This window comes from Leifsonia sp. ZF2019 (assembly GCF_019924635.1).
Classification (GTDB): domain Bacteria; phylum Actinomycetota; class Actinomycetes; order Actinomycetales; family Microbacteriaceae; genus Leifsonia.
Map to the genome: position 1 here is coordinate 3,044,243 of NZ_CP065037.1, position 56,135 is coordinate 3,100,377.

Consider the following 56,135-nt stretch of genomic DNA (forward strand, 5'->3'; position numbering starts at 1 on the left):
CCCCTCGACGATGTGGCCCGCGGCGGCGCCGATCGTCGCCTCGGGGGTGATCTCCGCGAGGGCGCGGCGGGCGAGCGGCTCGGCCGCGAGCAGGTCCTCGATGCCGGTGTCAGGCATCCAGGTCGTCCGCAACACGGCGCAGCACGGCAGCGATCTTGGCGCCGTGCTGCTTGTCGGGGTACTTGCCGCGACGCAGGTTCGCGCCGATGCCGTCGAGGAGCTTCACGAGGTCCTCGACGATGATCGCCATGTCATCGGCCGACTTGCGCTTCATCTTCACGAGGCTCGGCGGCGTCTCGAGGACGCGCACCGACAGCGCCTGCGCACCGCGCTTGCCGTCGGCGATGCCGAACTCGAGCCGCGATCCCGCCTTGACGACGGCGCCGGCGGGCAGCGCGGACGCGTGCAGGAAGACCTCCTGACCGTCGTCGGCGCTGATGAAGCCGAAGCCTTTCTCATCGTCGTAGAACTTGACCTTGCCGGTTGGCATGGGAACCTCACTTCACATGGGGGATCGAATGACCAACCTCAATTATCCTTGATTTCGTGACCCAGCAGACCCCGGCGCCCGCATCGCGCGTGCAGCGCATCCTCTCGTACATCATCGCGGCGCTCGTGATCGTCTCTCTGGTCTGCATCGCAGCCATCCTGATCGGCACTGCGGTGGGCGGTTTCGCCCAGCAGGGATCGGGCGAGGGGCTGTGGCCGGCGGTGTTCGTCTTCCCGCTGATCGCCCTGCCGATCGCGTTCGTGCTCATCATCGCGCTGATCATCGTGGTGGGCCGCCAGCGCAGCAAGGCGGCGAAGGCCGCGAAGGGCCTGGACCCCAAGGCCCGGCGCTAGCGAGCGGCAGCGGACCGGCGCGATGACGACGACGCTCGCACTGGCGGCGCGTCTGCGCGCGCTCCCGGACGACGAACTCGTCGCCGCCCTGCGCCACCGGAGTGTGCGGCGCTCGGGCATCTCCGACTTCTTCGATCTCGCCGAGGCGCTCCTCGACGGCGAGTCGGTACAGCGGGCGCTGGTCGCACTCGACCGCACCCGGCTCGCCACGCTGATCGTGCTCGGGCGCGCCGGTCCGCTGGAGGTGCGGGAGGTCGCCGTCGCGCTCGACCGGGAGCCCGCGACCGCCGGCGCGACCGAGCAGCAGGCCGCAGCCGCGCTGGACGCGCTGAGCGGCCTCCTGCTGGCGCACCCGGCCGACGGTGACCCGGAAGACGCCGACCCCGCAGACGGCCGCACGCCCCGCTACGGCACGTACGACGCCGTCTCCGCCCGCCTGATCGCCTGGCCCGACGCCGGCCTCCCCTCTCCCGACGAACTCCTGCGCACCGCTCCCCCGCCCGCGCTGGCCCCCGTGCCGGACACGGAGCGGAGGTTCACCGACCGCCTCGCCGCCGACCGCGCGTTCGAGGCCGTCGTCGCCGTCTCGGAGCTGCTCGCCGAGCTGGGGAGGGAGGGCGCCCGCGAGCTGCAGCGCGGCGGCCTCGCGCTCCCCGCCGTCAAACGGCTCTCCGAAGCCCTCGCCGTGGATGCGGACGCCGTCCCGACCGTGCTGTCGGTCGCCTCCCGCGCCGGTCTCGTCGCGGTGGAGGCCGGGCAGTGGCTCCCGGCGGAGCCGGCCGCCGCGTGGCTCCACGCCTCCACGCCGGACCGCTGGCGCGCACTGGCCGGCGCCTGGCTGGGGGCGCTGCCCGACGATCTGCGCGCGCTCGTCGCCGACCGCAGCCGCGCGGAGTGGGGCGACAGCCTCCGCGAGCACGTCGGCTGGCTCTACCCGGCCGCGGCCGACGAGGCGCGGGCACGGGTCGACGCGCACCTGCGCGACGCTGAGTGGCTGGGCATCACGGCCCACGGCGCGCCCTCCGGCCCCGGCACCGTGCTCGTCGAGGAGGGGCCGGAGGCGTCGGCCGACGCGCTCGCCCCCGCCTTCCCCGCCGAGGTGCGTCAGGTCTATCTGCAGCACGACCTCACGATGATCTCGCCGGGTCCCCTCGCGCCCGACCTGGAGGCACGGCTGCGCACGATGGCCGATCTGGAGAGCCGGGCGTTGGCCTCCACGTTCCGCTTCTCCCCCGCCTCGGTCGACCGCGCGATCACCGCGGGCGAGACCGCCGCCACGATCCGGGAGTTCCTCTCCGGCATCTCGCTCACGGGCCTCCCCCAGCCGCTCGACTATCTGATCACCGATGTGACCGAGCGCCACGGCCGCGTGCGGGTACGCACCGTGGACGAGGGGGAGGCGCGCACGGCGGTGCGCTCCTCCGACACCACCCTCCTGCGCACGATCGAGGTCGACCAGTCCCTGAGCTCCCTGCGGCTCACGCCCGCGCGGGCCGATGTGCTGCACAGCCGCTTCCCACGCGACGTCGTCTTCTGGGCGCTGTCGGACGCCCGCTACCCCGTGGTCGCGGAGGATGAGAACGGGGAGCCCGTCACCCTGCGCCGCCAGCGCTACGCCCACCCGCAGACCGCCCCGACCCGCGACCAGGACCGCGAACTCGTCGAGCGGCTGCGCGCGGTCGACGCCGCCGTCACGGACGACACGGCCGAGCAGTGGCTCGCCCGTCAGCTCGACCAGGCGGTGCGCGCCCGGCAGCCGGTGGTCGTCGAGGTCGCGATGCCCGACGGCAGTGTGGTCGACCTCGTGCTGGAGCCGACCGGGGTCGGTGGCGGGCGGCTCCGCGGGCGGGACCGCTCCGCGGACATCGAGCGGACGCTGCCGCTGTCGAGCGTGAAGGCCGTCCGGCCGCTCTGAGACGCACGCCCGGCGCGGAGGGGCGCCGAGGAGGCCGCTTCGCCGAGTATTCACCCGCGCGGCGTAGACTCAGCCGTTATGTCCGATGGCCCCCTGATCGTCCAGAGCGACCGAACCGTCCTGCTCGAAGTCGCCCATCCCGCCGCCGAGGACGCCCGCCACGACCTCGCCGTCTTCGCCGAGCTGGAGCGCGCACCCGAGCACATCCACACGTACCGGATCACCCGTCTCGGCCTGTGGAACGCGCGGGCGGCCGGTCACACCGCCGACGACATGCTGGCGACGTTGGAGCGGTACTCCAAGTTCCCCATCCCGCAGACGGTGTCGGTGGACGTCGCCGAGACGGTGGCGCGTTACGGCCGCCTGGTGATCGAGCGCGACGACGAGGGCGAGCTCGTGCTGCGCTCGGCGGATCTCGCGGTGCTGACGGAGGTCGCGAGCGCCAAGCGGATCGCCCCGCTGCTCCTGGAGCGCCGCGACGACACCACGTTCGCCGTGCAGGCGTGGGCGCGCGGGCAGCTCAAGCAGGAGCTGGTCAAACTCGGCTGGCCCGCCGAGGACCTCGCCGGCTACACCCCCGGCACTCCGCACGACATCGGGCTGCGCGAGGACGGCTGGGCCCTGCGCGACTACCAGCGCAAGGCCGTCAGCAACTTCTTCGACGGAGGCTCGGGAGTCGTCGTGCTGCCCTGTGGCGCCGGCAAGACACTCGTCGGCGCGGGCGCGATGGCGACCTCGCAGACCACCACGCTCATCCTCGTGACCAACACCGTCTCGGCGCGGCAGTGGCGCGACGAGCTGCTCAAGCGCACCACACTCACCGCCGACGAGATCGGCGAGTACTCGGGCCAGGTCAAGGAGGTCAAGCCGGTCACCATCGCGACGTACCAGATCCTCACAGCCAAGCGGAAGGGCGAGTACGCGCACCTGGCGCTGCTCGACGCGCTCGACTGGGGGCTCGTGGTCTACGACGAGGTGCACCTGCTGCCGGCACCGGTCTTCAAGCTGACCGCGGAACTGCAGGCCCGCCGCCGCCTCGGTCTCACCGCGACCCTGGTGCGCGAAGACGGTCGCGAGGGCGACGTCTTCAGCCTCATCGGCCCCAAGCGCTTCGACGCGCCGTGGAAGGAGATCGAGGCGCAGGGCTTCATCTCCCCCGCCGCCTGCTACGAGGTGCGCATCGACCTCCCCGCCTCCGAACGCCTCAGCTACGCGGCGGCCGCGGACGACGAGCGCTACCGCCTCGCGGCGACCGCCCCGGCCAAGCTGGATGTCGTGCGTCAGCTGGTCGACCGGCACGCCGGCGAGCGCATCCTCGTGATCGGCCAGTACCTCGACCAGATCGACGAGCTGGCGGAGACGCTCGGCGCGCCTCAACTCACGGGCGCGACGCCGGTGGACGAGCGCGAACGGCTGTACCAGGAGTTCCGCGACGGCCGCACGCCGGTGCTCGTCGTGAGCAAGGTCGCGAACTTCTCGGTCGACCTCCCCGAGGCGACGGTCGCCATCCAGGTCTCCGGCTCCTACGGCTCCCGGCAGGAGGAGGCGCAGCGCCTCGGCCGCTTGCTGCGCCCCAAGGAGTCCGGCCTGTCGGCGAACTTCTACACCCTCGTCTCGCGGGACACCGTCGACCAGGACTTCGCGCAGAACCGGCAGCGGTTCCTCGCCGAGCAGGGGTACTCGTACACGATCCTGGACGCGCACACGCTGCAGGCGGCGTAGGTCCGGAGTTCCGACGCGACGCGCCGCTCAGTTCGCCGTTGTTCCGGTGATCTGCGCGGAGTCGAGCCACATCGCCGGAGTTGCTGGAGGGCCGCCGGGCTCAGGGGCGGACATAGCGCAGCAGCAGGGTGCCGTCGGCGTTCAGCACGTGCGCCAGCTCCAGCTCCAGCGGGACGTCCGGGGTCGCGCCCGCGGCGATGCGGGAGGCGGTGCCGGCGACGAGCAGCGGGCTGACGGTGAGGCAGAGCTCGTCGACGACCCCGGCGGCGATCAGGTCGGCGAAGAGGTGCGGACCGCCCTCGCAGTGGATGCGCGCGAGACCGCGATCCGCGAGCGCGGCGACCATCGCGGCGGGGTCGACCCTGTCGACGCCGCAGACGAGCACATCGGCGACAGCGGCGAGCGCCTCCCGCTGCCGCCGCGGGGCGGCCTCCGTGGTGACGACGAGGGGACGAACGGGCGCATCGGTGAAGACGGCGCTGCCCGGGTCGAGTTCGAGGTGCGCCGAGACGATCGCGAAGACGGGGTGGGCGGCGAGGCCGGCGCCCTCCCGCGCGCGCTGCGCGGCCCGATCGACCCGCATCGCGCCGTAGCCCTCGGCCCGCACCGTCCCGGCGCCGACGACCACCACATCGCAGAGCCGGCGCAGCAGGTCGAAGACGCGGTGGTCGGCATCGCCGCCGAGTCCTGCCGAGAGTCCCTGCACGGTGGCGGCGCCGTCGAGGCTGCTCACGAAGTTGACCCGCACCCACGGCGCGCGCCGGGGGTCGTCGTAGAGCGCGGTGAGGTCCCCGTCGGTCAGGGCGTCGGCCGCGGGGAGGGGGTGCAGGCGTCCGATGGCGGGGTCACTCATTCACGTCTCCCATGTTGTGGCGCAGGTGGGCGGGGGCGCGCAGCCCGAGGATCGCCTCGGTCATGCGCGCGGCGGCGACGGAGGCGTGCACGTCGTGCATGCGGATGATGCGGGCGCCGTTCACGATCGACACGACGGCGGCGGCCAGCGAGCCTTCGAGCCGCTCGCCGCGGGGCGCGTTCAGGGTCTCCCCGATGAAGTCCTTGTTCGAGACGGCGGCCAGGGTGGGGTAGCCGAGGTCGGCGATCTCGGACAGCCGGCGGGTGAGCTCGAGGGAGTGGAGCGTGTTCTTGTTGAGGTCGTGGCCGGGATCGACGATGATCCGCTCCTCCGGCACACCGGCCTCCCGTGCGCGCTCGACCCGGTCGAGGAGGAAATCGGCCACCTCGGTCACGACGTCGCCGTATTGCGGACGCGGGTAGACGGTGCGCGGCTCGGCGAGGCTGTGGGTGATGACCAAGGTGGCTTCGCTGTCCGCGACGACGCGGGCGAGGTCGGGGTCGCTCAGTCCGGTCGTGTCGTTGATCACCGTGGCGCCGGCCGCGAGGGAGGCGCGCGCGACCCGGGAGTGGAAGGTGTCGACCGAGATCACGACGTCCGAGCCCCGGCGGAGCAGCTCGACGACAGGCACGACGCGCTCGATCTCGTCCTCCACCGGCACCGGCTCGCCGGGGGCGAACGGAGCACCGCCGATGTCGACCCAGTCCGCTCCGCGGGCGACGGCCTCGAAGCACGCGTCGACGGCCGCTTCCAGCGCGTAGGTGCGCCCCTGGTCGAAGAAGGAGTCCGGGGTGCGGTTCACGACGGCCATGACGGCGACCTGCCGCGAGAAGTCGAAGGTGCGCGCGCCGATGGTGCGGACGGGGATGCGGAGCGGGGGCAGGTAGGTCTCAGAGCGCGGCAAGGTCCACGCTCTCGTCCGTCAGGCGGGCGGGGTCGAGGCGGTCGCCGCTGCGGATGAGCCGCTGGATGTCGTCCTGCACGTCCCAGACGTTGACGTTCATCCCGGCCACCACGCGGTCGCCGCGCAACCAGAACGCGACGAACTCGCGCGCGTCCACGTCTCCGCGGTAGACGACGCGGGCGTCCGCCATGAGGGGCGCGTATCCCGAGAACTCCATGCCCAGATCGTATTGGTCGGAGTAGAAGTACGGGATGTCGTCGTAGCTCGCGGACTCCCCCAGGATGCTGCGCGCGGCGACCGTCCCCCCGGCGATCGCGTTGGCCCAGTGCTCGTTGCGCAGATGGCGGCCGATCGCCGGCAGGTAGGGGTTCGCGACATCGCCGACGGCATAGACGTCCTCCGCGGAGGTGCGCATCCCCTTGTCGGTGAGGATGCCGTTCTCGATCGTGAGGCCGGAGCGCTCGCCGACGAGCACGTCCGGTGCGGCGCCCACGCCGGCGACTACGAGGTCGGCCGGGATGCGCTCGCCCGAGGCCAGCACCACGGCGTGGGCGGCGCCTCCGTCGACGGCGGCCACCGCGCCGGTCACGAAGCGCACGCCGTTGTCGCGGTGCAGTTGCTCGAAAACACGGCCCAGCTCGACGCCGATCGCGCCGGCCAGCGGGACCTCTCGCCGGCCGACCACGGTCACGTCGTTGCCGTACCCGCGCGCGGCGGCGGCGACCTCCATGCCGATCCAGCCGGAGCCGACGACCACGACCCGTCGGTGGCCGACCTCCAGGGCCGCATAGAGCCGCTGGCTGTCCTCGATCGTCCGCAGGCGCAGCACGTCGCCGTGGCCGCTGCCGGGGACTTCGAGGCCGCGCGGGCGCGCACCGGTCGCGATCACCAGGCTGTCGTAGGTGAGCCGGCCGCCGCTCGCGATGAACAGCTCGTGCGCTCCCGGGTCGAACGACCCGGCCTCGGTGCCGGGAAGGAACTCGACGTCGTGCTCGGGATACCACTCCCCCGGCTTGACGTACGCGTCGCCGAGGTCGCCCTCCCCCTTCAGGTAGTCCTTGGACAGCGGCGGGCGGAGGTACGGATGGTGCTCCTCCGCCCCGAGCAGCAGGATGCGGCCGGCGAAGCCGCGCTCGCGCAGCTCGACCGCGGTCGTGGCGCCCGCGAGACCGGCCCCGGCGATGACGACGGTGTGATTGGACATGGCAGCCTCCTCCACCACAGCATCCACGGATCGTACGGCCTCCGCCAGCCCCCCGCGTAGGTTGCGCCCCGGCCGCTCACAGGCAGGACACAGCTGCCGCGCAGATACTAGGCACCATGAACGCCGGACCTCGCATTCTCATCGTCGACGACGAGCCGAACATCCGCGATCTGCTGACCACCAGCCTCCGCTTCGCCGGCTTCGCCGTGCGTGCGGTCGGCAACGGGGCACAGGCGATCTCCGCGGTCCTCGAAGAGGAGCCAGACCTCATCATCCTCGACGTCATGCTGCCCGACATGAACGGCTTCGGCGTCACCAAGCGCCTCCGCGGCGCCGGCTACACCGCGCCCATCCTCTTCCTCACCGCGAAGGACGACACCGAGGACAAGATCACCGGCCTCACGGTCGGCGGCGACGACTACGTCACCAAGCCGTTCAGCCTCGACGAGATCGTCGCGCGCATCAAGGCCATCCTCCGCCGCACGATGCAGGCCGACGAGGACGCGGTCATCCGCGCGGGCGAGCTGACCATGGACCAGGACACCCACGAGGTCTTCGTCGGCGACACCCCGATCGAGCTCAGCCCGACCGAGTTCAAGCTGCTGCGCTACCTGATGCTCAACCCGAACCGCGTGCTCTCGAAGGCGCAGATCCTCGACCACGTCTGGGAGTACGACTTCAACGGCGATGCGGGGATCGTGGAGTCATACATCTCGTACCTGCGCCGCAAGGTGGACGCGCACTCGAGCGAGCCGCTCATCCAGACCAAGCGCGGCTTCGGCTACATGCTCAAGGCCGCCAAGGCGTGACTCCTCCCGTGCTGCGCCCAGCGTACGCACCGGAGGAGCCCAGCACGCACCGCATAGACTGACGGCCTCATGCACTCTCGCCTGCTCGACCGCTGGAACGCGATCTCCCTGCGCACCAAGATCACGGGTGTCACCGTGCTCATGCTGACGCTGGGGCTGCTCGTGACGGGCATCGGCACCATGTCGATGCTCAAGCCGGTGCTGCTCGATCAGCTGGATGCGCAGCTCTCGGCCGCGTCGGGGGCGTCGTACCTCAACACCTACCTCTACGGCACCTCGTCCGACAGCGAGAAGATCGCCTCCGACGCCAGCCCGTCGGACTACTTCGCGGCGCTGTACGACGCCGACGGGAACCTGGTCAAGACCAACTGGACCAACATCCCGTACTCGCACCGGCCCGCGGTGCCCGACACCCTGAGCGTCGCCGACGGCAAGAAGCTGCCCGCGGGAGGCTACCCGCTGCAGAGCAACGACGGGCACACGACCTACCGCGCCCTGGCGCAGACGGTGACGCTGACGAATCCGCCGGGCGCCCTCGGCACGGCCATCGTCGCGACGACGACCACGCAGATCGACACGGTGATGGCGAGCTTCCTCGCAATCTTCCTCGGCTTCGGCGTCATCGTCATCATCGTCGGCGCGGGCCTGACCCGGATGCTCGTGACCACCACGTTCCAGCCGCTGCGGGAGGTGGAGCAGACCGCCGCGCGCATCGCCGACGGCGACTTCAGCCAGCGCCTCGGCGGGGCGACGCCGAACACCGAGGTCGGGCGGCTCAACCGCTCCCTCAACACGATGCTGAACCGGATCGACCGCGCGTTCAGCGACCGTGCGCGCACGATCGACCAGATGCGGCGCTTCGTCGGCGACGCCTCGCACGAGCTGCGCACGCCGCTGGTGTCGGTACGCGGCTACGCCGAGCTGTACCGGATGGGCGCCCTCCAGACCCCGGAGGACGTCGCCCAGGCGATGGACCGCATCGAGAAGGAGGCGATCCGCATGGGCATCCTCGTGGAGGACCTCCTCGAGCTCGCCCGCCTCGACGAGACCAAGCCCCTCGACCTGCACCCCGTCGATCTCACGCGCATCGCGCAGGACGCCGCCATGGACGCGATGGCCGGGGCTCCCGGCCGCACCGTGACCGTGCTCACCCCGGACCCGGTGCCCGCGGCTGCGGCGCCGGCCGACCCCGACGAGCCGACGCTCGACACCGTCCCGATGCCGCTCTCCGAGCTGCCGACCACCACACCGGCGGACAGGCCCACCAACGCGACCGGCCCCATCGCGTTCGCCGGCTCCGCGCTGGCCCGCCTGCGCCGCAGCCGCCCGCGCCGCGGCACCGAGCCCGTGACCATCGTGACGGCCGAGAAGGTCGTCCTGACGAACCCGGCCCCCGCCGAGCCCGCCATCGTGCTGGCGGAGGAGAACAAGCTGCGCCAGGTCGTCACCAACCTGATGGGCAACGCCCTCCGCTACACGCCGGAGGACAGCCCGATCGAGATCGCCGTGCAGATCGACCACCGCACCGAGCGGGCGTCGCTCGAGGTCCGCGACCACGGCGAGGGCATCCCGCCGCAGATCCGCGAGAAGATCTTCCAGCGTTTCTGGCGCGCCGACACCTCGCGCGCCCGCGAGACCGGCGGCAGCGGCCTGGGCCTCGCCATCGTGTCCTCCATCGTCGCCGCGCACAACGGCTCCGTGGAGGTCGTGGAGACCGAGGGCGGCGGCGCGACCTTCCGCGTCTCCCTGCCGCTCGCTGCGTCGCCCGCGGCGCCCAAGCCGCTCACGGCGTAGGCTGCGCCGCCTGCGCTGCCCTTCGGGTCAATTGCGTCGCGCCCGCTGCCCCTCGGGACGACCGCGGCGCGGCGGCGTGCCGCGGTCGTCCCGACGGGCCGCGGTCGGGACGTGCGACGCAGCATGAGCCGCGGGGCGACCCGCGTGTCGGGGAGACGCGGTCAGAGCTTCCCGGCCGCCCACTGCACCATCGCGAGGGCGCGCGACGGGTCGGTGTCGGTCGAGTGGAACTCGATCCATCGACCGCCGACGACGGCGTCGACGGAGACGAACGGGGTGCTCTCGACCTCGCCGTTCCAGACGAGCGCCGGATACTCCTCGCCCTTCACCGTGATCGTCTCGCTGTGTGCGCTCGCATCCTGGGCGAGCACGGCCGCGCGCAGCCGGTCGTAGACGCCGGGGGCGGCGGGCAGCACCGAGAGGCTGCCGAGGTACCCGCTGCCGACCGCGGTGCCGCCGCCGCTGCCGCCATCTCCCCGCCCGAACACGCAGAGCGTCGTGCCGCCCATCCGCAGCACGGCGGAATCCACCCGGAACGTCGCGTCAACGTCCATCGGAGTGACCGCGGGCAGGTCGTAGGTTGTCTGCATCTGCGCGCGCAGATCGTCGGCGGAACAGTCGAGCGGCGCACCGGTCGCCGCGGCCGGGGCGGACGACACCTCCGCCGTGACGGTCGGCAGCATCCGCTGCACGGCGCCATGGAAACCCGCCTCGGTGAGCCCCGCGACCGCGGCCGCCCGCAGGTCGACCGCGAGCCACGCACCGCCGACCAGGACGTTGGTGCGGCACCACACCGTCGGCGTCAGCGCGCAGTCGCCGCCCAGGGAGACCCCGCCCTGGTAATCGGCGCCGGGCGTGGCGACATCGGGATGCTCGGCGGCGAGCTGTCCCCACCCGTCCGCAGCGTGCGGGAGCACCTCGACCGTCAGGGTGTCCTTCCCGTGCGTCCACCCGCAGGAGGAGCCTCCCACCGCCGGCAGTGCGAGTGGGCCTGCAGCGGCGACGGAGGTGGTGATCCCGGCGACGTCGGTGACCGGCTTCGCGTCGGCGCCGAGGAACGCGGTGAGATCCGCATCGTCGACGACAGCCGGGCAGTCGAGCGCGAACGCGGCGGCCGGGGTGGGCGTCGGCGTGCGGGAGGCGGAGGCTCCCGGATCGGGGATGCCGAGGAGCGAGCACCCGCTGAGGACGAGAGCGACAACGAGGGCGCTGATGGCGGCTGTACCGACGCGGAGGGACATGGGCTACTTCCGCACCCAGTCGCTCGCAAGAAGGGCTTTCGCGAGGTCGACCGTCTTCGCCGAGTCATCGGTCTCATACGTCACGACCTCGACCCACCTCCCCTCGTCGAGCACGTCGACGATGGTGCGCTCCGAGTCCTCCGTCGGCTCGAACAGGCCCGATGCGGACCCGGGGAGCGACGAGACGTCCACATCCTTCGCGCCCGGGTGATCGACTCCCGAGCGGTAGGCGGCGATCAGGGCGGGGGTCGCGTGATCGAGCACGGTCACTTCGCTCTGGATGCGCGATCCACCTCCGTCGTCGTCGAACCGGCAGGACGTCGCGTAGCCGGCGCGCTGCAACCCGATCCCGAAGGCGAACGCATCGTCCTTGTCGCCGCGCTGCACGCCGTCGCCGAAGGACGCGCGCACCGACGAGAGGAGGGCCTCGTCGTCGCAATCACGGGGATGCGCGGAGAGCACCGTCGGCCGGGGAAGAGCGCGATAGCGCGTCACGATCTGCTGGACGAAATCGTGGAAGCCGGATTCGCGGACAGCCGTCCCAGCGCCCCGGGCGGCCACGCGCAGCCAGGCGCCCTCGACGAGGACGTCGGTGGAGCAGAACGAGCCCTCGCACGCACCGCCGCGGGAGACGGCGCCGTCGTAGGCGCTCCCCGCACTCGGCTTGTGCCGCTCGACCAGCTCGTTCCAGGCGTTCTCGAGCCCCGGAGCGAGCTGGACAGACACGGAGGGCGACCCGAAGTCTCCCGTCAGCTCCATGAGCCCGTTCTGGCCCCACCCGCAGACGGCGCCATTGGCGGTGAGCGCCGCCCAGGACGCTGAGTTGAAGACGCCTCCCGACTGAAGATGCTCGAACGTCTGAGGTTCGCCCGTGCCGCCCACGAGAGCGGTCACCTCGCTCGGGTCGACGAGCGCGGAGCACGCGGGCGCCGGGGTCGTCACCGCCATCGGCGTCGACGTGCCGGTCGGACGCGCGGTGGCCGACGGCGTCGACTCCCCCTTCGCACCGGGAGTGCATCCCGTCAACGCGAGTGCGGCCGCAGCGACGACCGCCGCAGCGGTCAGGAGCGCTGGTGTTCTGCGCATCGATCCCCGCCCATTCCCCGAGCGGCATATGGCTGGACCACCCGATGTCAGAAGACTATCGAGCGGTCGAGCCGTCCCGCTCGCACCTGGCGTAACGGTGTCGCATCGAAACGCGAAGAGGGCGCCTCCCGTGCGGGAGACGCCCTCTTCGTCAGCGACGAGATGGACTCGAGGCGGTGGGACTCAGAAGTCCATGCCGCCGGTCGGGTCGCCGACCGGAGCCGGGTTCTTCTCCGGCTTGTCGGCGACGACGGCCTCGGTGGTGAGGAAGAGGCCGGCGATCGACGCGGCGTTCTGCAGCGCCGAGCGGGTCACCTTCACCGGGTCGTTGATGCCGGAGGCCAGCATGTCCACGTACTCGCCGGACGCGGCGTTGAGGCCGTGGCCGACGGGGAGGTTGCGGACCTTCTCGACGACGACGCCGGCCTCGAGGCCCGCGTTGATCGCGATCTGCTTCAGGGGCGCCTCGATGGCGACCTTGACGATGTTGGCACCGGTGGCCTCGTCACCGACGAGCTCCAGCTTCTCGAAGGCGAGCTTGCCGGCCTGGATGAGGGCGACGCCACCACCGGCGACGATGCCCTCCTCGACGGCGGCCTTCGCGTTGCGGACGGCGTCCTCGATGCGGTGCTTGCGCTCCTTGAGCTCGACCTCGGTGGCCGCGCCCGCCTTGATGACGGCCACGCCGCCGGCGAGCTTCGCGAGGCGCTCCTGGAGCTTCTCACGGTCGTAGTCGCTGTCGGTGGCGTCGATCTCGTTGCGGATCTGAGCCACGCGGCCGGCGATCTGCTCCGGGTCGCCCGCACCCTCGACGATGGTGGTCTCGTCCTTGGTGATGACGACCTTGCGGGCCTGGCCGAGCAGGTCGAGGGTGACGTTCTCGAGCTTGAGGCCGACCTCCTCGGAGATGACCTGGCCGCCGGTGAGGATCGCGATGTCCTGCAGCATGGCCTTGCGGCGGTCGCCGAAGCCCGGGGCCTTGACGGCGACGGACTTGAAGATGCCGCGGATCTTGTTGACGATGAGGGTCGCGAGCGCCTCGCCGTCGACGTCCTCCGCGATGATGAGGAGCTGCTTGTTGGCCTGGATGACCTTGTCGACGATCGGGAGCAGGTCCTTGATCGAGGAGATCTTCTGGTTGGCGATGAGGATGTACGGGTCCTCGAAGACCGCCTCCTGGCGGTCCTGGTCGGTCACGAAGTACTGCGACAGGAAGCCCTTGTCGAAGCGCATGCCCTCGGTCAGCTCGAGCTCGGTGCCGAAGGTGTTCGACTCCTCGACGGTGACGACGCCCTCCTTGCCGACCTTGTCGATCGCCTCGGCGATGATCTCGCCGATGGTGCTGTCGCCGGCCGAGATGGACGCGGTGGCGGCGATCTCCTCCTTGGACTCGACCTCCTTGGCGCTGGTGATGAGCTCCTCGGTCACCGCGGCGACGGCCTTCTCGATGCCGCGCTTGAGGGTGATCGGGTCGGCGCCGGCCGCGACATTGCGCAGACCTTCCTTGACGAGCGCCTGGGCGAGCACGGTCGCGGTGGTGGTTCCGTCGCCGGCGACGTCGTCGGTCTTCTTGGCGACCTCCTTGACGAGCTCCGCGCCGATCTTCTCGTACGGGTCGTCGAGCTCGATCTCCTTGGCGATGGACACGCCATCGTTGGTGATCGTCGGGGCGCCCCACTTCTTCTCGAGGACGACGTTGCGACCACGCGGGCCGAGGGTCACCTTGACCGTGTCGGCCAGGATGTTCAGGCCGCGCTCGAGGCCGCGGCGGGCGTCCTCGTCGAAAGCAATGATCTTTGCCATGTGTTTCTCGTCCCTCCCGGACGTCTGCGAAAGATTCCGTCTGTTAGCACTCGATCAGATGGAGTGCTAAAGCGATTCTGGCACTCGCGGCGGTCGAGTGCAAGACGAGGGAGGGAGGCCGCGACGCCGGCCGTCGGCGGAGACGAGTGTGCGCGGGGCGCCGATGCCCCGCGCACACGGGAGCGCCGCCCCGAGGGGCGGCGCTCCACTCGTCGAATCGCTGGGTTCTAGGCCAGGCGCACAGACTCGGCCTGGGGACCCTTGTTCCCCGAACCGACCTCGAAGACGACCTGCTGGCCTTCCTCGAGGACCTTGTACCCGGACATGTCAATTGCGGAGTAATGAACGAAAACGTCCTGTCCCCCACCTTCGACGGTGATGAATCCGTAGCCCTTTTCAGCGTTGAACCACTTCACGGTTCCGTTCGCCATGCATTACTCCCATTGCTGTGTCGCAAGCGCGGTCCAGCGCCGCGCGTTGGACCGATACTAATGCCGGGAATACGGGTAATTGCCAGCTTCTTTGTGAAACCGTTACGAATTCGGCCGAAAGTTAAACACGCCGGAAACAAAGGGATCCGCCGGGGGTGTCGCGCCCGGATGACGCCCCGCGGAGGTCAGCCGGCGTAGTCGGAGCCGACCACGACGGTCAGATCGGCTCCGGTGTCTGCGAAGTCCTGAGTGTTCTGGACGGTCGCTCCGGGGAGCGACTGCGCGACGCCGAGGGCCGCGCCCTCCTTGGTCGGGTCGGCGTAGTAGACCACGGTCTGCGTGAGGTTCGTCATGTCGGCGTTCGCGACCGCTCCGACCTTCCAGCCCGCCGCGGTGAGCACGTCGCGGACCTTCGCACCGAGGCCGCTGGTGGCGGTGCCGTTCAGCACGTTGACGGAGAGCGACGGATCGACCGTCGGCACCACCGTCTGGGTCGGAGCGGAGGTCTCGGTCGCCGAGGCCGTCGCCGAGCCGCTCGGCGTGGAGCCGTTGAACGAGATGGCGCCGTTCACGAGCGAGAGTCCGAAGATGCCGGCGCCGACGAGCACGACCGTGGCGAGCGCCGCCCAGCCGAAGGCGATCCAGCCGCGGCCACGGGGACGAGGGGCACGGTGCGCGCCGACGCGCTGGATGTCGTCCGGGATCTCGTCGAAACGGTCGCGGGGGTGCTTGTCTGCCATCGTGGGGTGGGTTCCTCGGGGGTCAGTCGTCGGACGGGAGGGCCCTGGTCCGGCGGGCGGCCTGCCTCGTCTCGCGGAGCCGGAGCAGTCGCTTGACGAGCATCGGATCGTGCGTGAGGGCGGCCGGACGGTCGATCAGCGCTCCGAGGAGCTGATAGTACCGCGCCGCCGACAGACCGAACTCCTCGCGGATGGCCTGCTCTTTGGCGCCGGCATGCCGCCACCACTGGCGCTCGAAGGCGAGGATGGCCGCGTCGCGCTCACCGAGCCCGGAGCGCTCGGGCTCCGACCCGTGGTGCTCTGCCGCCTCGGCCACGTGCGTGCCGCCTTCCTCGATCCGTCGCCTTCCGTTGAACGGTCGCCGCTCATCCTAGGCGGGCGGTCCTGTGTGTTGGCCGTTTGGGCCCGGCACGTCGCGTCTGAAACAGGGAACAGGCGCGGCCCCGCACCCGTTTAGGGTGTAGTCAGACCACCCGACCCCGCATGGAGGCACCGCAATGGATTACCAGGTCTCGAAGACCGACGACCAGTGGCGCGAGGAGCTCAGCGCCGAGCAGTACTCGGTGCTGCGCGAAGCCGGCACCGAGCGCCCGTGGACCGGTGAGCTGCTCGACGAGAGCCGGGCCGGGCTCTACACCTGCGCCGCGTGCGGTGCGGAGCTGTTCAAGTCGGGCACCAAGTTCGACAGCGGCTGCGGCTGGCCGAGCTTCTACGAGTCGGTGCGGCCGGAGGCGGTGCAGCTCCTCGAGGACGACAGTCTCGGGATGGTCCGCACCGAGGTCCGCTGCGCCAGCTGCGGATCGCACCTCGGCCACGTCTTCCCCGACGGGTTCGGCACGCCGACCGGCGACCGCTACTGCATGAACTCCCTCTCACTGAACTTCACCGCGGACGACGCGTGAGCGACCTCCCCGCCCGCGTCGGCGCGCGGCGCTCCTACTCCCGCGTCACGGACGCGGCTCCCACGCACGAGGAGCTGCTGACGCTCGTCGCCGCGGCGGGACGGGTCGCCGACCACAGCGCTCTGCACCCGTGGCGCGTGATCGAACTGCGCGGGGACGCCCGGCTCCGGCTCGGCAAGGCGTTCGCCAAGGACGCGAAGGCCCACGGCCACGAGGCCGAGAAGCTCGCCACCAAGCCGCTGCGCGCTCCTCTTCTCCTGGCGATCGTGGCCAGCCGCAAGAAGAGCAGCAAGGTGCCGGGCTGGGAGCAGGACGCGGTCGCTTCGGGCGTCGCGCACATCCTCAGCCTGCTGCTGCACGACGCCGGCTGGGGCGTCATCTGGCGCACCGGGCACCAGACCCGCGCCAAGGCGGTGCACAAAATGCACGGCCTCGACAGGAACGAGCGCCTGCTGGGCTGGCTCTACGTGGGAGGCATCCCCGAGGGGAGCAAGGAGGGGCACCGCAAACCCCTCTCGGCCGAGCGCTACCTCAGCGTCCTCGACTGACGACGCCGCTCGCGTCGTGCCCGCTCACTCGGCGGCGCGACGCGAGCCCCAGCGGATGCTCGCCACACCCACGGCGACGATGGCGAGCAGCGTGCCGCCGATCGTCGAGAACGCCACCGGGGCGCGCGAGGTCGGCGCCAGCAGGTCGAGCAGCAGGGCGGTCAGCAACTGGCCGGCCACCGTCGCGAGGCCCAGCAGCAGCACGCCGGTGATCCGGACGAGCAGCGCGGCTCCGGCGATGAAGACGCAGCCGATGGCTCCGCCGACGTACAGCCACGGCTCGGTCGGGAGCGGCTCCGGCAGTCCCGCGAGCGCCCAGTGCACGAGCATCAGCACGACGAGCACGATGGTGCCGACCAGGAAGTTGATGAAGGTCGCGGTCAGCGCGCTCTCGGCGACCACACGCACCTGACCGTTCACGGCCTGCTGCCACCCCATCCCGAGACCGGCGATGAGCGGCAGGAGCATCATCCAGACCGGGACGCCGCCGCCGAACTGGGCGGAGACGGCCCAGGTGACCGCGAGCAGCGCGATGACGGCGCCCGCGATCCGGGCCGGGGTGAGCGGGCGACGGCCGCCGGGGCCGAGACCGACGCGGTCGAGCACCAGGCCGCTGACCGTCTGACCGGCGACGACCGACACGGTGAACAGCGCGACTCCCAGCATCGCTGCGGCGAGCCCCTGGGAGAGGACCAGGAACGCACCGGCCGCACCGCCGCACACGTACCACCAGCGCAGCTCGCCGCCGCGCAGCGCGGCACGCACGCGGCCGAGCCCGCGCCGGCCTGCGGGGGCGACGGCCAGCGCGACGAGCAGGATGATCAGGCCCGAGCCGAACGAGATCGCGGCGGCGGTGAAGCCGTCGTCGAGACGGCGGCCGAGCTCCCCGTTGATGCGGGACTGGAGGGCCACGCCGGCACCGCAGATCATCGCGATGACGAGCGCCAGCCACAGGGGGAAGGTACGGGGAGTCACTCCCCCAACACTAGCTGCGCGTCGGCGCGGCTCAGGGGGCGGGGGCTTCACCGTCCGTCGGGCCCGGGTGCGGGAGCCACGGGATGTTCTCCTCCGGGGCGACGAGCTTCTCCTCCGAGAGGTCGTAGTCCTCGCTGTTCTCGATGTCGTCGGTCTGCTTCTTGTCGTCGGTCATTCCCTCACCCTATTCCGGGGCGGGAGCCGTCGAGGGCAGCGGGGCGGACGGCGGCGCGTCGGACAGGACGGCGAGCGGCGACTCGACGGCGTCGGCGATCTCGCGCAGGAACCCGGCCGCGACACCGCCGTCCGTCACGCGGTGGTCGAACACGAGGGACAGCTGGGCGATGCGGCGGGGCACGATCGCCCCGTCGACCACCCACGGCCGTTCGAGGATGCGGCCGACCCCGAGGATGGCGACCTCGGGGTGGTTGATGATCGCGGCGCTCCCATCGACGCCGAGGCTGCCGTAGTTGTTGATCGTGAAGGTGGAGCCGGTCAGCTCCGCCGGGCCGAGCGAGCCGGCGCGAGCGGCCTGCGCCAGCCGGGCGAGCTCGGTGTCGAGCTGCCGCACCGAGAGGAGGTCGGCACGGCGGACGACGGGGACGACGAGCCCGCGCGGGGTGTCGACCGCGACGCCGAGGTTGACGCCCTCGAAGGTCTCGAGGCCGCCGCCGTCGGCCGTGACGCGTCCGGCCAGCTCGGGACGGCGGGCGAGCGCGGCGAGGGCGAACCGGGCGACGAACGACAGGAGGGACGGAGCCCGGCCGTCGACCACGAGGCGGCGGCGGCCGTTCCAGAGGTCGGTCACGTCGACGTCGACCCAGACCGTGGCCTCCGGGATCTCGGAGCGGCTGCGCGACATGGTCTCGGCCACCGTGCGGCGGAAGCGGGAGAACGGGTCGGTCGCGCGCACGGTGAGGCCGGTGCGGGGGTCGGCGGCTGCGTCGGCGGCGACCGATGTCGCGCTCGGCGCAGGTGCGGGTGCCGGAGCGGCCGAGGTGACGGCGGCTTCGACATCCGCGCGGGTGGCGACCCCGTCGGCCCCGGAGGGGCGGAGGGTCGCGAGGTCGACGCCGTGGCTGCGCGCCAGCGGCCGCACCACCGGGGAGACGACGGGGACGATCGGGGAGGAGGCGCGGGCGGCGGTGGCGCGCGGGGCGCCCGCCGCCGCCGAGACGCGGGCACGTCGCGCACCCGAGGTCGTGTCTGTGGTCCCGTAGCCGACGAGCACCTGACCCGAGGCCCCGGACGGCCCGGTGACCTGGGCCCCGGTGGCCGTGCCGGCCTCCTCCACTTCCAGCAGAGGGGCACCGACCAGGATGGTCTCGCCCTCCTCGCCGTGCAGCGCGGCCACCACGCCCGCGAAGGGCGACGGCACCTCCACGACGGATTTGGCCGTCTCGACCTCGGCGATCGGCTGGTCGACGGCGACGGTGTCCCCGCGTGCGACGAGCCAGCGCACCAGCTCGGCGTCGGTCAGCCCCTCACCCAGATCGGGGAGCTCGAACACCCGGGCGGTCACGCGTCCTCCCATTGGAGGGTGTCGATCGCGTCGAGCACCCGGTCCACGCCGGGCAGGTAGAAGCGCTCGAGCTTCGGCGGGGCGAAGGGGGTGTCGAAGCCGGTGACGCGGCGCACCGGCGCCAGCAGGTGGTGGAAGCAGCGCTCCGACACGCGCGCGGCGATCTCGCTGGCCATGCTCGCGAAACCGGGTGCTTCCGCGATCACGACCGCCCGGCCGGTCGCGCGCACGGCCGCGCAGACCGTCTCGTCGTCGAAGGGCACGAGGCTGCGCAGGTCGAGGACGCCGACGCTGCGGCCCTGCTCGGCGGCGGCCTCCGCCGCGGCGAGCGCGACGGGGACCGACGGGCCGTAGGCGATGAGCGTCGCGTCCGTGCCGTCGCGCGCGACGCGGGCGCGACCGATCTCGGGCAGGGGCGCCTCCGTGTCCACATCGCCGGTCGCCCAGTAGAGCCTCTTGGGTTCGAGGAAGACGACCGGGTCGGGGTGCCGGATGGCGGCGCGCAGGAGCCCGTAGGCGTCCTGCGGCGTCGCCGGCGAGACCACGGTGAGGCCGGGCGTGTGGGCGTAGTACGCCTCCGACGAGTCGGAGTGGTGCTCGACGCCTCCGATACCTCCGGCGTACGGGATGCGGATCACGAGCGGCAGCCGGACGAGGCCTCGGGTGCGGTTGCCCATCTTGGCGACATGGTCGACGATCTGCTCGAACGCGGGATACGCGAACGCGTCGAACTGCATCTCCACCACCGGGCGCATCCCGTTCATGGCCATGCCGACGGCGGTGCCGACGATTCCGGCTTCGGCGAGCGGGGTGTCGAAGCAGCGGTCCTCCCCGAACCGCGCCGTCAGCCCGTCCGTGATGCGGAAGACTCCGCCGAGGGGGCCGACGTCCTCCCCGAAGACGAGCACGGCCGGGTCGGCGGCGAGCTCGTCGGCGAGCGCGCGGTTGAGCGCCTGCGCCAGGGTCAGGGTGGACGGCGCCACGGCGGGCTGCAGTGCCCCCTCGGCGGAGTGGTCGGCGGGAGCGTCGTGCATGAGCGTCATCGGGCGGCCTCCTCGGCGGCGAGCTGCTGCGCCTGCTCGCGCAGCTGCGGGGTGGGCGTGGCGTAGACGTACGCGAAGAGGTCCTCGGGATGCGGTTCCGCCTCCTCGACGAGCTGGGCGCGGACCCGCGCGGCGATGCTCTCCGCGTGCGCGTGGGCCTCCGCGTCGTCGCCCTCCGTGAGGGCGCCCTGGTCGCGCAGCCAGGTGCGCAGCCGGAGGAGCGGGTCGCGGGCGAGCCAGGGCTCCACTTCGCCGGGGGTGCGGTAGCGGGTGGCGTCGTCGGCGTTGGTGTGCGGCTTGACGCGGTAGGTGACGGCCTCGACGAGCGTCGGGCCTCCGCCGTCGCGTGCCTCGTGCACCGCGTCGTCGAGCGTGACGAGGAGGGCGGCGAGGTCGTTGCCGTCGACCAGGCGGCCGCGCATCCCGTACCCGATGCCCTTGTGGGCGAGGCTGGGCGCGGCGGTCTGCCTGCGGAGCGGGACCGAGATCGCGTAGCCGTTGTTCTGCACGAGGAAGACGACCGGCAGGTGGAACACCGCCGCGAAGTTCAGGGCCTCGTGGAAATCGCCCTCGCTGGTCGCGCCGTCGCCGCACATCGCCAGCACCACCGTGTCCTCGCCGCGGAGGCGGGCGGCGTGCGCGAATCCGACGGCGTGCAGAAGCTGCGTCGCGAGCGGCGTGGCCTGCGGCGCGACGTTGTACCGGTGCGGGTCGTACCCGGAGTGCCAATCGCCGCGGAGCATCAGCAGGGCCTCGAACGGGTCGACGCCGCGGGTGACGACGGCGACGGTGTCGCGGTACGTCGGGAACAGCCAGTCCTGCTCGCCGAGCACGAGACCTGCAGCGACCTCCGCCGCCTCCTGCCCGTGCGACGAGGGGTACACCGCCAGCTTGCCCTGACGGACCAGCGCGTCGGCCTGCTCGTTGAGCCGCCGGCCCAGCACGAGCTGCCGATAGCCCGTGAGCAGGCGATCGGCAGACGGGAACGGGTGGTGCTCGTGCGGGTGGCCCGAGCCCTCCTCGTCGATCAGGCTCAGCGGGGTGTCGCCGGGCAGCAGCTCGTCCGAGTGCATCGTTTCTCCTTCGAAAGACGTCGCTCCCTCTCAGGATGACTTCACTGGACCAGCTGCGCCACCGATCCCCCGCTATCGAGACGAACGGTGTCGCCGCGGTCGCTCTCGTGGCAGGATGTCTCCCACCATGGACGACATCGACGTACGCATCCTGGACGCTCTGCGCAGCGACGGCCGCGCCTCCATCACGGCGGTCGCCGAGAGCGCGCACGTGTCGCGGGCCAACGCCTACGCCCGCGTGGCGCGGCTGGTGGACGCGGGGGTCATCACCGGCTTCACGGCGAAGGTGGACCCGCGCAAGTCGGGCCGCGCGTCATCGGCCTACGTGACCATGCGGGTCGACCAGGCGGAGTGGCACGAGCTGCGCGACACCCTCCGCGGCATCCCGGAGGTGGAGCACTTCGCCCTCGTCGGCGGCGACTTCGACGTGATCCTGCTGGTGCGGGCGCGCGACAACGAGGACCTGCGGCGCGTGATCCTGGAGGAGCTCACCAGCATCCCCTCGGTGCGCGACACCAAGACGTCGCTGGTGTTCGAGGACCACGACCAACGCTGAGCAAGGCCGTCGAGGTTCACATCGTTGCGCTCATTCGGGCGTCGAAGGCGCAACGACGTGAACCTCGACGGGGGTGGGGGCGCGCGGGTGGGGGGGGCGCGGGGGTGGGGGCGGCGCGGGGGTGGCGGCGCTGGTAGGGTTTACTTGCTGAACGGTCGTTTGGTAATTCGCGATTCGAAGGAGAGACGCGATGGAGACGCTGCGTGTCGCCGAGCGCGCCGACCGCGTCGAGGTGACGCTCGACCGTCCCGAGCGGCGCAACGCGATCGACCAGCGGATGGTCGACGAGCTGCACGACGTCTGCGAGCGGCTCGAACGCGACCCGCGCATCCTCGTGCTCACCGGCGCCGACGGGGTGTTCGCATCCGGCGCGGACATCGCCGAGCTGCGCGACCGCACCGCCGTCGACGCCCGCCATGCCATCAACGCCACGATCTTCACCCGCATCGCCGAGCTCCCCCTGCCCGTCATCGCCGCCCTCGACGGCTATGCGTTGGGCGGCGGGGCCGAGCTGGCGTACGCGGCCGACTTCCGGCTCGGCACGCCGCGGCTGCGCATCGGCAACCCGGAGACGGGGCTGGGGATCATCGCCGCGGCGGGCGCGCTCTGGCGCCTGCCCCGGCTGGTGGGCGAACCGCTCGCGAAGGAGATCGTGCTCGCGGGCCGGGTGCTGACCGGCGAGGAGGCGTTCGCGGCCGGCCTGGTCTCCGCCCTCTTCGAGCCGGACGAGCTGCTCGCCGGGGCGCACGCGCTCGCCGACCGCATCGCGGCGAACGACCCCCTGGCGACCCGCTACACCAAGGAGGTGCTGGCGATGCCGGCGGAGGAGCATCCGCGGGCCGAGCGGGAGGCGCAGGCGGTCCTGTTCGAGTCCCCGGAGAAGCACCGGCGCATGACGGAGTTCCTCGAACGGGGGCGGCCGTGACGGCGGACGAGTCGATGACCGCGGAGCCGGCACCCGAGCGCGTCGGCGTGGTCGGCGGCGGGCGGATGGGCGCGGGCATCGCGCACGCCTTCCTCATGGCGGGTGCGCGGGTCGCGGTCGTCGAACGCGACGAGGCCGCCGCGGAGGCCGCCCGGGCCCGCATCCGGCGCTCGGTCGCGGCGAGCCTGGAACGGGGCGAGCCCGCACCCGATCCGGACGCCCTGGTCATCGGGACCGTCTGGGAGAGCCTGGCCGGGTCGCAGCTCGTGGTCGAGGCCGTCCCGGAGCTGCCGGAGCTGAAGGCGGAGGCGCTACGGCGGGCGGAAGACCTGCTGACGGCCGACGCGGTGCTCGCGACCAACACTTCCTCCCTCTCCATCGATGCGCTCGCGACCGCGCTGCGCCGCCCGGGCGGCTTCGTGGGGATGCACTTCTTCAACCCGGTGCCGGCGTCGGCGCTGGTCGAGGTGGTGGCCGGGTCGGCGACGGCGCCGTCCGCCCTCGCCGCCGCGACGGGATGGGTGGCCGCGATCGGCAAGACCGCCGTCGTCGTGCGCGACTCACCCGGCTTCGCCTCCTCGCGCCTCGGCGTGCTGCTCGGGCTCGAGGCGATCCGGATGCTCGAGGAGGGGGTCGGCTCGCCCGAGGACATCGATCGCGCGCTGGAGCTCGGCTACCGGCATCCCGTGGGCCCGCTGCGCCTGACGGATCTGGTCGGGCTCGACGTGCGCCTCGACATCGCCGACTACCTCGCCCGCGAGCTCGGGCCGCGGTTCGAGCCGCCGGAGCTGCTGCGCCGGATGGTCGCGGACGGCCTGCTGGGTCGCAAGTCGGGGCGCGGGTTCTACGCCTGGCCCGACGCGACCGGAGACGGCTCCTCCGCTACGGACGGCCCGGGCGTCGATGATGAGATTCGTGATGCGGGCCGTGCAGAGCCGGTTCCCCTCGTCGTCGGTCACCACGATCTCGTGCGAGGCGATCGTGCGACCGAGCCGGATGGCGGTGGCGACCCCCGTCACGAGCCCGGAGCGGGCCGAGCGGTGGTGGGTCGCGTTGATGTCGACGCCGACCGCGCTGCGCCCGGGACCGGCGTGGATGACCGCCGCCCAGGAGCCGAGCGCTTCCGCGAAGGCGACGGATGCCCCGCCGTGGAGCAGGCCGAACGACTGGCGGTTGCCCTCGACGGGCATCGTCGCGACCACCCGCTCCGCCGACTGCTCCAGGATGCGCACACCCATCTTCTCGTCGAGCTCGCCGAGCTCGATCGTCCATCCGCTGCCCGCGCCCTCGTCGACCATGCGGCCAGCATACGTCCCGTCGGGACACGCTCTCCGAGGAGGAAACCGATGACCGAGTCCCCCGCCGTCCTGCCGAGCTACGTCCGGGACCGGTGGTGGACACCCTCCGATGACACCGGCGCGACCGCGGTGCTCGACGCCTCCACCGGCGAGCCGGTCGCCCGGGTGAGCGCGACCGGCCTCGACCTCGCCGCCGCCCTCGACCACGCCCGGACCGTCGGGCAGGCGTCTCTCGGCGCCCTGACGTTCCACCAGCGCGCGCTGCTGCTGAAGGCGTTCGCGCAGGCGCTCACCGCCCGCAAGCAGGAGCTGTACGACGCGTCGGCCTCCGCGGGCGCAACCCGGGCGGACGCGTGGATCGACGTGGACGGCGGCATCGGCGCGCTCTTCACCTACGGCTCGAAGGGGCGGCGCGAGCTGCCGAACGCGCAGGTCGTCGTCGACGGGCCGCCGGAGCCGCTCTCCACGGACGGCTCGTTCTCCGGGCAGCACGTCTACACCCGGCTGCCGGGCGTCGCCGTGCAGATCAACGCCTTCAACTTCCCGGTCTGGGGGCTGCTCGAGAAGCTGGCGCCCTCGTTCCTCGCCGGGATGCCGACGCTGGTGAAGCCCGCGACGCCGACGGCCCAGGTCGCCGAGCGGATGGTGCGCATCCTGGTCGAGAGCGGCCTGCTGCCGGACGGGTCGCTGCAGGTGGTGTGCGGGGCGGTGCCGGGCCTCCTGGACCACCTGCGGCTGGGCGACCTGGTCGCGTTCACCGGCTCGGCCTCCACGGCGGAGCACCTGCGCTCGCACGCCTCCGTGCAGACCGGCGGCGTGCGATTCACGAGCGAGACCGACTCGATCAACGCCTCCGTGCTCGGACCGGACGCCGGCGCCGGCTCGCCGGAGTTCGACGCCTACGTGAAGCAGCTGGTGGTGGAGCTGACGGCCAAAGCGGGCCAGAAGTGCACGGCCATTCGGCGCGCGATCGTGCCGGCGGGGAGCGAAGAGGCCCTGATCGACGCGGTACGCGCCCGCATCGCCGAGCGCGTCGTCGTCGGCGACCCGCGGGCGGAGGGGGTGACCATGGGGCCGCTCGCCTCGCGCACCCAGCGCGACGAGGTGCTCCGGCAGGTTGGAAGGCTCGTGGAGGCCGGCGGGAAGGTCGTGGTCGGCGCGCTCGGCGATCCGGTCGTGCGGCGGGCCGACGGGTCGGAAGGGGTCGCGCCGGAGGGCGCGTTCGTCGCCCCACTGCTGCTGCGGTTCGCCGACGCGCGCACGCCCGCGGCGCACACGGTGGAGGCGTTCGGGCCGGTCGCGAGCATCCTGTCGTACACGTCGCCCGCCGAGGCGGCCGAGCTCGTCGCGCGAGGAGGCGGCTCACTGGTGACCAGTGCGGCGACGCACGACACCGCGTTCGCGCGCGATCTCGTGCTCGCCTCCGCGGCGTACAACGGGCGCATCCTGCTGCTCGATCGCGACGACGCGCGCAGCTCGACCGGGCACGGCTCACCGGTCCCGCACCTCGTGCACGGCGGCCCCGGGCGGGCGGGAGGCGGGGAGGAGCTGGGCGGGATCCGCGCAGTCCTGCACCACATGCAGCGGACGGCGATCCAGGGCTCCCCGGACATGCTCACCGCGATCACGGGCGTGTGGCACGAGGGCGCCGCCGCGACGGCCGGGGGCGAGCATCCGTTCCGCAAGTCGCTCGCGACCCTGCGGATCGGCGACCAGGTCGCCTCCGCCTCCCGCCGCGTGACCCTGGACGACATCGAGGCGTTCGCGACGTTCACGGGCGACACGTTCTACGCCCACATGGACGAGGAGGCCGCCGCGGCGAACCCGTTCTTCCCGGGTCGCGTGGCGCACGGCTACCTTCTCGTGTCGTGGGCCGCCGGGCTGTTCGTGGACCCGGCGCCGGGTCCGGTGCTCGCGAACTACGGGCTGGAGGACCTGCGCTTCCTCACCCCGGTGTCGCCGGGCGACAGCATCCGGGTCACGCTCACGGCCAAGCAGATCACGCCGCGGGAGACCGACGAGTACGGCGAGGTGCGGTGGGACGCGCGCATCCGCAACCAGCACGACGAGCTCGTTGCGACCTACGACGTCCTCACCCTGGTCGCGAAGGAGTAGCCCCCGCCGAGGTTCACGTCGTTGCGCTCATTTCGGCGGAATGAGCGCAACGACGTGAACCTCGGCGCGCGTCAGAGGGCGAAGGCGAGGATGGTGTCGGCGACGGAATCCGGGGTGAGGGGGCCGTCGGGGTCGTACCACTCGGTGAGCGAGTTGATCGTGCCGAAGAGCAGCCGGGCGACGACGACCGGGTCGGCGTCGGTGCGCAGGGCGCCCTCCGCCTGCGCCTCGGCGACGAGGTCGGCCACCGCGCGGTCGAACGCGCGGCGACGTACGAGCGCGGCCCGCTCGACCTCGGTGTTCCCGCGCACGCGGAGCAGGAGGGTGACGTAGGGCTTCCGCTCGGCGAGCACGTGCACGGCGCCGCGCAGCACCGCGGCCAGGCGTGCCGCTGCCGGGCCGTCCGTCGCCTCCGGCGAGCGCAGCACGCCCTCGAGTCCGTCGAGCGCCACGTCGAGCGCGAGCGCCAGCAGCTCGTCCTTGGCGGAGACGTGATGGTAGATCGCCGACTTGGAGAGCCCGAGCCGGGTCGCGAGCATCCCGATGGAGGTCGCGTCGTAGCCGTGCTCGTTGAACGCGGCCACCGCCACCTCGAGGATGCCGCGCTGGTCGTAGCCGGGGCGGCCCCGGCGCAGGCCCTCGGCCGGCAGCGTCTCGGTCATGCGCCCCAGTGTGGCATGCTTCCCGCCCGGACGGATATACTAAACGAACGATCAGTCAGTTATTGAGCGTCGACGGAGACGGAGGGACTGATGACGAGCATCGACACGGTCGAGCAGGACGACGCGCAGGCGCGGTTCGACGACCTCATCGCGGCCGACTCCCGCGTGGAGCCGCGCGACTGGATGCCCGACGCCTACCGGCGCACCCTGATCCGGCAGATGTCGCAGCACGCGCACTCCGAGATCATCGGGATGCAGCCGGAGGCCAACTGGATCACCCGCGCGCCGAGCCTGAAGCGCAAGGCGATCCTCATGGCGAAGGTGCAGGACGAGGCCGGCCACGGGCTCTACCTCTACTCCGCGGCGCAGACGCTGGGCATCACGCGCGACGAGATGACGGAGCAGCTGATCGACGGCACGGCCAAGTACTCCTCCATCTTCAACTACCCCACCCTCAGCTGGGCCGACATCGGCGCGATCGGCTGGCTGGTCGACGGCGCGGCCATCTGCAACCAGGTACCGCTGTGCCGCTGCTCCTATGCCCCCTACGGCCGCGCGATGGTCCGCATCTGCAAGGAGGAGTCGTTCCATCAACGGCAGGGGTTCGAGATCCTGCTGACGCTGATGCGCGGGACCGCGGAGCAGCGCAGGATGGCGCAGGACGCGGTCGACCGCTGGTACTGGCCGTCGCTCATGATGTTCGGGCCTCCCGACGCCGAGTCCCGCCACTCGGCGCGGTCGATGGCATGGAAGATCAAGCGCTTCTCGAACGACGAGCTGCGGCAGCGGTTCGTCGCGATGCTGGTGCCGCAGGCCGAGGCGTTGGGCGTGACGCTGCCCGACCCGGCCCTGCGCTGGGACGAGGAGGCCCAGGCCTACGCGCTGGGGACGATCGACTGGAGCGAGCTGCAGGAGGTCATCGCCGGGCGCGGGCCGTGCAACGCCCAGCGGTTGCAGCGCCGGCGGGAGGCCCACGACGACGGCGCGTGGGTGCGGGAGGCCGCGGCCGCGTACGCCGAGAAGCGCGCCGCCGGCGGGGGGCACGTCGCCGGCCGGGAGGCCGCCGCATGACCGCCGAGGTGTGGCCGCTGTGGGAGGTGTTCGTCCGCGCCTCCCGCGGCCTGAGCCACGTGCACGTCGGGTCGCTGCACGCGCCGGACGAGGAGCTGGCGGTGCGCAACGCCCGCGACCTCTACACGCGCCGCGGCGAGGGGGTCTCGATCTGGGTGGTGCGCTCGGACGCGATCACCGCGAGCGACCCGGACGCCAAGGACGCCTTCTTCACCTCGCCGGAGGGCAAGAACTACCGGCACGCGACCTACTACACGGAGAGCGAGGGGGTGAAGCACCTGTGAGCACCGGGCCCTCGTCCGAGGAAGGGCACGGCCACGTCGAGCTCAGCACGGTCACGCTGTCGGCCGAGTTCGTCGACCACGCTTCCCCGGCCTCCCCCGATGTCGCCGAGTACGCGCTGTGGCTCGGCGACGACGCCCTCGTGCTCGCGCAGCGGCTCGGGATGTGGATCTCACGCGCGCCCGAGCTGGAGGAGGACGTCGCCCTCGCCAACATCGCCCTCGATCTGCTCGGCCACGCCCGGTCGCTGCTGCGCTACGCGGGCACCGCTTCCGGCCGCACCGAGGACGATCTCGCCTACTGGCGAGACGAGCACGCGTTCCGCTCCGCACACCTGTTCGAGCAGCCGAACGGCGACTTCGCGCACACGATCGTGCGGCAGTTCGCGGCCTCCCACTACTTCGCGGAACTGTACGAGCGGTTGCGCGCCTCCGGCGACCCGGTGCTCGCCGGCGTCGCCGCGAAGGCGGTCAAGGAGGTCGACTACCACCGCGACCACGCCGACCAGTGGATGCGGCGGCTCGCCCTCGGCACCGACGAGTCCCGTCGCCGGACGCTGAGCGCGCTGGCGGATGTGTGGCCGGCGGTCGACGAGCTCTTCCGCGACGACCCGCTGATCGACCGCCTGGAGGGGATCGCGGTGCGCCCCTCCACCCTGCGCGCCGCGTTCGAGACGAGCCTGCGTCCCGTTCTCGACGAGACCGGCCTGGAGCCGCCCGCGACCTTCGCGTCGTCCGGCGGCGGCCGCCGCGGACGCCACTCCGAGCACCTCGGTCCGCTGCTGGCGGAGCTGCAAGTGCTCGCCCGGCAGTACCCGGGGGCGACATGGTGAGCCACTTCGCCGAGGCGGACCGGGCATGGGAGGCCGCGGCCGCGGTGCTCGACCCGGAGGTGCCGGTGCTGACCATAGACGACCTGGGCATCCTGCGCGCCGTCAGCGTGACCGACGACGGCGTCGAGGTGGTCATGACGCCGACCTACTCCGGCTGCCCGGCGATGGAGACGATCCGCGAGGACGTCGTGCGGGCGCTCGCCCGGGCGGGCTTCGACGCGGTCCGCGTGCGCCTCGAGCTCGCCCCCGCCTGGAGGACCGACTGGATCAGCGCCGCGGGCAAGGCCGCGCTGGAGGAGTACGGCATCGCTCCCCCCACCGGTGCCGCCGCGCCCGGCGGCCCGGTGCGCCTCTCGCTCGGCGTGAAGTGCCCGCAGTGCGGGTCGCTGAGCACCCGGCAGCTGTCTCGGTTCGGCTCCACCTCGTGCAAGGCCCTCTATGTGTGCGAGGGATGCGGGGAGCCGTTCGACCACTTCAAGGCGCTGTGAGGGCGACGATGGCCCGCGCACGCTTCCACACGCTGTCCGTCGCCGAGGTGCGGCCGCTGACCGCCGCGAGCGTCGAGGTGACCTTCGCCGTCCCTCCTGAGCTGCGGGACGACTACGACTACCTGCCCGGCCAGCATGTGGCCTTGCGGGCCGAGGTCGGCGGTCGGGAGCTGCGGCGCAGCTACTCGATCTGCCGCCCGCCGCTGCCGCCCTCGCTGGACCGGGACGGCCGCATCAGCGTGGCGATCAAGCGCGATCTCGGCGGCGCGTTCTCGACCTGGGCGACGAGCGAGCTGCGGCCCGGCGACCGGGTCGACGTCATGAGCCCGCAGGGTACCTTCACCGTCGACCTCGCCGCCCTCGACGGCCGGCACATCGCGGGGATCGCCGCCGGCTCCGGGATCACCCCGCTGATGGCGCTCGCGACGAGCGTGCTCAGGGCGAGCACGACCTCCCGCTTCACCCTCGTGTACACGAACAGGACCGCGATCGACGTGATGTTCCTGGAGGAGCTCGCCGACCTCAAGGACCGCTTCCCCGCCCGGCTCGCCCTGCACCACGTGCTCTCGCGCGAGCAGCGCTCGGCCCCGCTGCTCTCCGGCCGCATCGACGAGGAGCGGTTGCGCCGGATGCTCGGTACGCTCCTGCCGCCCGACACCGTCGACGAGTGGTTCCTGTGTGGACCGTTCGAGCTGGTGCAGCTGTGCCGCGACGTGCTGGAGGACTCCGGCGTGCCGCGTCCCTCCGTGCACTTCGAGCTGTTCACCACCGGCGACCCGGCCGAGGTGCGCGGCGATGCGGGCCGCCCGGTCGTCGTGCACGACGGCGAGCGCACGGCCGAGATCGAGTTCACGCTCGACGGGACCACCTCCACCGTCTCCACCCCGGTCGACGCCAACGAGTCGGTGCTCAACGCCGCCCTGCGCGTGCGCGCCGACGTGCCCTTCGCCTGCACGGGCGGAGTCTGCGGCACCTGCCGGGCCCGGCTGCTCGACGGCGAGGTGCGGATGACGGAGAACTACGCGCTCGAGCCCGAAGAGCTGGAGCGCGGCTACGTGCTGACCTGCCAGTCCCATCCCCTGACCGACCGGATCGTCGTCGACTACGACGGGTGAGGAGCGCCATGATCGAGCTGGCCATCGACGACGGCATCGCCCGCGTGACGCTGAACGCGCCCGCCCGGCTGAACGCACTCGGGCCGCACGACCTCCGCGCCCTCGACGCGGCGTACGCCTCGGCAGAGGAGGCGGGCGTGCGAGCGCTCGTGCTGCGCGGAACAGGACGGGCGTTCTGCGTGGGCCGCGACATCTCCGGGGTCGATCCGGCCACCGACGACGTGACCGGTTACCTCGACGGCCTCGTCGCCCCGCTGCTGCGCCGCATGAGCGCCTTCCCCGCCCCGACCTTCGCCGCCGCACAGGGAGCCTGCCTGGGCGTGGGGCTCGGTCTCCTCGTCGCGACGGACGTCGTGCTCGTCGCGGACGATGCGAGAGTCGGCTCCCCGTTCGCCGCACTCGGCGCCGCCCTCGACTCCGGAGGCCACTGGCTGCTCGTCTCCCGCCTCGGACCGCACCGCGCCCTCGACCTCATCTACTCGGGTCGCCTGCTCTCCGGCACCGAGGCCGTGGCGGGCGGCCTGTTCAGTCGCGCCCTGCCCGCGGCCGAGCTCGACGACGCAGTGGAGGCTGCGGCGAGCGCGGCCGCGACCGGTGCGACCCAGGCGTTCCTCGCGAGCAAGCGCATCGTCGCGGGCCTGCGCGACGGCGACCTGGACCTCTGGTCCTCCGTCGCCGCCGAGAACGCCGCACAAGCGGCCCTGCGCGACACCGCCGACTACCGCGAAGGCTTCGCCGCCTTCCAGCAGAAGCGGCGGCCCCGCTTCACCGGGCGCTGAGCGCCAGCCCCGGTTACGTCGTGTGACGTGCCGGGTGCGCCGCGGCACGGCATCCCGCATCCTGGATCGCATGACCCGTCAGATCCGTTTCAACGCCTTCGATATGAACTGCGTCGCCCATCAGGCCTCGGGGATGTGGCGCCATCCCGACGACCAGGCGTGGCGGTACAAGGACCTCACCTACTGGACCGAGCTCGCGAAGCTGCTGGAGCGCGGGAAGTTCGACGGGATCTTCATCGCCGACGTGCTCGGCACGTACGACGTGTACGGCGGCGACAACGAGGCCGCGATCCGGCACGGCGCGCAGGTCCCGGTCAACGACCCGATCCTCCTGGTCTCGGCGATGGCGCTGGTGACGGAGAACCTGGGCTTCGGCATCACCGCGGGCACCGCCTACGAGCACCCGTACCCGTTCGCCCGCCGCATGTCGACGCTCGATCACCTGACCAACGGGCGTGTCGGGTGGAACGTCGTCACCGGCTACCTGCCCTCGGCCGCGCGCAACATGGGGCACGACGACCAGCGGGAGCACGACGACCGCTACGACCACGCCGACGAGTACCTGGAGGTGCTCTACAAGCTGTGGGAGGGGTCGTGGGAGGACGACGCCGTCGTGCGCGACCGCGAGTCCGGCGTGTTCACCGACCCGGCGAAGGTGCACGAGATCGGCCACAGCGGCACGCACTTCACCGTGCCGGGCATCCATCTCTCCGAGCCGAGCCCGCAGCGCACGCCGGTGATCTACCAGGCCGGCGCGTCGAAGCGCGGCATCGGGTTCGCGGCCGAGAACGCGGAGGCCATCTTCGTCGCCGCCTCCACCAAGGACGGGCTGAAGGCGACCGTCGCGAAGCTCCGCGACGCCCTCGAGGCCGCCGGACGCGACCGCTACTCCGCCCGCATCTACACGCTGCTGACGATCATCACGGACGAGACGCCCGAGAAGGCGCAGGCGAAGTTCGAGGACTTCCTGCAGTACACCTCCGACGAGGGCGCGCTCGTGTTCATGTCGGGGTGGATGGGCGTCGACCTGTCGCAGTACGACCTCGACGAGCCGATCGGCAACGTGCAGAGCAACGCCATCCAGTCGGCCGTCGCCAACTTCCAGCGCCCGAACGAGGACGGCGGCGAGTGGACCGTGCGCGACATCGGCCGCAACGGGGCCATCGGCGGCCTCGGACCGTACATCGTCGGCTCGGGGGCGGAGATCGCCGACCAGCTGCAGGAGTGGGTGGAGGAGACCGACGTCGACGGCTTCAACCTCGCCTACGCGATCACCCCCGGCACGTTCGAGGACATCGTCGAGTTCGTCATCCCGGAGCTGCAGAAGCGCGGCGCCTACCCGACCGACTATGTGCCGGGCACGCTGCGCAACAAGCTGCACGGCGCGGGCGACCGGGTGGCGGAGACGCACCGGGCCGCCCGGTACCGGGTGAAGGCGGCAGCCCCGCAGGCCTGATCCGCGACCATCACCACCTTGCACGCAACCTTGCATGCAAGGCGTAGACTGGACGCATGATCCCGGCCGCCGAGCACGCCTACGCCCACACCAAGCACCTCATCCTGTCGGGCGAGGCCCCGGGCGGGACGCTGCTCAGCGAGGCGCAGCTCGGCGCCGAGATCGGCGTCAGCCGCACGCCCGTGCACGAGGCGTTCCTGCGATTGGCGGCGGAGGGGCTGCTCACGCTCGAGCCGCGGCGCGGGGCGGTCGTGGTGCCGATGTCGCCGCGGGAGGCGCAGAACGTGCTCGATCTGCGGGAGGCGATCGAGGCCACCGCCGCCGCGCGGGTGCGCGAGGGAGGCGGGGCCGACGACGCCCTGCGCACCGCCCTCGAGGAGGCCCTGGCTGAGCAGCGCGCGGCCATCGCCGCCGGCGACGTCGAGCGCTTCGTCGAGGCGGACCAGTGGTTCCACGCGGCCGTCGTGGACGCGTCGGGGAACGATCTCGCCGGCCACTTCTACGGGCTCCTGCGCGACCGCCAGCAGCGCATCCGGCACCAGTTGTTCCGCGTGCGGCCGGAGACTCTGGGCGATTCGCTCGCCGACCACGAGGCCCTGCTCGACGCCCTGCGCAGCGGCGGCGACTACACCGGTCTGCTGCGCACGCACATCGCACGCAACCAGGGCGCGCTGTGATGCGCGAGACCCGTGACGTCCGCGCGGCCCGGCCCTCTCGCGCGCCGTGGCGGCTGGTGTTCGCCGTCATGTTCGTCTGCTCCTGGTGCGGCAACCAGTTCAGTCCGCTCCTGCTCATGTACAAGGACGTCCAGCACTATTCGGAGCTGACCGTCAACATGTTCCTCGGCGTCTATGTGCTGGGCCTGGCGCCGGCGCTGCTGATCGCCGGAGCGCTCTCGGACCGGCACGGCCGGCGCCCGCTGATGTTCGCGGGAGTGCTCTCGGCGATGCTCGCGAGCGGAGCGCTGGCCCTGGGCGAGCTGGGACCGGTGCCGATCTACGTCGGACGGCTGCTCTCCGGCATCACGGTCGGCATCGCGATGGCGGTGGGCACCAGCTGGATGAAGGAGGTCTCCTCGCCGCGCTTCGAGCCGGGCGTCGACCGCGCGGCCGGAGCACGTCGCGCCTCCCTCGCGTTCACGCTGGGCTCCGCCGCCGGTGCGCTCGTCGCGGGCGGGATCGCGCAGTTCACCGTGTTCGGCGAGGAGCTGCCGTTCGTCGTCCACATCGCACTGACGCTGCCGCTCGCGTGGGCGGTGCTGCGCATCCCCGAGACGGCGACCAGCGGAGGCGAGCGCGGTCCCCTGCTGGCCCAGCTGCGCATCCCGGCTGCGGGCCACAAGCGGTTCCGCCGGGTGGTGCTGGTCGCGGCGCCCTGGATCTTCGCCGCGGCGGCACTGGCCTACGGCTACCTTCCCGTGCTGCTCGGCGATCGGACCGGGGAGTGGGGGCTGGGCTACGCGACCGTCCTCACCGTCGTCGCGCTGGGTGTCGCCTCGCTGGTGCAGCCGATCGCCAAGCGGCTCCACTCCGTCTCGAGCGCGCGCGGGCTGGTGGCGGCGCTGATCACGATCGGCGCCGGGCTCGTCGTCCTCACCGGGGCGGTCGTGACGCGGTCGCTGCTTCTCGGCCTCCTCGCGGCGGTCGTCCTGGGCGCCGGGATGGGCATCGCCCTCGTCTCCGGGCTGCTGGAGGTGCAGAGCATCGCGACGCCGCGCGACCTCGCCGGGCTGACCGGGATGTTCTACGCCGTGGCCTATGCAGGCTTCCTCGTGCCGACCATCATGGCCGCGCTCACGCCGCCTCTGTCGACGATCGGTCTGTTCCTCGCGCTGATCGCGCTGGCCGCACTGTCGTCGCTGGCCCTGCTCGCCTCGTATTCCAAGCACCTGCCGCGCACCGCGGAGGCGTGAGGCCCTGCGCGACGTGACGACTCCGGAGATCTCGTCGCCGATGGCGGACGTCGCCGTTCCTCCGGAACTCTGGACGGCGCGTCGGCGGAGAGATCCGTTCGCACGGAGATCGTGACCGACACGCGGAGCGCGGCGCCGTTCGAACGGAGTTCGCGGCCGACTCGTCGCGAGAGCCCGTTCCCACTGAGGTCGCGGTGGCCTCAGCCTGTCCGGCCCACGTCCACCGCGGCCACCGTCAGACCCGTGTCGACAGCAGCCGCTCCACCGCGCCCAGCGGGATGGGGATCCACGCCGGACGGTGCCGCGCCTCGTACACGATCTCGTACACCGCCTTGTCGAGCTCGAACGCGTCGAGCAGCGCGTGGTGCTCATCCAGCTCGGCGCCGGCCACGGACGCGTAGCCCTCGAGGTACGCCTCCCGTGCCCGGGCGGACCAGGCGGCCGCGTCGATCGGCGGCTGCCGCTGCGCGAGCGACCCGGCGACGTAGTCGAACGAGCGGAGCATCCCCGCGACGTCGCGCATCGTGGAGTCCGGGAGGCTGCGCTCGGCGAGCGGGCGCAATGGCTCTCCCTCGAAGTCGATGAACTGCCAGCCGCGGTCGGGCGCGTGGAGCACCTGCCCGAGGTGCAGGTCTCCGTGGATGCGCTGCAGCACGGGCGCCGGAGCGGCCGCCGCGGCCTCGTAGACAGCGGCGATCCCCGGGCGCAGCCGCTCGACATCGGGCACCTCGGTCGTGGTCACGGTGAGGCGGCGGAACATCGCGTCGAGCGCGCGGGCGACATCCTCCCGATCCGCGGGCCGGGTCGGCAGGGCCAGCGCCAGCTGACGGTGCAGCTCGGCGGTGCCCCGCCCGAGGTCGAATGCCCGGTCGGCGAAGTCCTCACCGCGCTCGGCGGCCGAGACGGCGAGCTCCCAGCCGTCCTCCGCGCCCGGCACGAAGTCCTGGATGAGCGCCAGCTCGCCGGCGGCACGGCCTCCCGTCGCCGCAGGCCACTCGCCGGTCAGCCAGCCGATCAGAGCGGGCGTCCGACGCGATCCCTCGGCGGTCAGCGCCGCCAGGGTCGAGACGTCGGGGTTCTCGCCGTCCTGCACGACGCGGAACACCTTGACCAGCGCGAGCCGGTCGCCGGCGAGCTCGGCCACGATCGACGTGTTCGACTGCTCACCCGTGAGACGGCGCGACGAGACGACCTCGATCGGGCCGGCGAGCGTGTGCCCCTGTGCGTGCGCGTCGCGTCCCTCGGAGCGGTCCGCGCCGGTCATCAGCGCGATGAGGGAGGCGACGTAGGCCTCCTCGGTCGGGCCGTCGTAGAGGAAGCGTCCGCCGGCCTCGCCGATGAGGGCCGTCGCGTCGCCGCCCCGATCCGGCCGTGCCACGACCGGCACCTGGTACACCCGTGGGGTGCGGGGGGCGTCGTCGCAGAAGAAGTGGGTGACGATGCGGAGGTCGGGATCGGCGGGCTCGATCTCGAAGGAGGCGAGGAGTCGCAGTCTCGGCTCGACGCTCTTGGTCGAATACCACCGTTGGCGCCGCATCCATGACCCGACGAGCTCCGTGAGTTCGGTCATGCCAGCACGGTACGCCCAGATCGGAGACAGCGCGGAGAACAACCGGCGAACGTGCAGGATCGCGGGAGGAGGCCGCCGCTCAGCGCGTCCCGATCGTGACACCGCGTGCCGCGAAGAACGGCATCGGGTCGATCTGCAGACCGTTGACGCGCACCTCCAGGTGCAGGTGGCAGCCGGTGGACGCACCGGTCGAGCCGACCTGCGCAATCGCCTGTCCGGCCGCGACCCGCTGCCCGACCGCCACGCCGATTCCGCCGTCGCGGATGTGCCCGTATGCGGTCTGCACGCCGCCGCCGTGGTCGATCAGGATGAAGTTGCCGTAGGACCCGTTGGGCCCGGCGTCGACCACGGTGCCCGCCGCGGCCGCCACGATCGTGGTCCCGCAGGCCGCACCGATGTCGTCGCCCGGGTGGAAGAGCGCGGTGCCCGCGGGGCGGGAGGGCCGCGGCCCGAAGCCGTCGGTCAGCGGCCCGTGCACCGGGAGGGTCCAGCCGTCCGGGATGAGCGAGGGATCGACGGTGAGGGTGCTCCAGCCCGCGTCGGCGGACAGCACGGTCGGCACCTCGGCCAGCGCGGCGACGGCCAGGTCGACCCGGGTCTGCGCGTCGGCCACGGTCTGCTCGCTCGCCGCGACGTCGATGGCGGACACCGTCCGCGCGGCGGCGGCGGCCTTCTTCTTCGCGACCGCCGCTGCCCGCGCGTCGGCGCTCGCGGCGCGGAGTGTCCGCTCGCCGTCCGCTGAGAGGGTCCTCAGGCGGTCGACGGCCCCGAGCCGCCCCAGGAGGTCGCCCCTGCCGCTGAGGACGGTGGCGAGCGGGTCTGCGGTGGGCCCGTGCGAGACGGCCGAGCGCACGAGCGCCGCCGCTGACGCGGCAGACCTCTGCGCCCGCTTCGCCGCCGCATCCGCCTGCGCCTGCAGCGCGTCGGCGACGGTCTGCGCCTGCTCCCGCTCGCGCTGTGCGTCCCGCGCCTGCTCGGAGGCGGTGGCCAGGGCATCCTGCGCCGTGGCGAGGTCGCTCGCCAGCTGCGAGGCACGCGCGACGTCGGCCTCGTCGAGCGCCGGCCCCGGGCCGAGGTCGGGGATCGTGAGCGGGATGTCGTCGGTGGGTGCGGGAGCAGGGGTCGAGGTGGGGGACGGGGTCGGGGTGGGTGTGGGGGTCGGCGTCCCCGTCGGCGTCGGAGTGCCCGTGGGATCCGGAGTCGAGGTGGGCGTCGGCGTCCCGGTCGGATCGGGGCTCCCGGTCGGATCGGGGGTCCCGGTCGGATTGGGGGTCCCGGTCGGGGTCGGCGTCTCGGTCGCGGACGCGGTCGGCGAGGGTGCCGGCATCGCGCATCCCGTCGCCGGACACTCCTGGGCCGCGGCGGCCTGCGCCGGCACCGCGAACGTCCCGAAAGCCACGAGAGCCAGCGCCGCGGCCACCACCATCCCGGTCGCGGGCCGCGCTCCGCCCGCGCGGCGCGGTCCCCCGCGTCGTGACCCCACCCGACGTCGCTGCGCGCTCTTCATGATCACGCGGGCGCACGCCGATCGCGTCGCGCGCCCGTGCTCCGATGCTCTCACCGCGACAGCCCGCGGACAAGCACCGACCGCGATGTCGGATTCGGCTCACAGCGTCCCGGCGCGCACGACCACCAGGGGCTCCTCCCCCCGGATAGCCTGATCGGACGACGCGAAGGAGGATCATGCCGCATCCTCGCAGCCGCGACGTCTTCGGGATCCCGGGTTTTCCGGCGTACTGGGCGTCATACACGGTCTCCGGATTCGGCACCTACGTCACGACCATCGCGGTGCAGGTGCTCGTCCTCGTCGACCTCGGCGGAGACGCCGTCGATGTCGGCCTCCTCAACGCGGCTCGCTGGCTGCCCTACCTGCTGCTCGGGCTGGTCGCCGGCGCCCTGGTCGACCGGAGGCCCCGCAAGCCGGTGCTCGTGGGAGCCGATCTCGGGCGGGCCGTGCTGCTGCTCGTCATCCCGCTGCTCGCCGTCGCGGGGTGGCTCAGCCTCCCCGCCCTCCTCGTCGTCGTGGTGGCGGTCGGATCGCTGTCCCTGTTCGGCGATGCCGCCGCGCAATCGCTCGTGCCCCGGATCGTCCCCCGCGCGCAGCTGCTCGCCGCCCACGCGCGCACGGACCAGAGCGACGCCGTGGCCCAGACGGCGGGACCGGTCGTCGCCGGCGGGCTGGTGACCCTTGTCGGCGCGGCGTTCTCCATCGTCATCGACGCCGCGTCGTACCTGTTCTCCGCGATCGCGATCGGGCGAATCCGGGTGGAGGAGGCTCCCGCGGCACTCGCCGACCGGCGTCCGCTCCGGACGGAGATCGCCGAGGGGCTCCGCTGGGTCTACCGTCATCGCGTGCTCGCGCCGATGGCGATCGGCTCCCACGGCTGGTTCTTCTTCACCAGCATGCTCGGCACCGTCTTCACGCCGTTCGTCCTGATCGGCTTGCACCTGTCACCGTTCCAGCTGGGGGTCGCCCTCGCCGGAGCCGGAGTCGCCGCGCTCGTCGGCAGCACCCTCTCGCGCCGGGTCGGACTCCGCTGGGGTGCGGGACGCGCCGTCATCGTGAGCAATCTCGTCATGGTCTTCGCCTGGGCTGTCATCGCGACGGTGCCGGAGCCGGCCCCCGCCTGGTCCCTGGTCGCCCTGCTCACGATCGGGCAGGGCTTCTACGGATTCGGCCTCGGCCTGAGCAACGCGAACGAGATGGGCTATCGCCAGGCCGTCACCCCGGACCGTCTGCAGGCCCGCACGAACACCACATGGCGCTCGGCCAACCGCGGGATGATCGTCGTGGGGGCGCCCCTCGGCGGACTCCTCGCCGACGCGCTCGGGTTCCGGCCGACGCTCTGGATCGCGATCGGCGGTGTCGCCCTGGTGACCGGCTTCCTCGCGCTCAGCCCGTTCCGAACGGCACGGCATCAGCTGCCCGAGCCGGAAGCAGGAGCCTGACGTGCACCGCCCGCGATGTCGGATGCGGCTCACAGCCTCCGCACGGTACGGTGAGGCATTGTGACCGACAGCACTGCCCCCACCCGCCCGCGCCGTTCCGCTCGCAAGTCGGGGTGGAAGTCGCTGCTGCGGGATGTCGTCGTCATCTTCGTGGTCGCGGTGCTCGTCTCGTTCCTGATCAAGACGTTCGTCGCGCGCTCGTTCTACATCCCGTCCGGATCGATGGAGAACACCCTCCAGATCAACGATCGGATCATCGTCAACGAGCTGCAGCCGAAGCTGTTCCCGCTCCAGCGCGGCGACGTGGTCGTGTTCAAGGATCCGGGCGGCTGGCTGCCCGCGCCCGCACCGAGCACCGGCAACGCGCTGCAGCAGGGCGTCGGCGCGGTGCTCGACTTCGTGGGCCTGGGCGCCTCCGACAGCGACCAGCACCTCGTCAAGCGCCTCATCGGCCTCCCCGGCGACACGGTCAGCTGCTGCAACGCGCTCGGTCAGATGAGCGTGAACGGCGTGCCGCTCAAGGAGCCCTACGTGCTCCTCCCCGCCGGCGTCCAGCAGGTGTCGGGCAAGCCGTTCAACGTCACCGTGCCGGAGGGCAAGGTGTGGGTGATGGGCGACAACCGCTACAACTCTGCCGACTCCCGGTACCACATGGACGACCCGGGCGGCGGCTTCGTGCCGCTGGACGACGTCGTCGGCAAAGCCTTCGTGATCAGCTGGCCGCTGAGCCACTGGACCTGGCTGAGCGACTACCCCGAGACCTTCGCCGGAGTCGAGGACGCCGAGAAGAAATGACCGCGGCCGGTCAGTTCTCGGCGCGGCCCCTCCGCCAGTAGCCCATGAAGGCGACGCGGTGGCGGTCGATTCCGTGGCCGCGCACCAGGAGGCGGCGCAGCGCCTTGACCGCGGCGGACTCCCCGGCGATCCAGGCGTAGAAGCCTGCCTCGCCCTCCTCGGGCAGCTCCCACAGCACGTCGCGGTCGACGTCGACACGGTCGAGGCGCTGCCGCTCCGGTGCTGCCGCCCGGGCGACGACCTCGGGATGCTCGGCCAGCCAGCGCTCGATCGCGGGCACCAGGGCGGTGCCGGTCTCGGCGTCGCCGCGGGCCGACCAGGTGATCGTGACGCCGGGAGGTGCCAGAAGAGGCAGCGCGTCCTCGGGGGCGGGGACCTCGAGGAACACGTGGGCCGTGCAGTCCTCCGGCCGGGACTCCAGGATGGCCGCTACGGCGGGCACCGCCGTCTCGTCACCCACGATGAGGAGGTCCTTGCAGCCGCCCGGGTGCCAGTCGATGCCCATCCCCGTCGTCGTGCTGCGGGCGTCCGGCCCGACGATCACGAGCTCGTCGCCGGGGGCCGCGGCCAGCAGCCAGCGGGCCGCGGGTCCGCCGTCGCCGTGCGACACGAAGTCGATGTCCACACGGCGGTCCGCCGGGTCGGAGACGCGAACGGTGTAGGTGCGGAACGGGTTGCGCAGATGCTCGGGCAGGGCGCGCCAGCGGTCGTACCAGTCGCCCGCGGCCAGCGACTCCTCGTCGTCGAAGCCGAGGTCGGAGATGGTGCCGTCGGCGAGCGGGAACAGGAGCTTGATGCGCTGGTCCAGGCCCTCGGTGCCGAAGTGCTCGAAGTCGTCGCACGCGAAGCTGACGCGGGTGAAGTGCGGGCTGAGCGGCCGGACGGCGGACACGCGCGCCCGGTAGGGCCGGTAGGCGGGACGGTCGGTGCGGGCCGGGGCGGTGGTGGTCACGCGGGCGTGCGCTCCTCTCGGGCGTCGCCGATCCCGCGCGCGACGGGACGGGGGATCGGTACAGGAAGTAAGGCAAGGCTACACTAACCAGCTCCCCGGCCGGCTGGGAGTCCCCTCCGTCCCGTCCTTCCGGCCGCGAACGCAGCGGTGCACAATGTCGACCGGGCCGTACGCCGTTCGGCCTCCGGGTGAAGGTCCCCGATCGAAAGGACACAGGACGATGAAGTACATGATGTTCGTGGTCACCGACCCCGCACCGGACTCCCCGGCCGACGACTCCGACGTGGAGCTCTGGGTGGACGAGTTCGACAGCTCCGGAACGCGCCTCACCGGCGACGCGCTCGAACCACCCTCGGCCTCGCGGGTCGTCAAGGTGCGCGACGGCAGACGTTACGTGACCGACGGCCCCTTCGCCGAGTCGAAGGAATGGATCTGCGGCTTCGACATCCTCGAGTGCGACTCGATGGAGGAGGCGGTGGAGGTCGCCGCGCGGCACCCCATGGCCCGCAACGGCAAGCTGGAGCTGCGCCCGTTCATGGTCTGGGAGTGACGCGGTAGCGGTGCTCCGGGCGGCCGGTCGCGCCGTACTGCAGAGCGACCTCGGCCAGCCCCCGAGCCGCGAGCGCCGCGAGATATCGCTGCGCCGTGGCACGGGAGACCCCGACCGTCGCAGCCACGTCGGCGGCGGTCCGCTCCCCCGTGCGCAGCTCGTCGAGGACCCGTTGCTCGGTCGCAGACCGCGAACCGGCCGCGGACCCGTCTCCGGAGTGGAGGATCCGCAGCGCCCGCTCGACCGCCTCCTGGTCGGCTCCGCGATCGTCGGTCAGGATGTTGCGGTACCGCTGGTAGGCGTCGAGTCGCTCCTCGAGCATCCGCGCGTCGAAAGGCTTGATCAGGTAGGCGAGCGCCCCGCGTCGGAGCGCCCTGCGCACGGTCGCACCGTCCGCGGCGGCACTGATGACGAAGGTGTCGACGTCGAGCTCGGCCAGCAGATCGAGGCCGTCGCCGTCGGGCAGGAAGACGTCGAGCAGGACGAGATCGGGAGCGTGGTCGCGGACCGCGGTCCGTGCCGCCCGCGCGGAGACGACCGGCTCCAGCGTCGTGAATCCGCGACGCCCGTCCACGAGGTCGCGGTGCAGCCCCGCGACGCGGAAGTCGTCGTCGACGACGAGCACCCGGATGTCGGTGCTCATACCGGACCACCCCTCTCCGCCGCGGCCGCCCGGGCCGTCGGGGCGTCGGCGACGACCGTGCCCGGCAGCCGCGCGCAGAACACTGCGCCGTGCCCGTCGCCGCCCGGGTCGACGAGCCACACGTCACCCCCGCGGCGGCGTGCCAGATCCCGGCTCAACGGGAGGCCGAACCCGCGACCGTGCACCGCGTCCTCGCCGAGGCCCTCGACGCCGGCGTCTCGGGCCGAGCTCTCCGCGACCCGTCCCACGCCGCGCCCGGAGTCGCTGACGGTCGCGAAGAGCGTGTCTCCGTCGTCGAGCAGTTCCACCTCCACCCAGCGCGGCTCCGCGCCGTCCACGGCCGCGTTGACCGCGTTGTCGACGAGGTTGCCGATCACGGCCGCGACGTCCTCCGCCTCGGCGACGGCGCCGACGACGAGCGTCTCGGGGCCGAGCGAGAGGAGCACCCCGCGCTCCGCGGCCTCCACCCCCTTCGCCCCGAGCAGCGCCTGGAGGTACGGCTCCTGGAGGCGGTCGGCGTGCTCGACCGGGAACTTCAACGGCCCGCGCGCGACCACGTCGTCGAGGAACGCGCGCGCATCCTCGGTGCGACCGGAATCGATCAGACCGACGATGACGTGGAGGCGGTTCGCGAACTCGTGCCGCTGGGCGCGGAGCGCGTTCGTCATCGACGCCACGGCGTCGAGGCGTTCCGTGAGGGAGACGAGGTCGGTGCGGTCCCGGACGACCGCGACGGCGCCGAGGTCACGTCCGTCGCGCTCCACCCGCCGGAGGTCGACGTAGAGCACGCGGCCGCCGACGACGACGGCCTCGCCGACCACCGGCTCGTCCGCGACCACCAGCGCGACGACCCGGGGATGCACTCCCGTCTCGGCGATCGGCAGGCCGACCGATGCGGGTGCGGCGCCGAGCAGCTCGGCGGCCCGTCCGTTGCACACGCTGACGACGCCCTCCGGGGTGACCGCGAGGACACCCTCGCCGACCCCGTCGAGCACCGCGGCGCGATCCTGGACGAGCGCGGCGAACTCCTCCGGCTGGAGCCCGAGGGTCACCCGCGTCAGCCGGCGCCGGATCAGCCAGGAGGCGCCGGCCCCGATCGCGAGCGCGCCCGCGGACGCCGCCCCGATGGCCGTAAGGAGCCCGGGCAGGCCACCGAAGACGCTCGCGCTCGCAAAGCCGACGCTCACCTCTCCGACCGGGAGCCCGTCGTCCGTCGCACGCACCGGCACCTTGGCGCGCGCCGATTCGCCCAGCGTGCCGGACTCCCACGCCACCGTCTCACGGCCGGCCATCGCGTCGGCGAAGCTCGTGCTGACCGGCTCGCCGAGCCGATCGGGGTCCGGGTGGGCGAGCCTGATGCCGTGGTCGTCGGTGATGACGACGAACAGCGCGCCCGTGCGGTCCCGCACACTCTCGGCGAGCGGCTGGAGCGGGCCGCCCGCCAGTGCGGCGGCCTCCGGAGTGCCCGGGTCCTCGCTGTAGCTCGCGACCGCGGCGCGGATATCCGAGTCCTCGGCGACCGTGCGGGCGATCGCGAGCGCGGAGGCCTCGGCCTCCTGGCGCAGCTGGAGGACGCCCAGCCACGTGAACGCTCCCGCGCACACGGCGACGACAGCGGAGACGGTGGCGACCTGCAGGAGGAGGACCTGGCTGGCGAACCGCACGCGGCGCCTCCCTCCCGTCTCCGTCGTCCGGACCAGCGTAGGCGGAGACGGTGTCGCCCGGCGAATGCGCAGAATGCGCAGAATCTTCTGATCGCGCAGATCGCCGAGGAATGCGCGATACCGCGACGCGGGCTCTGGCCGTCCCTACGGTGTGGGGAAGTCCATCCCACTCGACGAAGGAGTCGACGTGCTCGTCATCCTCGGATTCGCCATGATCCTCGCTTTCATGGCCCTCATCATGACCAAACGGCTGACGCCGATGGTCGCCCTCATCATCGTCCCCACCGTCTTCGGCCTGTTCGCCGGAGCGGGCCTGGGTCTCGGCGACATGATCGTCGACGCGCTCAAGGACCTCGCGCCGACGGCCGCCCTGCTCATGTTCGCGATCATGTTCTTCGGCATCATGATCGACGTCGGGCTGTTCGACCCGCTGATCCGCTTCATCGTGCGCTTCCTCGGCGACGACCCGGCGAAAGTCGTCCTGGGCACGGCCCTCCTCGCGGGAGCCGTCTCCCTCGATGGGGACGGGTCGACGACCTTCATCATCACGACCTCCGCGATGCTCCCGATCTACCTCCGGCTGGGCATGAGCCCGGTGGTGCTCACCTGCGTCGCAGGGCTGGTCAACGGCACGCTGAACATCGTGCCCTGGGGCGGCCCGACGGCACGCGCCGCCGCCGCGCTCAAGGTCTCGCCCAGCGACATCTTCGTGCCCATGCTCCCGTCCCTCGCCGTCGGCCTGGTCGTGGCCTTCGCCCTCGTGTGGGTGCTCGGCGTCCGCGAGCGCAACCGCGTCGGCAGTCTGGCGCTCTCCGAGCCGTTCGCGACGGAGGGCGGCGGAGAGCCCCGGCGTCGATTCGGCGTCCTGCAGGGCGGCCGACTGATCCGCGGCGCCCAGGCGGCTCCGGGAGCGCGCGGCTCCGTGGACACCCGGGGCATCGTGACGGTCCGAGGAGGCGGCGCCGCCGCGACGGCCGACACGGCGACGGCGACGCTCGCGGGCACCGCGCTCGACCCGGGACGCCCCACACTGCGACCGCGCCTGATCTGGGTCAACCTCGCCCTGACGCTCGTCGTGATGGTGCTGCTGGTGATCGACGTGCTGCCGCTGGCCTACATCTTCATGGTCGGCTCCGCCCTCGCGCTGATCGTCAACTTCCCGAAGCTCCGCGCCCAGGCTGACGAGATCGTGGCGCACGCCCCCAGCATCGTCGGGGTCGTCTCGATGGTGCTCGCGGCGGGCGTGCTGGTCGGCGTCCTCAACGGGACGGGCATGGTCACCGCGATGGCCCAGTGGGTCGTCGACATCGTGCCCGCCTCGATGGGTCCCTTCCTGGCCGTCATCACCGGCCTGCTGTCGATCCCGATGACGTTCTTCATGTCGAACGACGCGTTCTACTACGGGATCCTGCCGATCCTGTCGGAGACCGCGGCGACATACGGGATCAGCCCGGTCGAGATGGCGCGGGCGTCGATCATCGGGCAGCCCGTCCACCTGCAGAGCCCGCTCGTGCCCGCCATTCTGCTGCTGGTCTCCCTCGCGGGCGTCAACCTCGGCGACCACCACAAGAAGGTGCTGTGGCGCGCGCTCCTGGTGTCCCTGGTCATGCTCGCGGTCGGCGTGCTGCTGGGAGCCGTGCCCTTCGGGTGAGACGACGGAGCGCCGGGCATCGATCGCGATGCCCGGCCCTCAGACTGCTCCGTGCCGCGCGGTTGCGCTCAGCCGCAGTAGGAGTTCAGCGTGTCGAACTGGTCGCTGAGCGTGTTGACGTCGTCCTCGAGCTGCGTCGAGTCGCGCTGGTCGGCCGGGGTCGCGATGTACGCGTCCAGATCGGCCTTGAACGTGTCGATGTCGGCGTTGAACGCGTCGACCTCCGACGACAGGTCCGGGTCGCTCAGGCTCGAGGTCGCGAGTGTGAAGGCGTCGAACGCGCTCACCAGCGCCGCCTTCGCGGTCTCCGGGTCGTCCGCGAGGTTCGGGAGCTGCTCGTTGACCACCGGGAGCAGGCTGTCCGCCGCCGCCGTGAAGCGCGCGCAGTCCACCGTGAGGGCGATGTCGTCGGACGGCGCGCTCGGGATCGCCGTCGGCAGGTTACGCACGGCGGTGGCCACGGCCAGACCGCTCATGACCGAGACGATGATGAGGATGGTCACGCCGACGATGGTCAGCGCGATGCTCACGTAACCGATGATGAGGCCCGCGAGGGCGAAGCCGCGACCCTTCTCGCCCGTGCGCTTGATCTGGCCGAGCGCGATGTGGCCGCAGATGATGCCGACCAGGCTGATGAAGAACGACCCGACGAACGACACGATCGCGAGCACGTTGGTGGTGCCGGAGGAGGGCGCGGGCGCCTGGTACGGCTGGTACGGCGGCACGGGGCCGCCCGCGGCGGGTGGCACGGGAGGGGCGGCGGCGTAGCCCGGCGCGGGCGCGGCGTACGCGGGGGCGTCCGGAGCGCCGGAGGCCGGAGCCGGGGTCGGAGTCGCAGGGCCGGCGGGCTGTTGCGGCTCGGTCGGGGAGCCTGCGGTGTCGCCCGGCAGGTGCGACGCGGGCGGCACGTCCGCGGGAGCCGGGGTCGGGTTCGAGGTGGGCTCGTCGGAGCCGGGAGGGGTCGTCGTCACGGGAGTCTCGCTTCTGGTGAATGGGGACGAAACGTACCGCCCGGGCGACGTGGCCCCCCGGCACGGCCTTCCGAGTCTACGAGGCGAGCGGGAACTCGGCACCCTCTCGGCGGCGAGCCTCGCCCGAACCGCTCTCAACCTGGATGAATCGTGAGCGCTACCTGATGTTTGTGTCGTAGAAACCGTACAGGTGACCGAGAGCCCCCTGACGGGCTGGATACCGTGGCAGCGGCCCACATCCCGGGCCCGGAACACGAAGGGTGCACACCATGGACGACATCGCATCGGCCTTCCCGCTCGCCCTGGGCATCATCCTCAGCCCGCTGCCGATCGTCGCGACGGTCGCGCTGCTGCTCTCCTCGGGCGGACGGCGCAACGCGCTCGCCTTCGCCTGCTCGTTCACGGCGGTGGGATTCCTGGTCACCCTGGTCGCCGGACTGACGTCCGCCGGTTCGTCGGGCTCCAGCACGGGGAACTCGCCGTTCGCTGTGATCCTCCCGGCCGTCCTGGGCGCGGCGTTCGCCGCCCTCGCCGTTGCGAGCTGGCTCGGCCGGCCCCGCCGCGGGCGTCCCGCTCCCACCCCCGGCTGGCTTGCGGCCGTCGACACGCTGACCCCCGTCCGCGCAGCCGGACTCGGTGTGCTGATGGCGGCGACGAACTCCAAGAACATCCCGCTGGAGCTCAAAGCCGGAGCGGTCTTCGGGTCCGCGGGTGCTCCCCTGCTCGCAGTCGGAGCCCTGTGTCTGGGCTTCGCCGTGGTCGCAGCACTCGGAGTGCTCGCCCCGACGGCCCTCGCGGCGACCGGTGCCCCCGGGGTCACGTCGGGACTCACCCGCCTCAAGGATGCGATGATCCAGCACAACGCCGGAATCATGACCGTGCTCTTCGCTCTTCTCGCGGTCATGGAGGCGAGCCACCTCATCGCCGCACTGGCGGCCTGAACGACCGGACGGAAAGATGAACGAGCAGACGACGGCCGCGATGAGCCCCACCACGAACGACGAGGGAACCATGAACATCGACGATCTCACCGCCAGCGGCCCCGATGCGGACGCCGGAACCGTCGTCCGGATCACGACGGGCGCCGTCCGCGGTGCAGCCGCCGCGGGCGCCACTGCGTGGAAGGGCATCCGGTACGCACAGCCGCCGACCGGAGCGCGCCGCTGGCGCGCGCCGGTCGCCGCCGACGCGTGGGACGGGATCGCCGACGCGACGGCGTTCGGCAACGTCGCGCCGCAGGAGATCGTGCCGGCGATCTCTCTGGGCCCCGGCGCCGAGCCCGACGAGGACTGCCTGTACCTCAACGTGTGGCGGCCGGACGGCGGCTCCGACGCCAAGCCGGTGATGGTCTGGATCCACGGCGGGGCATACACCTACGGCGCATCCAGCCAGCCGCTCTTCGACGCCACGCGACTGGCCGTCACGGGCGACGTCGTCGTGGTCACGATCAACTACCGCATCGGCGCCCTCGGCTTCCTGGACCTCTCGTCGTTCTCGACCGAGGACGAGGTGTTCGACTCCAACCTCGCCCTCCGCGACGTCCTCCTCGCGCTCGAATGGGTCCAGGCGAACATCGCCGCGTTCGGCGGCGACCCCGCGCAGGTCACCGTGTTCGGCGAGTCCGCCGGTGGCGGCCTCGTGACAGCCCTTCTGGCGACGCCGACCGCCGAGGGGCTGTTCCGGGCCGCCATCGCGGAGAGCTCGCCGGTGACGTCGATGTACGGACGGGAACGGTCCCGCGGCGTCGCGGAGCGCTTCCTCGCGGCTGCGGGCATCGGGATCGACGGCGCCGTGAGCGCGCTGCGCCGACTGCCCGTCGATCGGATCGTCTCCGCCTCCTCCGCGGTGTACAACGACGTCCCGAGCACCATCCCCGGCACCCTCGCGTTCGCCCCGGTCGTCGACGGCGACCTCCTGCCCGAGCATCCGATCACCGTCCTGAGCGAAGGACGCGGTCTCCCCGTCCCTCTGATCATCGGGACCAACCGCGACGAGGCCACGCTCTTCAAGTACATGAAGTCTCCGCTCATCCCGATCACGCGTGACGCGATCGAGCGGATGTTCGCCCTGATGCTCGAGGACAATCCCGCACTCGCGGCGCCGAGCAGGGATCAGGTTCTCGGCGCCTACCGTGGCGCACGACGCTCGGCGCGCGGCCTGGACATCGCGACGGACATCGGCTTCCGCATGCCGACGCTCTGGGCGGCGGCAGGCCACTCCCGGGTCGCACCCACCTACCTCTACCGGTTCGACTTCACGACGCTCGCCCTGCGCCTCATCGGGATCGGCGCTGCGCACGGCACCGAGCTGCCGTATGTGTGGGGCGTGCTCGACGGCGGCCTGAAAGACCCGACGTTCAAGCTCGGCGGCCGACGTGCCGGCGAGGCCCTGTCGCGACGCCTCCTCGCGCGCTGGACGACCTTCGCACGCACCGGTGCGCCTGGACCCGGCTGGCCGGCGTACACCGAGGGCGGCAGAAAGACCCTGGTCATCGATCGGGAGGACCGCGTGGAGCCGGACCTCGACGGCGCGCTCCGGGCGGCCTGGGGCGACGTGGTGCTCTCGTTCCGCTGATCCGGCTGAGCCCGCCGATCCGGCTCAGAACGGTGCGCCCCTAGACTCGGGGCATGCTGCTGGTGTTCCTGGCCGTGCTCGTCATCATGGCGGTGACGCTGTTCGACATCCTGTCGCGGGACCCGGCGCTCGTGCGCCTGCCCAAACCGCTGTGGGCGATCCTCGTGATCCTGTTCCCGCTGATCGGCAGCGCGCTCTGGTTCCTGCTCGGCCGTCGCACCGCCCCGGCGTCGCCGGGGGCGCGCACGATCGTGATCCGGGAGGCGACGCGGTCGACGCCTGCGTCGGAGCAGCCCCTCAGCACGGAGGAGCAGCTCGCCGCGCTCGAACGCGAGATCGCGGAGGACCAGCGGTCGCGCCGCATCGCCGAGCTCGAGGCCGAGCTGCGCCGCCGCCGGGCGGAACCCGACGGCGACGCCGTGTGAGGACCGGCCGGCTCAGAAGTCGGTGTGCCCCAGCCGCGGCTCGGCCACGAACTCCGCGGTCGCGTCGGCGGCCGACTCCAGCTCGAGGATCACGAGTTCGTTGCGGCCGGCCTTCACCACCGGTCCGGGTACGTGCAGGGTCTCCTGTGGCCCGCGGGTCCAGTAGCGGCCGAGGGCGAACCCGTTGACCCAGGCGACGCCCTTGCCGAATCCGGTGGTGTCGAGGAACAGCGTCCCCGGTTCGTCGACCTCGAAGAAGGCGCGGGCGAACACCGGCCCGGCCAGCCGCTCGGGCGCGGGGTCTCCGGCCGCCACGGAGGCGTCGAGGGCGTCGCGCACGGCGGCGAGGGAGGGCAGGCGCAGCGGGAGCACGCTCCACCGCTGCAGCTCCTCGCCGTTGAGATGGACCGGTCCGATGAGCCCCTTGGACTCGCCGATGCGGGGGCCGTAGTCGACGCGGCCCTGGTCCTCGACGAGCACCGTCAGGGTGCCGCGGCTCGGAGAGAGGGTGATCGCGCGGTCGTGGTGGTCGCGGGCGAGCACGCCGACCCGGGTCGTCCCGACGAAGACGTACGCACGGTCGCGCACCTCGCCGAACTCCAGCACGGCGGGCTCCTGGGTGTCGATCTCGGTACGGTAGAGCCCGAAGCCGGTGTAGTGGCCGAGCTCGTCGAAGGTGGGCACCTCGTCGGTGTGCTCCCACTCCCCCAGCCGCTCGGCGACGGCGAACAGCGGGACGGACGACTCGAACGTCCGCGTGAAGGCGGGGGCGGCGGCCGCGACCACCGGCTCCTCGGACGGCACGGCGGCGTGCTTCGCGATGACATCGCGGAACGCCCAGAACTTCTCCGTCGGCTCGCCCGCTTCGTCGAGCGGGGCGTCGTAGTCGTAGCTCGTGATGATGGGCTGGTAGACGCCCTTGTCGTTCGCGCCGTTCGTGAAGCCGAAGTTCGTCCCGCCGTGGAACATGTAGATGTTGACGGAGGCGCCGAGCGCGAGCAGGTCGTCGAGGTCGGCGGCGGACTGCTCGACCGGCGTGGTGTGGTGGTGCGCGCCCCAGTGGTCGAACCAGCCGTCCCAGAACTCGGAGCACATCAGCGGGCCGGTGGGCTGGTGCTCGCGCAACGTGGCGAGGCGCTCCTTCGAGCGCGAGCCGAACGAGGCGGTCTTGAGCAGTTCCGGCAGCGAGCCGTTCTCGAGCATGTCGGGCTGCGGCTGATCGACCGTCGTGAGCGGCACGGTGATCCCGGCCGTGCGGAAGACCTCCACGAGGTGGCGCAGGTAGTCCTTGTCGTCGCCGTACGCGCCGTATTCGTTCTCGACCTGCACGAGCAGCACGGGGCCGCCCTCGTGGATCTGGAACGGCTTGACGATCGCCAGCACGCGCTCCATGAACGCCGTGACGGCGGCGACGAACGTCGGCTCGGAGCGGCGGATGCCGACCGTCGGGTCGGTGAAGAGCCAGGCGGGGAGGCCGCCGTTGTCCCACTCCGCGCAGATGTAGGGGCCGGGGCGTACGATCGCGTGCATCCCCTCCTCCTGGATGGTGCGGAGGAAGCGCGCGAGGTCGAGACCGCCCTCGGTCGTCCACTCGCCCGGACGGGGTTCGTGGGCGTTCCACGGGACATAGGTCTCGATGGTGTTGAGCCCCATGAGCCGGGCCTTGCGGATGCGGTCCGCCCAGTCGTCCGGGTGCACGCGGAAGTAGTGGATCGCTCCCGAGAGGATGCGGTGCGGCTCTCCGTCGAGCACGAAGTCGTCTCCGACGATCTCGAACGTGGTCATGCTGTGGGTCTCTCCTGAAAGATGGGGTGCAGACGCGTGGCCGGCCGCGACGAGCGACCGGCCACGCGGGCCGTCACTTGCCGGTGACGGTGAATCCCTGCTGGTTGCCGTACTCGACGAGCTGCTTCTGCCAGGCCTCGAGGGCCGGGTTCAGGCTCGAGTTCGCGGTGTACGCCTGCCCGACCGTGTCGCCGTAGATGCTGTTCGCGTAGACCTGGAACGGCAGGTACTGCCAACCCGAGGAGACGTTCTTCGCGCCGTCGACCAGGACCTCGTTGATCTTCTGGCCGCCGAAGTACTCCGGAGCCTGCGCCAGGAAGTCGGACGAGTTCAGGTCCTTGGTGGTGGACGGGAAGCCGCCGGACTCGAGGAACACCTTGATGCTGTCCTCGCTGTTGTTCAGCCACTTGAGGAAGCCCGCCGCGAGCGCCTGGTTCTTGCTCTGCTTCAGCACGACCTGGCCGCCGCCGCCGTTCTCGGCGTTGGCCGGCGTTCCGTCATAGGTCGGGATGGGCGCGACCCGCCACTGACCGGAGCCGTCCTTGACGGAGGACTCGAGCACGCCCGGCATCCACGCGCCGGTGACCAGGGTCGCGATCGAGCCGTTGCCCAGGGCCTTGAACCAGTCGTCGCTCCAGCCGGGCACGCTGGAGAGCAGCTTGCCCTCGACCAGCTTGTCCCAGGTGGCGGTCCACTTCTTGGTCCCCTCGTCCTGGAGGTTGATCGAGACCTTGGTGCCGTCGACCTGGAACGGACGACCGCCCGCCTGCCAGATCATCGAGGTGGTGAAGCCGGAGTCGCCGGAGTCGCTGGTGATGTAGGCGTTCGGGTCGGCTGCGTGCAGCTTCTCCGCCGCGGCGGCGTACTCGTCCCACGTCTTCGGCACCTCGATGCCGTACTTGTCGAAGACGGTCTTGTTGTAGAACATCGCCATGGGGCCGGAGTCCTGCGGCAGTCCGACGAGCTTGCCACCGACGTTCACCGATCCCCAGGGGCCGGCCGTGTAGTCGCTCTTGAGCTTGTCGAACCCGTACTGCGTGAGATCGACGAGCGAGTCGGAGAGCGCGAACTGCGGGATCGCGTAGTACTCGACCTGCGCGACGTCCGGCGCACCGGAGCCGGCCTTGATGGCGTTCTGGAGCTTGGTGTACTCGGTGGTGTTGGTGCCGGCGTTGACGAGCTTCACCTTCACCTTCGGGTATGCCTTCTCGAACGCGGCGACCTGGGCCTCGGCCGAGGGCGTCCACGACCAGTACGTGATCGTCCCGCCCTTCTGCAGGGCCGCCTCGACGTCGGAGGAGTTGCTGCCGCTGGACGAGGAGCCGGAGCCGGACGAGCACGCAGCGAGGGAGGCGCCGACGAGGGCGCTGGCGACGACGGCTGTTGCCACGCGCCGGAGCGTCCGCGAACGCAGGATGCGATTCATGGGTGTTCCTTTCACTTCATTGGGAGGTGTGGTGCAGGTGGTGCGGGTGATGGGTCACTGCTTCACGCTGCCGGCCGCCAGACCCGACTGCCAGTAGCGCTGGAGCACCAGGAACGCGGCCACGATCGGGATGATCGTGATGAGCGAGCCGGTGATCACGAGGTTGAAGATCGGTTGCGCGCCGACCCCGGTCGCCTGCGCGCTCCACTGGCTGAGGCCGACCGTGAGGGGGTACCAGGTCGGATCGCTCAGCATGATGAGCGGCAGGAAGAAGTTGTTCCAGGTCGCGACGATCGCGAACAGCGCGACCGTGACAATCCCTGGGGCGAGGAGCCGCAGCGAGACCGTGAAGAAGGTGCGGAACTCGCTCGCGCCGTCGATCCGCGCGGCCTCCAGCAGCTCGGCGGGGACGGCGTCCGTGGCGTACGTCCAGATCAGGTACATCCCGAACGGGCTGATCAGGGAGGGGAGGATGACCGCCCACGGGGTGTTGGTGATCCCCATCTGGCTGAACAGCAGGAAGGTCGGGACCGCGAGCGCGGTGCCCGGGACGGCGATCGCGCCGAGGACGACCGCGAACACCGCGCGCTTGCCGGGGAAGTTGTACTTCGCCAGGCCGTAGCCCGCCACTGTCGCCAGCAGCGTCGCCCCGCCCGCTCCGACGACGACGTAAAGCAGCGTGTTGCCGAGCCACTGCAGGAAGATCCCGTTGCGGTAGGTGAAGGTCTCCGCGATGTTCTGGAAGAGGTTGAAGTCTTTGCCGAACCACAGACCGAACGTCGAGTAGAGATCGGGCTGGCTCTTCGTGGCGTTGACGATGAGCCAGATCAGAGGCACGAGCGAGTAGATCGTGAGGACGACCATGACGATGGTGAGGACGGGCGACTTGCGGATGCGGCGGCCGGATTCGGGCGCTTTGCGGTTCGCCCGTGCCGCCGCACGCGACGGCGCCTTGCGAGTGTCGGTGACGGCGGCCATCAGCGCTGCTCCTTTCGCGATCCGCGGAGCTGGACCACGTAGGCGATCACCGCGGTGACCACGCCCATCACGATCGCGACCGTGGCGGCGTAGTTGAACTGCTGCCCGGCGAAGGACAGGTTGTAGGCGTACATGTTGGGTGTGAAGTAGCTGGTGATCGCGTTGGGTGCGAGCGCCTTCAGCAGCTGCGGCTCGTTGAAGAGCTGGAAGCTGCCGATGATCGAGAAGATCGTCGCGATCACGAGGGCGCCGCGGATGGCGGGGAGCTTGATGCTGAAGACGGTGCGAACGGCTCCCGCGCCGTCGATCTCGGCCGCCTCGTAGAGCTCACCAGGGATGACGCGCAGGGCCGCGTAGAAGATCAGCATGTTGTAGCCCATGAACTCCCAGGTCACGATGTTGCCGATCGATCCGAGGATCCACTGCGAGGTCAGCGGCGCGAACTGGGTGCCCAGAAGGTGGTTGATGCTGGCGGTGAGGCCGAACTGGTCGCCGTAGAGGAATCCCCAGATCAGGGCCGCGACCACGCCCGGCACCGCGTAGGGGAGGAAGAGGGCGATCCGGAAGAAGCTGGAGCCGTGCAGCCGGGCACTGTCGAGCGCGAGCGCCGCGAGCAGCGAGAGCGCCAGCATGATCGGCACCTGCACCAGGAGGAACAGCGCGACCCGACCGAACGACTCCCAGAACTTCGGGTCCTGGAACACGGCGACGTAGTTGTCGAGGCCCACGAAGGCGTTGCCGCCGATGAGCTGTTGGCGGAACAAGCTGAGGTAGATCGCGTAGACGACCGGCGCGACGATCATCGCGATGAAGACGACCATGAACGGGGCGACGAAGGCCCAGCCGCGCCAATCCCGTCGGGTGCGGCGCTTGCGGGGTCTCGGGGTGGCGGCCTGCCGGCTGGCCGGCGGCGTGAGGGACGTCGTTGTCATGGCCTTCCTTGGATGGTTCGGGGGCAACGCGAAGATGTTTACGTCAACATCTGCTGGCATACCCTAACATGTTGACGTCAACATCGCGCAAGTCGAATTCAGAAGATCCCGCACGACGGGCGCAGAACTCAGCAGAATGAGGAGCTATGACCGAGTCGATCGCCGATCCCGCGCCCGTCGCCGCGCCGCGGGCCGGTCGCAAGCGGGGGCCCTCCCTCGGCGACGTCGCGGCACACGCCGGCGTCTCCACCCAGACCGTGTCGCGGGTGGCCAACGGCCTGACCAATGTGGAGGCCGCCACCCGCCAGCGGGTGCTGGCCTCCATGCATGCCCTCGGCTACCGTCCCAACCACGCGGCGCGCGCCCTCCGGTCCGGCCGGTTCCGCAACCTCGGCGTCGTCATGTTCACCCTGTCCTCCTACGGCAACATGCGCACCCTCGACGCCATCGCCGTGAACGCGGCGACGGCCGGCTACTCGATCACGGTCGTGCCGGTCGAACGCCCGACGCAGCAGGATGTCAGCGTCGCCTTGTCTCGGCTCCTGGAGCAGGCGGTCGACGGGATCGTGATCGTCATCGAGGCGCACATCGTCGACCGCGCCGACGTCGAGCTGCCCGAGGGCCTCTCCGTGGTGGTCATCGACTCCACTCAGCGCCCCGACTACCCGCAGGTCGACAACGACCAGGCCCTGGGCGCCCGCCTCGCCACCGAGCACCTCCTGTCGCTGGGCCACGAGACGGTGCTGCACATCTCGGGGCCGGCCGACTCGTACTCCGCCACCCGCCGCGAAGCCGCATGGCGCGAGACGCTGGAGGCCGCCGGTGCACCGGTCCCGGACGTCCTCCACGGTGACTGGTCCACCCAGGCCGGATACGAGCACGGCCTCGCCATCGCCGAGCGCCCCGACGTCACCGCCGTCTTCGCCGCCAACGATCGCATGGCGCTCGGCGTGCTGCGCGCCCTGCACGAGGCCGGCCGCCGCGTTCCCGAGGACGTCAGCGTCGTGGGCTTCGACGACATGGCGGAGTCCGACTCGTTCTGGCCGCCCCTCACGACCATCCACCAGGAATTCGAGGCCACCGGCCGCCGCGCGGTCGAGCTGCTCATCGCCGAGATCGAGGGGCGCCCCGAGCCGGTCACCTCGACCGTCGTCCCGACGCGTCTCGTGGTGCGCGCGAGCACCGGGCCCGCACCCGCCTGACACCGGTCGACCGCGACAATTCCGGAGACGAAGCCCGCACAGGGCCGAACCTCCGGAGTTCCGGACGAAATTCCGGCGCGTCGACACGGAAGTCCGGAGTTCCGGAGGATCGAAGACGTCTCCCGGCGAGCTGAGCCGGATATACTGCCTTCGTCCGGCGGGCCACCCG

General features: G+C 71.7%; 54 protein-coding genes and 2 pseudogenes (1 of these 56 cut by a window edge). 28 read left to right on the plus strand and 28 right to left on the minus strand.

Features of this window, described 5'->3' with window-relative positions; all coding sequences use genetic code 11:
- Both IT072_RS14995 and IT072_RS15000 read right to left on the minus strand, forming a co-directional pair.
- Positions 1–117: the 5' portion of a DUF3027 domain-containing protein gene (locus IT072_RS14995; protein ID WP_223357659.1), read on the minus strand. It extends 603 nt beyond the left edge of the window; only the first 117 of its 720 coding nucleotides appear in the window; it begins with the start codon at positions 115–117; its stop codon lies beyond the left edge, outside the window.
- Entirely contained in the window at positions 110–490 is a 381-nt protein-coding gene (locus tag IT072_RS15000; protein WP_223357660.1) for a cold-shock protein, read from the minus strand. The genes IT072_RS14995 and IT072_RS15000 overlap by 8 nt, the downstream gene beginning before the upstream one ends.
- A 56-nt stretch (positions 491–546) precedes the next feature.
- Here IT072_RS15000 and IT072_RS15005 point away from each other — a divergent pair, with 56 nt between their 5' ends.
- The 3 genes from IT072_RS15005 to IT072_RS15015 all read left to right on the plus strand — a co-directional run bounded on the left by IT072_RS15005 (position 547) and on the right by IT072_RS15015 (position 4,480).
- On the plus strand, positions 547–843 hold the full coding sequence (locus IT072_RS15005) for a hypothetical protein (protein WP_223357661.1): 297 nt from the start codon (positions 547–549) through the stop codon (positions 841–843).
- 22 nt (positions 844–865) lie between these two features.
- Complete coding sequence (locus IT072_RS15010; protein WP_223357662.1) at positions 866–2,758, plus strand: helicase-associated domain-containing protein; 1,893 nt, start codon at positions 866–868, stop codon at positions 2,756–2,758.
- 78 nt (positions 2,759–2,836) lie between these two features.
- The gene (locus tag IT072_RS15015; protein ID WP_223357663.1) at positions 2,837–4,480 is read left to right on the plus strand and encodes a DNA repair helicase XPB; all 1,644 of its coding nucleotides are present in this window, start codon (positions 2,837–2,839) and stop codon (positions 4,478–4,480) included.
- 100 nt (positions 4,481–4,580) lie between these two features.
- Here the strand turns inward: IT072_RS15015 and IT072_RS15020 are convergent, their stop codons facing one another.
- Genes IT072_RS15020 through IT072_RS15030 form a run of 3 tightly spaced genes read right to left on the minus strand, consistent with a single transcriptional unit; the run spans position 4,581 to position 7,441 of the window.
- Complete coding sequence (locus IT072_RS15020) at positions 4,581–5,333, minus strand: pyrimidine reductase family protein (RefSeq protein ID WP_223357664.1); 753 nt, start codon at positions 5,331–5,333, stop codon at positions 4,581–4,583.
- On the minus strand, positions 5,326–6,237 hold the full coding sequence (gene folP, locus IT072_RS15025; protein WP_223357665.1) for a dihydropteroate synthase: 912 nt from the start codon (positions 6,235–6,237) through the stop codon (positions 5,326–5,328). Before folP ends, IT072_RS15020 begins: the two co-directional genes overlap by 8 nt.
- The gene (locus tag IT072_RS15030) at positions 6,224–7,441 is read right to left on the minus strand and encodes an NAD(P)/FAD-dependent oxidoreductase (protein WP_223357666.1); all 1,218 of its coding nucleotides are present in this window, start codon (positions 7,439–7,441) and stop codon (positions 6,224–6,226) included. Before IT072_RS15030 ends, folP begins: the two co-directional genes overlap by 14 nt.
- A 116-nt stretch (positions 7,442–7,557) precedes the next feature.
- Between IT072_RS15030 and IT072_RS15035 the strand changes: the two genes are divergently transcribed.
- A complete protein-coding gene (locus IT072_RS15035; RefSeq protein ID WP_018191755.1) occupies positions 7,558–8,250 on the plus strand; it encodes a response regulator transcription factor in 693 nt (230 codons plus the stop codon).
- Positions 8,251–8,319: 69 nt separating this feature from the next.
- Positions 8,320–10,044: a sensor histidine kinase gene (locus IT072_RS15040; protein WP_223357667.1), complete on the plus strand. Its 1,725-nt coding sequence runs from the start codon at positions 8,320–8,322 to the stop codon at positions 10,042–10,044.
- A gap of 161 nt (positions 10,045–10,205) precedes the next feature.
- Here the strand turns inward: IT072_RS15040 and IT072_RS15045 are convergent, their stop codons facing one another.
- The 6 genes from IT072_RS15045 to IT072_RS15070 all read right to left on the minus strand — a co-directional run bounded on the left by IT072_RS15045 (position 10,206) and on the right by IT072_RS15070 (position 15,661).
- Positions 10,206–11,285, minus strand: a complete 1,080-nt coding sequence (locus tag IT072_RS15045; RefSeq protein WP_223357668.1) for a hypothetical protein — start codon at positions 11,283–11,285, stop codon at positions 10,206–10,208.
- A 3-nt stretch (positions 11,286–11,288) separates the two neighbouring features.
- Positions 11,289–12,371 (minus strand): hypothetical protein, encoded by a 1,083-nt coding sequence (locus IT072_RS15050; protein ID WP_223357669.1) that lies wholly within the window; start codon positions 12,369–12,371, stop codon positions 11,289–11,291.
- 183 nt (positions 12,372–12,554) lie between these two features.
- The gene (gene groL, locus IT072_RS15055; protein WP_223357670.1) at positions 12,555–14,174 is read right to left on the minus strand and encodes a chaperonin GroEL; all 1,620 of its coding nucleotides are present in this window, start codon (positions 14,172–14,174) and stop codon (positions 12,555–12,557) included.
- Between the two features lie 227 nt (positions 14,175–14,401).
- On the minus strand, positions 14,402–14,605 hold the full coding sequence (locus IT072_RS15060) for a cold-shock protein (RefSeq protein WP_223357671.1): 204 nt from the start codon (positions 14,603–14,605) through the stop codon (positions 14,402–14,404).
- Between the two features lie 185 nt (positions 14,606–14,790).
- Entirely contained in the window at positions 14,791–15,345 is a 555-nt protein-coding gene (locus IT072_RS15065) for a LytR C-terminal domain-containing protein (protein WP_223357672.1), read from the minus strand.
- Between the two features lie 22 nt (positions 15,346–15,367).
- The gene (locus IT072_RS15070) at positions 15,368–15,661 is read right to left on the minus strand and encodes a DUF3263 domain-containing protein (RefSeq protein WP_223357673.1); all 294 of its coding nucleotides are present in this window, start codon (positions 15,659–15,661) and stop codon (positions 15,368–15,370) included.
- Positions 15,662–15,842: 181 nt separating this feature from the next.
- On the opposite strand from IT072_RS15070, the gene msrB reads away from it, so the two are divergent.
- Both msrB and IT072_RS15080 read left to right on the plus strand, forming a co-directional pair.
- Complete coding sequence (gene msrB, locus IT072_RS15075) at positions 15,843–16,247, plus strand: peptide-methionine (R)-S-oxide reductase MsrB (RefSeq protein WP_223357674.1); 405 nt, start codon at positions 15,843–15,845, stop codon at positions 16,245–16,247.
- Entirely contained in the window at positions 16,244–16,795 is a 552-nt protein-coding gene (locus tag IT072_RS15080) for a nitroreductase family protein (protein WP_223357675.1), read from the plus strand. Before msrB ends, IT072_RS15080 begins: the two co-directional genes overlap by 4 nt.
- Positions 16,796–16,819: 24 nt before the next feature.
- Here the strand turns inward: IT072_RS15080 and IT072_RS15085 are convergent, their stop codons facing one another.
- The 5 genes from IT072_RS15085 to pdhA are packed head-to-tail and all read right to left on the minus strand — an operon-like array spanning position 16,820 to position 21,408.
- Complete coding sequence (locus IT072_RS15085; protein ID WP_223357676.1) at positions 16,820–17,770, minus strand: DMT family transporter; 951 nt, start codon at positions 17,768–17,770, stop codon at positions 16,820–16,822.
- Positions 17,771–17,801: 31 nt separating this feature from the next.
- Positions 17,802–17,945, minus strand: a complete 144-nt coding sequence (locus IT072_RS15090) for a hypothetical protein (protein WP_223357677.1) — start codon at positions 17,943–17,945, stop codon at positions 17,802–17,804.
- Positions 17,946–17,954: 9 nt separating this feature from the next.
- Entirely contained in the window at positions 17,955–19,292 is a 1,338-nt protein-coding gene (locus tag IT072_RS15095; RefSeq protein ID WP_223357678.1) for a dihydrolipoamide acetyltransferase family protein, read from the minus strand.
- Positions 19,289–20,335, minus strand: a complete 1,047-nt coding sequence (locus IT072_RS15100) for an alpha-ketoacid dehydrogenase subunit beta (RefSeq protein WP_223357679.1) — start codon at positions 20,333–20,335, stop codon at positions 19,289–19,291. The genes IT072_RS15095 and IT072_RS15100 overlap by 4 nt, the downstream gene beginning before the upstream one ends.
- Positions 20,332–21,408, minus strand: a complete 1,077-nt coding sequence (gene pdhA / locus IT072_RS15105) for a pyruvate dehydrogenase (acetyl-transferring) E1 component subunit alpha (RefSeq protein WP_223357680.1) — start codon at positions 21,406–21,408, stop codon at positions 20,332–20,334. Before pdhA ends, IT072_RS15100 begins: the two co-directional genes overlap by 4 nt.
- Positions 21,409–21,535: 127 nt before the next feature.
- Here pdhA and IT072_RS15110 point away from each other — a divergent pair, with 127 nt between their 5' ends.
- From IT072_RS15110 to IT072_RS15120, 3 genes and pseudogenes are all read left to right on the plus strand, one after another.
- Positions 21,536–21,964, plus strand: coding sequence for an Lrp/AsnC family transcriptional regulator (locus IT072_RS15110; protein WP_223360993.1), 429 nt, complete (start codon positions 21,536–21,538; stop codon positions 21,962–21,964).
- A gap of 190 nt (positions 21,965–22,154) precedes the next feature.
- The gene (locus IT072_RS15115) at positions 22,155–22,889 is read left to right on the plus strand and encodes an enoyl-CoA hydratase/isomerase family protein (protein WP_223357681.1); all 735 of its coding nucleotides are present in this window, start codon (positions 22,155–22,157) and stop codon (positions 22,887–22,889) included.
- 14 nt (positions 22,890–22,903) lie between these two features.
- Positions 22,904–23,749, plus strand: a pseudogene (locus tag IT072_RS15120) (3-hydroxyacyl-CoA dehydrogenase family protein); the annotation flags it as partial.
- 36 nt (positions 23,750–23,785) lie between these two features.
- Here IT072_RS15120 and IT072_RS15125 read toward each other — a convergent pair.
- A pseudogene (locus IT072_RS15125) lies at positions 23,786–24,187 on the minus strand (PaaI family thioesterase); the annotation flags it as partial.
- Positions 24,188–24,235: 48 nt separating this feature from the next.
- On the opposite strand from IT072_RS15125, the gene paaZ reads away from it, so the two are divergent.
- Positions 24,236–26,302 carry a phenylacetic acid degradation bifunctional protein PaaZ gene (gene paaZ / locus IT072_RS15130; RefSeq protein WP_223360994.1) on the plus strand — a complete coding sequence of 689 codons (2,067 nt, stop codon included), beginning with the start codon at positions 24,236–24,238 and terminating at the stop codon, positions 26,300–26,302.
- 71 nt (positions 26,303–26,373) lie between these two features.
- On the opposite strand, the gene IT072_RS15135 is transcribed toward paaZ, so the two are convergent.
- Positions 26,374–26,964: a TetR/AcrR family transcriptional regulator gene (locus tag IT072_RS15135; RefSeq protein WP_223357682.1), complete on the minus strand. Its 591-nt coding sequence runs from the start codon at positions 26,962–26,964 to the stop codon at positions 26,374–26,376.
- A 90-nt stretch (positions 26,965–27,054) separates the two neighbouring features.
- Here IT072_RS15135 and paaA point away from each other — a divergent pair, with 90 nt between their 5' ends.
- From paaA to IT072_RS15180, 9 genes are all read left to right on the plus strand, one after another.
- Positions 27,055–28,035, plus strand: coding sequence for a 1,2-phenylacetyl-CoA epoxidase subunit PaaA (gene paaA / locus IT072_RS15140; protein WP_223357683.1), 981 nt, complete (start codon positions 27,055–27,057; stop codon positions 28,033–28,035).
- Positions 28,032–28,319 (plus strand): 1,2-phenylacetyl-CoA epoxidase subunit PaaB, encoded by a 288-nt coding sequence (paaB, locus tag IT072_RS15145; RefSeq protein WP_223357684.1) that lies wholly within the window; start codon positions 28,032–28,034, stop codon positions 28,317–28,319. The genes paaA and paaB overlap by 4 nt, the downstream gene beginning before the upstream one ends.
- Positions 28,316–29,149, plus strand: a complete 834-nt coding sequence (paaC, locus tag IT072_RS15150; protein ID WP_442786768.1) for a 1,2-phenylacetyl-CoA epoxidase subunit PaaC — start codon at positions 28,316–28,318, stop codon at positions 29,147–29,149. The genes paaB and paaC overlap by 4 nt, the downstream gene beginning before the upstream one ends.
- A complete protein-coding gene (gene paaD / locus IT072_RS15155) occupies positions 29,143–29,637 on the plus strand; it encodes a 1,2-phenylacetyl-CoA epoxidase subunit PaaD (RefSeq protein WP_223357685.1) in 495 nt (164 codons plus the stop codon). Before paaC ends, paaD begins: the two co-directional genes overlap by 7 nt.
- 8 nt (positions 29,638–29,645) lie before the next feature.
- Complete coding sequence (gene paaE / locus IT072_RS15160; RefSeq protein ID WP_223357686.1) at positions 29,646–30,752, plus strand: 1,2-phenylacetyl-CoA epoxidase subunit PaaE; 1,107 nt, start codon at positions 29,646–29,648, stop codon at positions 30,750–30,752.
- An 8-nt stretch (positions 30,753–30,760) separates the two neighbouring features.
- Positions 30,761–31,531: an enoyl-CoA hydratase/isomerase family protein gene (locus IT072_RS15165; protein WP_223357687.1), complete on the plus strand. Its 771-nt coding sequence runs from the start codon at positions 30,761–30,763 to the stop codon at positions 31,529–31,531.
- Between the two features lie 70 nt (positions 31,532–31,601).
- Positions 31,602–32,987 (plus strand): LLM class flavin-dependent oxidoreductase, encoded by a 1,386-nt coding sequence (locus IT072_RS15170; protein WP_223357688.1) that lies wholly within the window; start codon positions 31,602–31,604, stop codon positions 32,985–32,987.
- A 56-nt stretch (positions 32,988–33,043) separates the two neighbouring features.
- Positions 33,044–33,664 (plus strand): GntR family transcriptional regulator, encoded by a 621-nt coding sequence (locus tag IT072_RS15175; protein ID WP_223357689.1) that lies wholly within the window; start codon positions 33,044–33,046, stop codon positions 33,662–33,664.
- Complete coding sequence (locus tag IT072_RS15180; protein ID WP_223357690.1) at positions 33,664–34,899, plus strand: MFS transporter; 1,236 nt, start codon at positions 33,664–33,666, stop codon at positions 34,897–34,899. Before IT072_RS15175 ends, IT072_RS15180 begins: the two co-directional genes overlap by 1 nt.
- Positions 34,900–35,134: 235 nt before the next feature.
- On the opposite strand, the gene IT072_RS15185 is transcribed toward IT072_RS15180, so the two are convergent.
- Positions 35,135–36,469, minus strand: a complete 1,335-nt coding sequence (locus IT072_RS15185; protein ID WP_223357691.1) for a maltokinase N-terminal cap-like domain-containing protein — start codon at positions 36,467–36,469, stop codon at positions 35,135–35,137.
- A 79-nt stretch (positions 36,470–36,548) separates the two neighbouring features.
- Entirely contained in the window at positions 36,549–37,952 is a 1,404-nt protein-coding gene (locus IT072_RS15190) for a M23 family metallopeptidase (protein ID WP_223357692.1), read from the minus strand.
- 200 nt (positions 37,953–38,152) lie between these two features.
- On the opposite strand from IT072_RS15190, the gene IT072_RS15195 reads away from it, so the two are divergent.
- Together IT072_RS15195 and lepB are read left to right on the plus strand one after the other, a co-directional pair.
- Positions 38,153–39,418 carry an MFS transporter gene (locus IT072_RS15195; RefSeq protein ID WP_223357693.1) on the plus strand — a complete coding sequence of 422 codons (1,266 nt, stop codon included), beginning with the start codon at positions 38,153–38,155 and terminating at the stop codon, positions 39,416–39,418.
- Positions 39,419–39,478: 60 nt separating this feature from the next.
- Complete coding sequence (gene lepB, locus IT072_RS15200) at positions 39,479–40,213, plus strand: signal peptidase I (protein ID WP_223357694.1); 735 nt, start codon at positions 39,479–39,481, stop codon at positions 40,211–40,213.
- A gap of 10 nt (positions 40,214–40,223) precedes the next feature.
- Here the strand turns inward: lepB and IT072_RS15205 are convergent, their stop codons facing one another.
- Positions 40,224–41,165 (minus strand): siderophore-interacting protein, encoded by a 942-nt coding sequence (locus tag IT072_RS15205; RefSeq protein WP_223357695.1) that lies wholly within the window; start codon positions 41,163–41,165, stop codon positions 40,224–40,226.
- A gap of 220 nt (positions 41,166–41,385) precedes the next feature.
- Between IT072_RS15205 and IT072_RS15210 the strand changes: the two genes are divergently transcribed.
- Positions 41,386–41,715: a YciI family protein gene (locus IT072_RS15210; protein ID WP_223357696.1), complete on the plus strand. Its 330-nt coding sequence runs from the start codon at positions 41,386–41,388 to the stop codon at positions 41,713–41,715.
- Here IT072_RS15210 and IT072_RS15215 read toward each other — a convergent pair.
- Both IT072_RS15215 and IT072_RS15220 read right to left on the minus strand, forming a co-directional pair.
- Complete coding sequence (locus IT072_RS15215; RefSeq protein ID WP_223357697.1) at positions 41,699–42,358, minus strand: response regulator; 660 nt, start codon at positions 42,356–42,358, stop codon at positions 41,699–41,701. The genes IT072_RS15210 and IT072_RS15215 overlap by 17 nt on opposite strands.
- On the minus strand, positions 42,355–44,022 hold the full coding sequence (locus IT072_RS15220; protein ID WP_223357698.1) for a sensor histidine kinase: 1,668 nt from the start codon (positions 44,020–44,022) through the stop codon (positions 42,355–42,357). Before IT072_RS15220 ends, IT072_RS15215 begins: the two co-directional genes overlap by 4 nt.
- Before the next feature lie 151 nt (positions 44,023–44,173).
- On the opposite strand from IT072_RS15220, the gene IT072_RS15225 reads away from it, so the two are divergent.
- A complete protein-coding gene (locus IT072_RS15225) occupies positions 44,174–45,673 on the plus strand; it encodes a CitMHS family transporter (protein ID WP_442786769.1) in 1,500 nt (499 codons plus the stop codon).
- 68 nt (positions 45,674–45,741) lie between these two features.
- Here the strand turns inward: IT072_RS15225 and IT072_RS15230 are convergent, their stop codons facing one another.
- A complete protein-coding gene (locus IT072_RS15230; protein WP_223357700.1) occupies positions 45,742–46,644 on the minus strand; it encodes a DUF4190 domain-containing protein in 903 nt (300 codons plus the stop codon).
- Between the two features lie 269 nt (positions 46,645–46,913).
- Between IT072_RS15230 and IT072_RS15235 the strand changes: the two genes are divergently transcribed.
- Genes IT072_RS15235 through IT072_RS15245 form a run of 3 tightly spaced genes read left to right on the plus strand, consistent with a single transcriptional unit; the run spans position 46,914 to position 49,643 of the window.
- The gene (locus IT072_RS15235; protein ID WP_223357701.1) at positions 46,914–47,585 is read left to right on the plus strand and encodes a GAP family protein; all 672 of its coding nucleotides are present in this window, start codon (positions 46,914–46,916) and stop codon (positions 47,583–47,585) included.
- Between the two features lie 16 nt (positions 47,586–47,601).
- Entirely contained in the window at positions 47,602–49,218 is a 1,617-nt protein-coding gene (locus tag IT072_RS15240; RefSeq protein ID WP_223357702.1) for a carboxylesterase/lipase family protein, read from the plus strand.
- 53 nt (positions 49,219–49,271) lie between these two features.
- Positions 49,272–49,643, plus strand: a complete 372-nt coding sequence (locus tag IT072_RS15245) for a PLD nuclease N-terminal domain-containing protein (protein WP_223357703.1) — start codon at positions 49,272–49,274, stop codon at positions 49,641–49,643.
- A 12-nt stretch (positions 49,644–49,655) separates the two neighbouring features.
- On the opposite strand, the gene IT072_RS15250 is transcribed toward IT072_RS15245, so the two are convergent.
- The 4 genes from IT072_RS15250 to IT072_RS15265 form a co-directional block, all read right to left on the minus strand.
- Positions 49,656–51,428 carry a glycoside hydrolase family 35 protein gene (locus IT072_RS15250; protein WP_223357704.1) on the minus strand — a complete coding sequence of 591 codons (1,773 nt, stop codon included), beginning with the start codon at positions 51,426–51,428 and terminating at the stop codon, positions 49,656–49,658.
- A 73-nt stretch (positions 51,429–51,501) separates the two neighbouring features.
- Positions 51,502–52,854 (minus strand): ABC transporter substrate-binding protein, encoded by a 1,353-nt coding sequence (locus tag IT072_RS15255; protein WP_223357705.1) that lies wholly within the window; start codon positions 52,852–52,854, stop codon positions 51,502–51,504.
- Positions 52,855–52,908: 54 nt separating this feature from the next.
- Positions 52,909–53,832 (minus strand): carbohydrate ABC transporter permease, encoded by a 924-nt coding sequence (locus IT072_RS15260; protein WP_223357706.1) that lies wholly within the window; start codon positions 53,830–53,832, stop codon positions 52,909–52,911.
- Entirely contained in the window at positions 53,832–54,764 is a 933-nt protein-coding gene (locus tag IT072_RS15265; protein ID WP_223357707.1) for a carbohydrate ABC transporter permease, read from the minus strand. The genes IT072_RS15260 and IT072_RS15265 overlap by 1 nt, the downstream gene beginning before the upstream one ends.
- 146 nt (positions 54,765–54,910) lie before the next feature.
- Between IT072_RS15265 and IT072_RS15270 the strand changes: the two genes are divergently transcribed.
- Entirely contained in the window at positions 54,911–55,966 is a 1,056-nt protein-coding gene (locus IT072_RS15270; protein WP_223357708.1) for a LacI family DNA-binding transcriptional regulator, read from the plus strand.
- Positions 55,967–56,135 lie beyond the last annotated feature (169 nt).

Bases quoted from the DNA above. Each gene is read 5' to 3' on its own strand.
- IT072_RS15000 (WP_223357660.1), bottom strand. From the start codon at position 490: ATGCCAACCGGCAAGGTCAAGTTCTACGACGATGAGAAAGGCTTCGGC.
- IT072_RS15010 (WP_223357662.1), top strand. From the start codon at position 866: ATGACGACGACGCTCGCACTGGCGGCGCGTCTGCGCGCGCTCCCGGAC.
- IT072_RS15015 (WP_223357663.1), top strand. From the start codon at position 2,837: ATGTCCGATGGCCCCCTGATCGTCCAGAGCGACCGAACCGTCCTGCTC.
- IT072_RS15020 (WP_223357664.1), bottom strand. From the start codon at position 5,333: ATGAGTGACCCCGCCATCGGACGCCTGCACCCCCTCCCCGCGGCCGAC.
- IT072_RS15030 (WP_223357666.1), bottom strand. From the start codon at position 7,441: ATGTCCAATCACACCGTCGTCATCGCCGGGGCCGGTCTCGCGGGCGCC.
- IT072_RS15035 (WP_018191755.1), top strand. From the start codon at position 7,558: ATGAACGCCGGACCTCGCATTCTCATCGTCGACGACGAGCCGAACATC.
- IT072_RS15040 (WP_223357667.1), top strand. From the start codon at position 8,320: ATGCACTCTCGCCTGCTCGACCGCTGGAACGCGATCTCCCTGCGCACC.
- IT072_RS15045 (WP_223357668.1), bottom strand. From the start codon at position 11,285: ATGTCCCTCCGCGTCGGTACAGCCGCCATCAGCGCCCTCGTTGTCGCT.
- IT072_RS15050 (WP_223357669.1), bottom strand. From the start codon at position 12,371: ATGCGCAGAACACCAGCGCTCCTGACCGCTGCGGCGGTCGTCGCTGCG.
- groL (WP_223357670.1), bottom strand. From the start codon at position 14,174: ATGGCAAAGATCATTGCTTTCGACGAGGACGCCCGCCGCGGCCTCGAG.
- IT072_RS15060 (WP_223357671.1), bottom strand. From the start codon at position 14,605: ATGGCGAACGGAACCGTGAAGTGGTTCAACGCTGAAAAGGGCTACGGA.
- IT072_RS15065 (WP_223357672.1), bottom strand. From the start codon at position 15,345: ATGGCAGACAAGCACCCCCGCGACCGTTTCGACGAGATCCCGGACGAC.
- msrB (WP_223357674.1), top strand. From the start codon at position 15,843: ATGGATTACCAGGTCTCGAAGACCGACGACCAGTGGCGCGAGGAGCTC.
- IT072_RS15090 (WP_223357677.1), bottom strand. From the start codon at position 17,945: ATGACCGACGACAAGAAGCAGACCGACGACATCGAGAACAGCGAGGAC.
- IT072_RS15100 (WP_223357679.1), bottom strand. From the start codon at position 20,335: ATGACGCTCATGCACGACGCTCCCGCCGACCACTCCGCCGAGGGGGCA.
- pdhA (WP_223357680.1), bottom strand. From the start codon at position 21,408: ATGCACTCGGACGAGCTGCTGCCCGGCGACACCCCGCTGAGCCTGATC.
- IT072_RS15110 (WP_223360993.1), top strand. From the start codon at position 21,536: ATGGACGACATCGACGTACGCATCCTGGACGCTCTGCGCAGCGACGGC.
- IT072_RS15115 (WP_223357681.1), top strand. From the start codon at position 22,155: ATGGAGACGCTGCGTGTCGCCGAGCGCGCCGACCGCGTCGAGGTGACG.
- paaZ (WP_223360994.1), top strand. From the start codon at position 24,236: ATGACCGAGTCCCCCGCCGTCCTGCCGAGCTACGTCCGGGACCGGTGG.
- IT072_RS15135 (WP_223357682.1), bottom strand. From the start codon at position 26,964: ATGACCGAGACGCTGCCGGCCGAGGGCCTGCGCCGGGGCCGCCCCGGC.
- paaA (WP_223357683.1), top strand. From the start codon at position 27,055: ATGACGAGCATCGACACGGTCGAGCAGGACGACGCGCAGGCGCGGTTC.
- paaB (WP_223357684.1), top strand. From the start codon at position 28,032: ATGACCGCCGAGGTGTGGCCGCTGTGGGAGGTGTTCGTCCGCGCCTCC.
- paaD (WP_223357685.1), top strand. From the start codon at position 29,143: ATGGTGAGCCACTTCGCCGAGGCGGACCGGGCATGGGAGGCCGCGGCC.
- paaE (WP_223357686.1), top strand. From the start codon at position 29,646: ATGGCCCGCGCACGCTTCCACACGCTGTCCGTCGCCGAGGTGCGGCCG.
- IT072_RS15165 (WP_223357687.1), top strand. From the start codon at position 30,761: ATGATCGAGCTGGCCATCGACGACGGCATCGCCCGCGTGACGCTGAAC.
- IT072_RS15170 (WP_223357688.1), top strand. From the start codon at position 31,602: ATGACCCGTCAGATCCGTTTCAACGCCTTCGATATGAACTGCGTCGCC.
- IT072_RS15175 (WP_223357689.1), top strand. From the start codon at position 33,044: ATGATCCCGGCCGCCGAGCACGCCTACGCCCACACCAAGCACCTCATC.
- IT072_RS15180 (WP_223357690.1), top strand. From the start codon at position 33,664: ATGCGCGAGACCCGTGACGTCCGCGCGGCCCGGCCCTCTCGCGCGCCG.
- IT072_RS15185 (WP_223357691.1), bottom strand. From the start codon at position 36,469: ATGACCGAACTCACGGAGCTCGTCGGGTCATGGATGCGGCGCCAACGG.
- IT072_RS15195 (WP_223357693.1), top strand. From the start codon at position 38,153: ATGCCGCATCCTCGCAGCCGCGACGTCTTCGGGATCCCGGGTTTTCCG.
- IT072_RS15210 (WP_223357696.1), top strand. From the start codon at position 41,386: ATGAAGTACATGATGTTCGTGGTCACCGACCCCGCACCGGACTCCCCG.
- IT072_RS15215 (WP_223357697.1), bottom strand. From the start codon at position 42,358: ATGAGCACCGACATCCGGGTGCTCGTCGTCGACGACGACTTCCGCGTC.
- IT072_RS15235 (WP_223357701.1), top strand. From the start codon at position 46,914: ATGGACGACATCGCATCGGCCTTCCCGCTCGCCCTGGGCATCATCCTC.
- IT072_RS15240 (WP_223357702.1), top strand. From the start codon at position 47,602: ATGAACGAGCAGACGACGGCCGCGATGAGCCCCACCACGAACGACGAG.
- IT072_RS15245 (WP_223357703.1), top strand. From the start codon at position 49,272: ATGCTGCTGGTGTTCCTGGCCGTGCTCGTCATCATGGCGGTGACGCTG.
- IT072_RS15250 (WP_223357704.1), bottom strand. From the start codon at position 51,428: ATGACCACGTTCGAGATCGTCGGAGACGACTTCGTGCTCGACGGAGAG.
- IT072_RS15255 (WP_223357705.1), bottom strand. From the start codon at position 52,854: ATGAATCGCATCCTGCGTTCGCGGACGCTCCGGCGCGTGGCAACAGCC.
- IT072_RS15260 (WP_223357706.1), bottom strand. From the start codon at position 53,832: ATGGCCGCCGTCACCGACACTCGCAAGGCGCCGTCGCGTGCGGCGGCA.
- IT072_RS15265 (WP_223357707.1), bottom strand. From the start codon at position 54,764: ATGACAACGACGTCCCTCACGCCGCCGGCCAGCCGGCAGGCCGCCACC.
- IT072_RS15270 (WP_223357708.1), top strand. From the start codon at position 54,911: ATGACCGAGTCGATCGCCGATCCCGCGCCCGTCGCCGCGCCGCGGGCC.